Here is a 43,128-nt window from a genome sequence, read left to right as displayed (position 1 = left end):
CGCCCTTCTCCGCCAGCCACTCGTTCTTGTGCTCCTCCGAACCGAACTTGTGGATGGCGGCCATGGCCAGCGAGCCCTGCACGGACACGAAGCTGCGCAGCCCGGAGTCCACCGCCTCGAGCTCCCTGCAGGCCAGGCCGTAGGCGACCGCGCTGGAGCCGCCGCAGCTGTAGCCGTCCAGGTGCATGCCGAGCACTCCCAGGTCACCGAAGGCCTTGGCCAGCCCGCGCGGGTCCGGGAGGGTTCCGGCCTCGAACCAGTCGGCGACGTTGGGCAGGAGCTCACGGGTGGAGAACTCGCGGACGGCGTCGCGGATGTCGCGCTCGGTGTCGGAGAGCTCGGCGTCCACGGCCAGGAAGTCGAGGGGGTCGGGGGCGGCGGCCCTGCGCTTGGAGTCGCTCATGGTGGGTGTCCCTTCGTGGTGCTTGCGTGTGTGGGGTCGGTGCCGGGGCGCGGGCCCCGGCTCAGCCGACGTCGGTCTGCTGGACGGCGCCGCTGGCCAGGAGCGCCGCGATCCGGTCCGGGGTCAGGCCGAGCTCGGCCAGGACCCGCTCCGAGTGCTGTCCGAGCAGCGGAGGGGCGGTCATCGGCACGGGGGTGTGCTCCATGCGAAAGCCCGCCCGCACCTGCTCCAACGGTCCGGCCGTGGGGTGTTCCACCGTGCGCAGGACGTCGTCGCCGTTGGCGTCGGCGGTGCGCAGCGCGTCCAGTACCCCGCGGACCCTGCCAGCCGGGACCCCGGCCTCGACCAGGACCCCCATCCAGTGCTCGGCCGGCCGTTCCCGCAGCGTCGCCGAGAGCTCCGCGACCAGTTCGTCCCGGTGCGCCACCCGTTCCGGGTTGGTGGCGTACCGGGGGTCCCGGCCCAGGTCGGGGCGGTCGATCGCGGCGCACAGCCGCTGGTACAGGGCGTCGTTCCCGGCGGCGATCACCACCTCCGCGTCCTTGGTGGGGAACACCTGGTAGGGCACGATGGTCGTGTGGGCGTTGCCCACACGCGCCGGTTCGGCTCCGGTGACCAGCGCCTGCTGTGCCAGGTTGACCAGGCTCGACAGGGTGGAGTTGACCAGCGAGACGCTGATGTTCTCGCCGCGTCCGGTCACCCGGGCCCGCATGAGCGCGCCGAGGATGCCCACTGCCGCGTTCAGGCCGGTCAGGACGTCGGTGAGCGCCACACCCACCTTGCTCGCCGGACCGTCGGCGGGGCCGGTCGTGGCCATCAGCCCGCTCTCGGCCTGCACGACGATGTCGAACCCGGGGCGGGTGGCGGGATCGTGCTCCGGGCCGAACCCGCTCACCGAGCAGTACACGACCGCCGGATTGCGCGCGCTGACCTGCGCGTACCCCAGTCCGAGCCGGTCGATCACCCCGGGCCGGAAGTTCTGGATCACCACGTCCGAGGTGGCGCACAGCTCCTGGACGGCGGCCAGACCCTCGGGGTCCTTCAGGTCCACGGCCAGGCTCCGCTTGTTCCGGTTCACGGACAGGAAGTAGGCGGCCTCGCCGGGGGAGTGGTCCGCCCGGTGCTCCTCGGTGGGCCCGGCGTAGGGCGGACCCCAGGAACGGGTGTCGTCGCCCCGACCGGGCTGCTCCACCTTCACCACCTCGGCGCCCATGTCCGCGAGCAGCATGGTGGCGTAGGGGCCCGCGAGCACGCGGGACAGGTCGGCGATCCGCACACCGGCGAGGGGGAGCGGGGCGTCCTCCCCTGTTCCGTCCGCAGGATCGGGCTGGGGACTGGTCTCACTCATGGGGGGTCACTCCTTGCCGTCGAGGCTGGCGGGATCCTCGGGGCCGCAGGGCAGCTGGTCGCCGTCCCGCAGCTGGTAGTAGGTCTCCAGGCAGCGGCGGAGCGCGGTGGTGAGCGCGGCGCCGGACTGGCCCGCGTAGCGCGTCTGGACCCGCTGGACGATCTCCGCGATGTCGTCGGTCACCGAGGCGCCCTCGACCAGGGCACGGAAGAAGTCCTTGGCGAGGTCGGTCAGGAGCGTGGTGTCCGCGGCCACGATCCGGCCGTCCGCGGAGTCCACCGCGAGCACGACCCCGAGCCGCTGGTACTGGGAATGGCTCGCCACCGAGTCGGGAAGACGGGCGTAGCCGGAGATGAGCACAACCCTCGGGTTGCGGAAAAGCTGCTGAACACGGTCGTCGCCGTACAAAGGAAGAGCACCTCTTGTCTGCGGGCACGCGAAAACTCCAACTCACTGGAGTCTCGCGTCTGAAGGGCAGCCGGGGGAAACCGGACACCCGCGACGTGAGGGCAGTTCCCGATCAGTATGGCCCAGCCGGGACGGTCGGTGTCAAGGGCGGGGGTGGTCCGGGGCACACGGGCGCGGATGCGCGCCCACGGGAGCTTGTGTTACATTTCGGCACAGGTCACGAGTACCAGCGACAAGCCCCGGCTAGCTGGTCGGCAACCCTCCTTCCGCGGTGGGGTGCCCCGGGTGAGGACCAGGTCCCGACACGACCGTGTCAGACAAGCGCGGACCCCTGAGGCGCGGCCGTCATCGGCGTACCCCGTGGGTCCCACGACCCACAGAAGAGGTGCCCCATGACCACTGTCATCCCGTTCGACTCCACGCGCTCCAGCCGCTCCGCCGCCAGGGACGCGGCCCGCGACGCCAGGGCCCGCACCGAGTGCGCGATCGTCACCGCCGAGGGTGGGACCCCGCTGGTCACCGGCGAGTACGTGGACTACGCGAACTTCGACTACGCCGCCAGTGCCCCGTGTCTGACCAGCGTCGCCGACGCGCTCGCCGCCGCCCTGCCCTACTACGCCAGCGTCCACCGGGGCGCCGGGCACCACTCACAGGTCAGCACTGACGCCTACGAACGCGCCCGCCGCAGCGTCTCCCGGTTCCTGGGCGTGCGCACGGAGGCCGACGCGTCCGGCTCCGCTGACGCGGTCGTGTTCGTGCGCGGCACCACCGACGCCGTGAACCTGCTGGCCCGCGCCGTCCCCGAGGGCTGCACCGTGGTGGTCTTCGAGTCCGAGCACCACGCCAGCCTCCTCCCGTGGGAGCACCCGGCCTCGCGCGCCGGGAAGGTGGTCCGGCTGCCGCTGCCCGCGTCGCCCGAGGCGGCCGTCACCGCCGCCCGCACCGCGCTCGCCGAGGCGCCCGAGGGTCCCCGGCTGCTGTGCGTCACCGCCGCCTCCAACGTCACCGGTGAGATCTGGCCGGTCGAGGAGCTGGTGGAGGCCGCCCACGCCGAGGGCGCCCGCGTGGTGGTGGACGCCGCCCAGTACGTGCCGCACCTGCCGTTCAGCCTCGCCGCGACCGGCGCGGACTACGTGGCGCTGTCCGGTCACAAGCTCTACGCCCCCTTCGGCTCGGGGGTGCTGGCGGGCCGCGCCGACTGGCTCTCCGCCGCAGCCCCCTACCTCGCGGGCGGGGGAGCCACCCGCAGGGTGACCGAACACGACGTCCAGTGGAACGACCTCCCCGCCAGACACGAGGCGGGCAGCCCGAACGTCCTGGGAGCCGTGGCACTGGCGGCGGCCTGCGACACCTTCACCACCGAGACTCTCTCCCTCCAGCACATCCGCGAGGCCGCGCTCCTGGAGCGCCTGCGCGCCGGGCTGGGCGAGATCGAGGGTGTGCACGAACTGTCCCTGTGGGACCCCGAGCACGCGCGGGTCGGGATCGTGTCCTTCGTGGTCGACGGCCTGCCCGCCGACCTCCTGGCCGCCGCGCTCTCCGCCGAGTACGGGATCGGGGTGCGGGACGGCCTGTTCTGCGCCCACCCCCTCACCACCCGCCTGCTGCCCGAGGGGCACGAGCAGGCCGTGCGGGCGAGCCTGGGCGTGGGGACCACCGAGGAGCACGTGGACCGGCTCGTCGGAGCCGTCGCCGACCTCGTGGCCCGGGGCCCGCTCTGGGAGTACGCCGACTGCGACGGCCGCCTCGCCCCGGTCCCGGACCCCCGCAACGTGCTCTGAACCCGTTGCGGTGCGCGGGCGGTTCGGCCGGGGTCCGGGCCGCCTGCTGTCGTTCGGTCGGCCCTCACCGGTGCCGCGCGCCTTCCCGGGCCCTGGCACACCACCTCTCCCCACACCGCGTTCTGGCCGAATCGGGCCACATCCGGTAGCGCCCGGCTCTCTCGGGCACAGCCAGTGGGGGCCTCGGTGGAGACGTGGTTGCTGGTGTGGGCCCTGGTGATCTTCGGGCTGTGCTCGGGGGGAGTCTGCGTCCTGTGGGTCCGCTGGGTGCGGGAGCTGGGAGGCACCGACTCCGGGGCGTTCGGGAAGGGCGTGGGACCTCGGACTCAAGGAACCTTGTTACGCATGACCCCACATTCGACGCACTAAGTCACATTTCACGCTTAGGTGTGCTGGGGATCACGTTCCCAGACGGTACTATCGGGCCCTGACGGTGGGGCGCGCCGTCGCCGGACCCGACCGGTCCGCACCGACGACGCGGCCCGCCTCCCGCGAGCGAACCGGCTGGGGGAGCGTGAACGTGACGGACGTCCGAGGACCCAAGACAGGTCCCCTCACGGCCGTGTTCCGAGCGACCGAACCCCCGCGCGTGCCCGAGCAACCATCACCGGTGGTCAGCCTCAGCGCGCGCGGCTGCCCGCCGCCCGACCCCGCCGAGACCGAACTGGTCCGTCTGCACCAGGCCTTTCTCGGCCGCGTGGTCGACTACCTCTGCGCGGACGCCGGGATACGCCAGTTCGTGGACTGGGGCTGTCCGGTGCCCGGCACCGCAGAGCGGATCCGCCGGGCCAACGCCGACGCCACCGTGGTGCACCTGGCCCCGACCGGAGCAGCGGGGGTGCTGGCCGCTCCCGCGCTCAACGCGACGGTTCTGGCCGGGGACGGTGCCGGTGACTCCGGGACGGACACCGTGCTCCGACGCCTCCACACCAGCGGGCTCGTCGACTTCGACGAGCCCGTCGCCGTACTGATGACCCGACCCGGCACCGAACAGGAACCGCCAGCCGGGCTCGACACACTGCACACGATGATGCGCGGCGGCGGATACGTCGCCCTCACCTCCACGGCTCCCCGCCCCACGGCGGAGCGGGCCTTCGCCCCTTTCCTCCCCGTCGAACCGGGGGTCGCCGACCTGACCTGGTGGCCCTATCCGGACGAGGACGTGCCCGCCCCGGGGTGTGGAACCCTGGGCGGACTGGGCCGCGTGCCCAGGCGAGGAAGGGGAGCGACGCGATGGCGCTGAACTGGAACGGCGAGATCCTTGCCCAGATGAGGTTCTACTGGGACTTCTCGCTGTGGCCCAGGCTCGAAGGACTGACGGACGCGGAGTTCTACTGGGAGCCGGTCCCGGACTGCTGGACGGTGCGCCAGCTGCCCGACGGCCGCCACGCCCCGGACGGCGCCTATCCCGAGCCCGAGCCACCGCCGGTCACCACCATCGCCTGGCGCCTGGGGCACATCGTGGTGGACGTGCTGGAGGCCCGGATCAACTGGCACTTCGGCGACCGCACCACCAACCGCGACAACATCGACTGGCCCTCCACCGCGGCCGAGGCCAAACAGCGCCTGCGCAGGGCCTACACCACCTGGTCCGAGCACATCCAGGAGCTCGACGACGACGCTCTGGCCGAGCCGGTGGGAGGCGCCGAGGCACCCCAGTGGTCGGACTTCCCGCTGGTCGTGCTCATCCTGCACCTCAACCGCGAGTTCATCCACCACGGCGCCGAGGTCGCCCTCCTGCGCGACCTCCACAGGGCGCGCTTCGGGGAGAGTCCCGGCCCCTGGTCCGCACCGGTCTCCTAGAGCACGTGCAGGGGGTCCACCCGGACCTGCACCAGGTGTTCGTCCCGGCGCGCGCTGCGTGCCGAGGCGGCCGCCTTCAACGCACGGGAGAGGTCGCCCACCGCCGAGCGCGGCACGCGCAACAGCGCCCGCTCGGTCACGTGGTCACCGTTCTCCCCGGTCTCGGAACCCACCGGAACCGGTCCCAGCAGCTCGGCGGACTCGGGCAGCCGGATCTGGTCCAGCAGCTCGCGCACGTGCTCGGGGGCGCCGGTGATCGAGGCCATCGACACCGCGGGGGGAAACCCCAGCCCGCGCCGCTCGGCCAGCTCGCGCTCGGCGAACCCGCCCGGGTCCCAGCGCACCAGTGACTGCACCACCGGCAGGGACGCGTCCGCCGACACCACCACGGTGCCGCCCGGCCGCACCAGCGCGGCCGCGTTGAGCCAGCGGCGCAGCGCCTCCTCCGAGGCGCGCAGGTCGGCCCGGTTGAGCAGCGCCCAGCCGTCCAGGAGAACCGCCGCCGCGTACCCGCCGTCCGGGACCACGGGCTCGGCCCCCGGGGTGGACACCACCAGCGAGGGTTTGTTCGGCACCTCCGCCAGGACCTCGTCCCGGCCCGAGGTGCGCACGGTCAGTGACGGGAAGGCCCGGCCCAGCTCCTCGGCGGTTCGGCGGGCGCCCACCACCACCGCGCGCATACGGGTCACTCCGCACTCGGCGCAGGCCCACTGCCCGGCCACCCGGCCGCACCACCCGCAGGAGGGCACGGCGTGCGCCTCGCGGATGGCCAGCGGCCCGTGACACTCCCCGCAACGGGCCGGTTCGCGACAACCGGCGCACGCCAGGGCGTTGAGATAGCCGCGGCGCGGCACCTGGAAGAGCACCGGACCCTCGCGCGCGCCGTCCCTGGCGGCCTTCAGGGCCAGGCTCGGCAGCCGTGCGCTTCGCGCGGCCTCGTCCCGGGCCAGCTCGCGGTCGTCCCCGGCGGGTTTGACGAGGGGCGCACGGCTGCGCAGGGTCGCCCGGTCGGCGACCAACGGCAGCGCCCACCCGGACTCGATCAGCAGCTGGGTGTCGGTGGTGCGGGTGTGGCCGCCGAAGAGCGCGCCCGCCCCCGACATGTGCGCGCGCATCGCCAGGACCGTCCGGGCGTGCGGATAGGGCGCGTGCGGGTCCACGTGCACGTCGTCCCCGTCGTCCCACAGCACCACCAGACCCAGGTCGTGGACGGGAGCCAGGAGGGCCAGACGCGACCCCACCACCACCCTGGTTCGCCCGTGCAGCACCGAGAGCCAGCGTCGATAGCGCGGGGTCGGCCCCAGGTCGGCGGGCAGCGCGGCGTGCCGTCCCTCGCCCAGGTGACGGGTCAGAGCGGCGTCCACGGCCTGGACGTCACGGCTGTTGGGGACCACGACCACCGTGCCGCGACCGGCCTCCAGGGCGGCCCCGGCGGCCACGGCGACGGCGTCGGCCCACTCGGGGCCGGGCAGGGCGTTCCACACCGCGCGGGCCGGACGCCCCTCGCGCAGGGCCGTGACGAACCCCGGACCCTCCGGATAGTCCCGCCAGGGACCCGGGTCCGTCGCCACGGCCTCCCGCTCCGCCTGGTTCTCCTCGTCCGGTGGGGTCTCCCGCTCCACCCTGACCCTGCGCGGTGGAAGGGCCAGCTTGGCCACCTCGTTGAGGGTGCCCGCGTACCGGTCCGCCACGGCCCGGGCCAGCTCCAGGATCTCCGGGGACAGCACCGGCTCGGAGGAGACCACGGAGTCCAGGTAGAGCAACTGCCCGGCGAAGTCCGACCGCTCCACCCGCTCCGCCAGCAGCCCCGACAGCAGGCGTCCGTGGAACCACACCTTCACGCGGCAGCCGGGCACCGCCTCCGCGTCCTGGTCGCCGGAGACCTGGTAGTCGAAGTACCGGTCCAGGTGGGGGAGCGGGGTGTCCACGATGACGCGCGCCACCGGAAGGCTCGCGGCGGGCCTCCGGGGCTCGGGGCGGGACGCCTCCTTGGCCCTGGCCTTGGCCAGCGCCTTGGGGTCCAGCAGTTCCGACACGTCGAAGAGGCCGTCGTCGGGCTGGTCGGGCTGCTCAGTCATCACCCTTGGTTTACCAGAACCCGCCGACAACACCGCCTTTCCCGCTCGGGAGCCCCCACGGGTACTGGTAGAACAGTGATCCGTAGGCGCAGCGGAGGGGGACCCGAACATGAAGCTTGTCTTTGCCGGAACACCGGAGGTGGCGGTGCCCTCACTCAGGGCGCTCATCGACTCCGAACACGAGGTCGCCGCGGTGGTCACCCGGCCCGACGCGCGTGCTGGTCGCGGACGCCGGGTCTCGGCCAGCCCCGTCGCGGAACTCGCCGAGAGCGAGGGCATCGAGGTCCTCAAGCCCGCCAAGGCCGGGGACCCCGAGTTCCTGGCGCGCCTGTCGGAGATCGCCCCCGACTGCTGCCCGGTGGTGGCCTACGGCGCCCTGTTGCCGCAGTCCGCGCTGGACGTACCCAAGCACGGCTGGGTGAACCTGCACTTCTCCCTGCTGCCCGCGTGGCGCGGCGCGGCCCCGGTCCAGCACGCCGTCCTGCACGGAGACGACGTCACCGGAGCCTCCACCTTCCGTATCGTCAAGGAACTGGACGCCGGGCCGGTCTACGGCACCCTCGCCGAGACGGTCCGCCCCACCGACACCAGCGGGGAGCTCCTCGGGCGCCTCGCCGTGTCCGGAGCGGGGCTCCTGGTGCGCACCGTGGACGGTATCGCCTCCGGGGAACTGAGCCCGGTCCCGCAGCCGGACGCGGACGTGTCCTACGCGGGCAAGCTCACCACTCTGGACGCGGAACTCGACTTCACCGCGCCCGCCCAGCGCGTGGACCGGGTCGCCCGCGCGTGCACGCCCGCGCCCGGCGCCTGGACCACCTTCCGGGGCACGCGTCTGAAGCTGGGCGCGGTGCGGCCGGTCACCGACGCCGACCGGCCCGAACTCGACCCCGGCCAGCTGCACGCGGACAAGAAGCGCGTCATCGTCGGCACCAGCACCCACCCCGTCGAGCTCGGGTGGGTCCAGCCGCAGGGCAAGAAGGAGATGGCCGCCGTGGACTGGGCCCGTGGCGTGCGTCCCACCGATGACGACCGACTCGGCCGCTGAGCTGCCGTACTCTCAGACCTGGCGTGCGTGAACGCGCGTCGGCACCCGTCCCCGGCTTGTTGAGGCAGAGCACACGTTGAGCGAGCAGTCCCGGTCCCGGAACCAGCGTCCCCGTAAGGGTGGAAAGCCCAGGCAGGGCGGTGGCCACCGGAGCGGGCCGCCGCAGCCCCGCGATCCCGCCCGCCGTGTCGCCTACGACGTGCTGCGCGCGGTGGAGCAGCGCGACGCCTACGCGAACCTCCTCCTGCCCGCCCAGCTCAGTGAGCGCGGCATCCACGGCCGGGACGCGGCGCTGGCCACCGAGCTCACCTACGGGACGCTACGCCGTCAGGGCACCTACGACGCGATCCTGGAGACCTGCGTCGACCGCTCGCTGGCCTCGGTGGACGCCGAGGTGCTTCCGCTGCTGCGGCTCGGCTCCCACCAGCTGCTGTCCACGAACATCCCGCCGCACGCCGCCGTCAGCGAGACCGTGGACCTGGCCCGCCGCGTGGTGGGCCAGCACCGGGGCAAGTTCGTCAACGCGATCCTGCGCAAGGTGAGCGCCCGCGACCTGGACGCGTGGATCGAGATCGTCGCCCCCGACCGCGAGCGCGACCCCAGCGGCTACCTGTCCGTGGTCCAGAGCCACCCGCGGTGGGTGGTCAAGGAGCTGGCCCGCGCCCTCGGAGAACGGGCCAGGGACGGTCTGGTCCGGACCGAGGAGCTGTTGGTCGCGCACAACGAGCGCCCCAGGGTCACCCTCGTGGCCAAGCCCGGCCGCGCGAAGGTCGCCGACCTGGAGGAGTCCGGGGCGCTCCCGGGCCGCTACTCACCCTTCGCCGCGTACCTGCCCGAGGGCGACCCGGGGCTCGTCCGCGAGGTCCGCCAGAACCGGGCGGCTGTCCAGGACGAGGCCAGCCAGCTCGTCGCCCTCGCGCTCTCCCGAGTGGACGCCAAGGGCGATGACCGCCTGTGGCTGGACATGTGCGCCGGCCCCGGGGGCAAGGCCGGGCTTCTGGCCAGCCTGGCGGGCCAGGGCGAGGCCCGCCTGGTGGCCTCCGAGCTCCAGCCCGCCCGCGCCGGTCTGGTCGCCAACGCCGTGCGCCGCGCCCCCCGCGACGCGGGCCGCGCCATCGTCGCGGACGGCACCCGACCCGCGTGGAAGCCGGGTTCCTTCGACCGCGTCCTTGCCGACGTGCCGTGCACCGGCCTGGGCGCCCTGCGCCGCCGCCCGGAGTCCCGCTGGCGCCGGGGGCCGGAGAACGTCACCCAGTTGGCCCCGCTCCAGCACGACCTGCTCACCCGGGCGGTCGAGTCCGCGCTCCCCGGCGGCGTGGTCGCCTACGTGACCTGCTCGCCGCACCTGGACGAGACCGACGGGATCGTTCGGAAGGTGCTGGACGAGCGCGACGACCTCGAACTCCTGCGCGCCCCGGACTACCTCGACGAGGTCCCCGACCTCGCCGCGGGCCCCGAGGGGAAGTACGCCCAGTTCTGGCCGCACGTCCACGGCACGGACGCCATGTTCCTCGCCCTCTTCCGGCGCAAGCCGGAGTAGGCGGACGGGACACCACCCCTGGGCCACCGTGCCCAGGGGTGTCTTTCGGACATTGGGGAATCTACGCCGTAAAGGCGATGCTCAGTCGGTGCCGGTCGCGACCACCACGCAGATCATGCAGGAGTTGCCCGCCTCCCTGAGCAGGTAACGGTAGGACTCGGCCCGCACCTCCTCGCCGCGCGCGTCCTGATAGGACCAGCGCACGTGCGCCCAGACGAGTCGGTCGGTGAGCTCCTCGATCCCAAGGATCTCGGGGACGGCCTCGACCATCCCGCGCTCCCGGTAGCCCTCCGCAGAGCCCGCGAAGGCGCCTCTGACGTCCTCGGGCGACGCCACGGGGATGCTCTCGACGTCCCCCGCGACGTAGGCCGGATAGCCGTACCGCGCGGCCACCCCGTCCAGGTCGCCGCGCACCAGCTCCCGGCTGTAGGCCTCCAGGAAGTCCCTCAGCCCGTCCTCGTCCAACATGGTTCCCCCTCGGTCGGTCGTGCCCCCGAGGCACACCTGCCCCGAACCCGCCCCGATACACTGCTGACGTGGCAATTCAGATCTCTCCCAGCATCCTCAGCGCCGACTTCGCGCACCTCGCCGACGAGGCCGCACGCGTCCCCAGCGCGGACTGGCTGCACGTCGACGTCATGGACGGACACTTCGTCCCGAACCTCACCCTGGGCCTGCCCATCGTGGAGTCCCTCCTCAAGGCGACCACCACGCCTCTGGACTGCCATCTGATGATCGAGGACCCCGACCGATGGGCCCCTGCCTACGCCGAGGCGGGCGCGGGCAGCGTCACCATCCACGCCGGGGCCGCCAACGCCCCCGTGCGCACCCTGCGCGAGATCCGCAGGCACGGCGCCCGCGCCGGACTGGCCCTCAACCCCGCCGAACCGGTCGACCCCTACGAGGACCTGATCGGCGAGATGGACATGCTCCTGCTCATGACCGTCGAACCCGGCTTCGGCGGACAGCGGTTCCTGGACCTCGTGCTGCCCAAGATCCGCCGGGCCCGCGAACTCCTCGACAACCGGGACGCCTCGGTGTGGCTCCAGGTCGACGGCGGAGTGAGCGACGAGACCATCGAACGCGCCGCCGAGGCCGGAGCCGACGTGTTCGTGGCCGGTTCCGCCGTCTACGGAGCCCAGGACCCGGACGGCGCCATCGAGTCCCTGCGCGCCCAGGCCCGCAAGGCCAGCCCGCTCGCCTGACCGCGTCCGGTAACGATCGCGGCGCGCCGGGCCCCGGGGCCTGGCCACCGCGGGCGGCCCGCCCTATGCTGCCCGCTGTAGTCGTCGATTTCGCTTGGTCGCGGCTCCGTCTTCCCCCCGGGGGAGCGGCGCGGCGTGAGCGCGTTGCCAGGCGCGGACCCGTGGAGTACGCGTGAGGACCACCGAGCACCTGGCCATGGACGCCCTCTGGGAGGCGGAGAGCGAGATCATCCGCTGGCTGCAGGGGCTGACCGAAGGCCTCGCCCCCCTCCTGGGGGCCGTCACCTTCCTGGGCTCGCAGGGCGTCATCATCGTCCTGCTGGTGACCGTCTTCTGGTGCTTCCACGCGGGCCTGGGCGCCCGGCTCTTCGTGGCCGTCATCGCCTCGGCGGTGGTCAACAACCTGCTCAAGTCGGTGCTGTACGGGTCCCGGCCCTACTGGTTCGACGCCCGCGTCACCGGACACGCGCAGCACGGCAGTTTCGGGATGCCCTCGGGGCACAGCCAGGCGGCGGTGGTGACCTACGGCTATCTCGCGGCCAGGTCCGGCCGCCGGGGCCTGGTGTGGGCGGCCGTCGCGGTGATCGCCCTGGTGGCCCTGTCCCGCGTCCTCCTGGGCGCGCACTACTTCAGTGACGTCGTGGTGGGACTGGCTGTGGGCGGGGGCCTTCTGTGGCTGGTGCTGCGCTACGAGGACCGTGTGCTGGCCTGGTGGCTCTCCCTGGACACGGTGCGCTGGGTGTCGTACCTGCTGGTCGCCGCTCTGGTGCCGTGCGTGGTCGCGATCGTCTGGCAGACGATCGTACGCGGGGACTGGGTCGTTCCGACCACCGAGTGGATCGGCGCCACCCCCGCCGACCCGGCCGGGCACACCCTGGTCGGGCTCCACACCACCTGCGGCGCCCTGCTCGGCGGGGTCCTCGGCTTCACCCTGCTGTACCGGCGCGGCTGGTACAGCGCTGAGGGCACCGTCACGGCCCGCGCCGCCCGGTTTGTCCTCGGGATCTCCGTGGTCGTCCTCATCCTGGTGGTGGATCGGGTCCTCTTCCGGGACCTGGAGGGCCTGCCCTCGGCTCTGGTGTCGTTCCTGGTCTACGGTGCGGTGGCCCTCTGGGCGTCCTTCGGGGCACCGGAGATGTTCGTGCGCGGCGGCCTGGCCCGCCGCCCCGAACCGCCCTCGCGGGAGGGGACTTCGGCCTCCGGTACGCAATGAACCCCGTCACACCGGCTATGCGCCGGGTGGGGGAGGGGTTACCATCGAGTCGTTAGACAACAGTCAAACGCGTGCTCCGGGGTCGGTGAAAGTCCGAACCGGCGGTGACAGTCCGCGACCCGGTCGATTCCATCGACCGGTTGAACCGGTGGAATTCCGGTACCGACGGTTAAAGTCCGGATGGGAGGCAGTGCGCGTTGGGGCGGGTCCGAGCCGTGCCGAACCTTGGCGACGGTTTCGTGTTCCGTCCCTGTCGTGGACCCGTGATTCCACACCCTTTTCCCCGGAGCCGTGCCAGGCGAAGGGACGTAGGGCGTGTTCACCGGAATCGTCGAGGAACTCGGCAAGGTCGTCTCCATCCAACCCACCGGGGCCAACGGTGAGGCGGCTCTGCTCACCGTGGACGGACCCCTGGTCAGCTCCGACGCCGGGCTCGGTGACTCCATCGCCGTCAACGGCGTGTGCCTGACGGTCGTCGCTCGCGGTGAGGGCACCTTCACCGCCGACGTGATGAAGGAGTCCCTGGACCGCTCGTCCCTCGGCGCCCTCACCCCCGGCGCCCCCGTGAACCTCGAACGCGCCGCCCGCACCGACGGTCGCCTGGGCGGTCACATCGTGCAGGGCCACGTCGACGGCACCGCCACGCTCCTCTCCCGTGATCCGGGTGACAAGTGGGACGTCCTACGGTTCGGCCTGTCCCCGCAACTCTCCCCGTACGTGGTCGAGAAGGGTTCCATCACGGTGGACGGCACCAGCCTCACCGTGTCCGCCGTGAGCGCACCCGGAGCCGAGGACGAGTTCTTCGAGGTCAGCCTCATCCCGGCCACCCTGGAGGCCACCACCCTGGGCGCCCTGGCGGTCGGTGCCGCCGTGAACGTCGAGGTGGACGTCATCGCCAAGTACGTGGAGCGCATCACCGCGGTCTCCCGGGCCCGCGCGCAGGACGGCACCCGCGCCTAGCGCACCGCCACCACCCACCGAGACCCACCACCCACCACGCACCTTCAGGAGCGGGAATGACCGTCACCGACACCCCCCCGGCCGCCGACACCGGACAGGCCGTCGTCCTCGACCGCATCGAGGACGCCATCGCCGAGTTCGCCCAGGGCAGGGCCATCGTGGTGGTGGACGACGAGGACCGCGAGAACGAGGGCGACATCATCTTCGCCGCCGAGCTCGCCACCCCCGAGCTGCTGGCCTTCATGATCCGCTACACCTCCGGAGTGGTGTGCGTGCCCATGGAGGGAGAGGACCTGGACCGCCTCGACCTGCCGCTGATGACCGCGCGCAACGAGGAGAGCCTGCGCACCGCCTACACGGTGACGGTGGACGCCCGCGAGGGCGTCAGCACCGGTATCTCCGCCGCCGACCGCGCCCGCACCATCCGCCTGCTGGCCTCCGAGGAGAGCGGCCCCGTGGACTTCGTGCGCCCCGGCCACATCCTGCCGTTGCGCGCCCGCCCGGGCGGCGTCCTGGCCCGGAGGGGCCACACCGAGGCCTCCGTGGACTTCGCCCGCCTGGCCGGTCTGCGCCCCGCCGGTGTGCTCGCCGAGGTGGTCAACGACGACGGCACCATGGCCCGCCTGCCCCGGCTGCGCGAGTTCGCCGACGAGCACGGCCTGAAGCTGGTGTCGGTCGAGCAGCTCGCCGCCCACCGCGCCGCCCTGGGCGAGACGCTCACCGAGGAGGAGGCCCACCCCGCGCTGGTCACGCGCATGGTGGAGACGCGCATGCCCAACCAGTACGGGGAGTGGCGCGCGATCGGCTTCAAGGGCACCGCGGACGGCGCCGAGCACGTCGCCCTGGTCCTCGGCGACCTGACCGACGGCGACGACGTCCTGGCCCGCCTGCACTCGGAGTGCCTGACCGGCGACGCCTTCGGCTCCCACCGCTGCGACTGCGGCGCCCAGCTCGACGCGGCCATGGCGGCCGTGGCCGAGGAGGGGCGAGGGGTGATCGTGTACATGGGCGGTCACGAGGGCCGGGGGATCGGCCTGCTGCACAAGCTGCGCGCCTACAGCCTCCAGGACCAGGGCGTGGACACCGTCGACGCCAACCTGCGCCTGGGCCTGCCCGCCGACGCGCGCGAGTTCGGCGCCGGCGCGCGCATCCTCGCCGACCTCGGGGTCGCCTCGGTGCGGCTGCTGTCCAACAACCCGGCCAAGGCCGAGGGCCTGGAACACCACGGGGTGCGGGTGAACGAACGGGTGGCCATGCCGACCTTCGTCACCGACGACAACCTCTCCTACCTGCTGACCAAGCGCGACCGCATGGGCCACGACCTGGCCGCCGTCGCACGCTAGAAGCACCCTCCACCCCCCGGTTCACCATCCACTCCCATCCCAGGAAAGGCCGGTCATGAGCGGCACAGGACGTCCGGACGAACACCAGGTCGACGCCTCGGGGCTGTCGGTGGGCCTCGTCGTCACCCGGTGGAACGAGGCGATCGTCGAGCCGATGCTCGCCAACGCGCTCGCCGTGGTGAAGGCCTCAGGGGCCGCCGATCCCGTCGTGGTGAGGGTCGCCGGGGCCGTGGAGATCCCGGTGGTCGCCCAGGAGCTGGCGCGCAGGCACGACGCGGTGATCGCCCTGGGCGCGGTCATCCGCGGCGGTACCCCGCACTTCGACTACGTGTGCCAGTCGGTCACCCACGGTCTGACCGAGGTGGCCCTGCGCGAGTCCACCCCCGTGGGCAACGGTGTGCTCACGTGTGACACCCTGGAACAGGCGCGTGACCGCGCCGGACTCCCGGGAAGCGTCGAGGACAAGGGCGCCGAGGCCGCTTCGGCCGCCCTGGACACGGCGGTCGCGCTGCGCGGTCTGCGTCGCTGATCCCACCCTCCTGGTCGCGCGCGCCCGCGCCTGGCCGGACGGTGACCGGGGTGAGGCACGCCCGAGGGCGTGGAGATGGAGCAGTTGGTGCGGACGAGGGAACTACCTGTGGACGAGGCGTCGAGCAAGGCGGCCCTGCCGAGGACCTGGCGGCCCCGTGCGGTGCGTCTGGTCGCGTACGGCCTGGGCGTGCTGATCGTGGGGACCATGGTCGTGCTGGCCGTGATCCTGCCCGCCGAGTGGCGGATGATGGACCGTTTCCTGGTCGTGGGGCTCGGGCTGGCGGTGGCGGCCGGGCTGCACATGCTGGGCCGTCCCCGGCTGATCGCCATGGAGCGCGGGGTGGTCGTCATCAACGGTGTCCGCACGCACCACCTGGCCTGGCCGGAGGTCCTGGACATCCGGATGCCGGTCGGCGAGCCGTGGCCCTGCCTGGACCTGTCGGACGGCACGTCGCTGCCGGTGATGGGCATCCAGAGCACCGACGGAGAGTACGCCCAGCGCGGTCTCGCCGAGTTCCGCTCCATGCTGGACCGGGGCGAGGGCCGCGAGCCCGACCTCCCCGAAGGTCCTCTTTCGTAGACGCGACCGAATCGAGCCCCTGTTTCCTGGAGGAACGGGGGCTCTTTCGTGTTGCGTTGGGCACATAGGTTGATACCAAGGCCCATGAGCGGACCGGGGCGGCCCGCCGGGGGAGTCGTGGAAGAGGTGCAGCGTGCGAGATGTCCGAGCGAGCGTGTCCGAGCTGTACGCCTCGGGGGAGACCTTCGCCGTGGCCACGGTGATCGACACCTTCAAGAGCGCGCCTCGTGACGCGGGCGCGGCCATGCTGGTGAGCGCCTCCGGTGAGGTCGCCGGCAGTGTGTCGGGCGGCTGCGTGGAGGGTGCCGTCTACGAGGAGGCCCTGGAGGCGATCCGCACGGGTGTGCCCGTGCGCCGCACGTACGGCGTCAACGACGACGACGCCTTCAGTGTCGGCCTCACCTGCGGGGGAACCCTGCACGTGTTCGTCGAACCGGTGAACCGGGCGACCTACCCCCAGCTGGGCGCGGTGATCGGTGNNNGGTGGCGGTGGCCCCCGTCGTGGCCGATCCCTCCGACGCCTCCCGGGTGGGCCGCCGCCGCGTCGTGTGGCCGGGGAACGCCGAGGGCGACCTGGGCGAGGGCGGTGAGCGCCTGGCCGCCGCCCTGGACGACGACGTGCGCGGCATGCTGGCCCAGGGCAGCACCGGTCTGCTGCACTACGGCGTGGACGGCCAGCGGCGCGGTGACGAGCTGGAGGTGTTCGTCCAGTCGTTCGCCCCGGCGCCCCGCATGCTGGTGTTCGGCGCCATCGACTTCGCCGCGGCCGTCGCGGATCTGGGCTCCTACCTGGGTTACCGGGTGACGGTGTGCGACGCCCGTCCGGTGTTCGCCACCGCCAAGCGGTTCCCGACCGCCGAGGAGGTGGTGGTGAAGTGGCCGCACGTGTACCTGGACGAGATCGCCGACGAGATCGACCAGCGCACCGCGATCTGCGTGCTCACCCACGACCCCAAGTTCGACGTCCCCGTGCTCAAGCGGGCGCTGTCCACCGAGGCCGGATACATCGGCGCGATGGGTTCCCGGCGTACGCACGAGGACCGCGTGGAGAGGCTCCGCGAGGCCGGTGTGGAGGAGGAGGCGCTGGCGCGTCTGCACTCGCCCATCGGACTCGACCTGGGTGCGCGCACTCCTGAGGAGACGGCGGTGTCCATCGCCGCCGAACTGGTGCGCACCCGGTGGGGCGGCAGCGGCCGGGGTCTGAGCGAGACCAGCGGACGGATCCACCGGGACACGCCACCGACACCCCTGGTTCCGGCCGGATTCGGCCAGTCCAAGGGGTGAACCGAAACCGACCCGGGGGTGAAGGGCCAGCTCAGGGCGGTGATACCGGACCCGGCTGCGGAGCCGTGCCCACGACCTGGTCCAGGCGGCCCACTCGGGGCCCCCGGCCGTGGCATCATCGCGTCATGGGTACGGGGGAGCGAGGAGACATGCGTTCGGGTGCTGTGGCCGGTCTGCTGCTCGCGGCGGGTTCGGGGAGCAGGCTCGGCCGCCCCAAGGCCCTGGTCGAACTCGCGGGCGAACGCCTCGTGGACCGTGGCACACGCACCCTCACCGAGGGCGGATGCACCCCGGTCCTGGTGGTTCTGGGCGCCGTCGACACCACCGTGTCCGGCGCGGTGACCGTGCACAACCCCGACTGGCCCACGGGGATGGGATCCTCGGTCCGCGCCGGGATCGACGCGATGCCCGACACCGTCGACGCCCTGCTGGTGGCCCTGGCCGACCAGCCCCTGGTCACTCCCGAGGCGGTCCGGCGTCTGGTCGAGGCCTACGGCCAGGGCGCCCGGGCCGCTGTGGCCACCTATCACGGCAATCCCCGCAACCCCGTCCTGCTGGGCCGCGAGCACTGGTCCACGGTCTACTCGATGGCCGAGCAGGACGTGGGCGCCCGCCCCTTCCTGCGGGCCTACTCCCACCTGGTCACCGCGGTGGTCTGCGACGACGTCGCCAGCCCCGAGGACATCGACACCGAGGAGGACCTGGCCCGACTCACGGAGGCGCTCGGGGGAGTGTGAGGGCCCGCTACGGCATCGTCCGCGGACGGTGCGCGGGTGTTCCACGACGGGGTCCACTGGGGTCACACCGGACACGCTCACGGCCGACCCAGCTCAGAAACGGTTCGCTGTGGACGAGGTCCACGGCGAACCTGACGGGGGCACCGCACGATCCCGCCTCGGGGCAGTTCGCCGTGGTGGCCCGGACCGCGGACTGATCAGCCCAGCGACTCGGCGAGGATGCCGAACGTGTGCTCCACGCTCTCACCAGGGGCCAGGACGATCAGGTCGGTGCCGCTGTTGAGGGCGTCGGGCGGGCAGGTCATGGGTTCGGCCGCCAGGTGGGCCCGGTGGAGGTCGCCGCCGAGGGAGTCGGAGCTGAACAGCTGGAGCCACCCGTAGCCCCGGCCCGCCCACAGGCACACCCGGTGGTCGGGTCCGCTCAGCCGCACCCAGGCGCGCCCGTCACTGTCGCGGTCGAGGTCGGTGAAGGCGGTGTCCAGCTGCGTCGTGCCCGGGTTCCGGCCGGGCGGGCGCAGGTCGTACTCGGTTCCGGACACCGGTACCGGGTCGCCCACGGGCACCAGCGTGGCGTCAGCGGGCTGACGGCTCCCGGCGGTGGCCTCCAGCCGCACCTCGCCCCGCTCCACCAGGTCCCGGAAGGGCGCGCCCAGGGTGAGGTAGGGGTGGAAGCCCAGGCCGTACGGGGCGTCCGAGTCCCCGGTGTTGCGCGCCGTGACGGTGACCGTGAGCCCGTGCGCCGCCGAGGCGTCGGCGGTCAGGCGGTAGGCGGCGGTCAGTTCCAGCGGGAACGGGTATCCGGGAGTGCCGGGGAAGTCCAGACGCAGGGTCACGTCCTCCTCGGAACGCTCCTGGGTGGACCACGCCACCTCGCTGACCAGGCCGTGGATCGCGGAACCGGTCTCCGGGTCGTTGACGTCCAGCCGGTACTCGGTGCCCTGGAAGGTGTAGCGGGCCGAGGCCACCCGGTTGGGCCAGGGCGCCAGCAGCTGCCCCTGGGAGGCGATGGGACCCGACTGGCGGGTGTAGGGCCAGACCAGGTCGTGTCCCCGCCAGGAGAGCGCCTGCAACCCGGCCCCGGTACGGTCGACGCGCGCCCGGTACTCCCCGGCGCGCAGCTCGAACACCTCAGCCACCCGTTCACCCTTCTCCCCGTGGTCCGGCACACCGCCGAACCGGGAGATCATAGCGTGTCCGACGCCTCACCCGGGGTGTCGGCCCGCCGGGGACCTCAGCCCAGCAGGCCGTCCAGGGGGATGAGCACACCGGACCCCAGGGCCAGCAGCCCCGTGGAGAACAGCACCACGAGCATGACCAACGATCCCGCCACGGCCAGGCGGAAGGCGCCCAGCCTGCGACGGGCCTTGAGGGTGGACTTCGCCGCCGTGCGGCCCAGCACGAACAGGGCGATCGACAACAGGACCGGGAACCACCAGGCCGCGCCGATCCCGCCGGGCAGCAGGCCGGTCAGCGCCGCGGCCCCCTCGGTCAGGGGGTTGTCGCTGAAGTCCAGCAGACCCGTGTAGGCGTCGGTCACGAACGCGCTCTCGGGGAAGAAACCCTCCCCGGGGCGCACGGCCCGGCCGAGACCGTCCACCAGGCCCAGCAGGGCGGCCGGGTAGGCGAACCGGCGGCACCGGCCAGCCTTCATCGCGCGCTGGATCTGGCCCATCGTCCGGTCGACCCGCCGGGCCGCCCGGTCCTGCCGACGTTTCTCCTTGGCGGTCGCGGGCTCCTGCGGGCGGGTGGGGTCACCGGGCAGTGCCGGGTGGTCCGGCCGGGTGGCAGCGACCGCTCGACGCTGGCGGGCGGTGGCCACCTTCTCCTGTGCCCCCTCCCAGCGTGCCCGTGCCGATCCGCCCAGGGAGGCCCAGCGGTCCTGGCGGCGGGCCCGTCCGTCGGCGCGCTCGCGCTCGGCGATCGAACCGCCGACCCGTGCGGCCTCCGGCAGCAGGAGGAGGGAGGCCAGGACGGCGCTCCGGCTGGCCAGCTGGTCGCCGCCGTCACGCAGCGCCGCCTTGCGCTGCTCTGACCACCACGGCGCGTTCGGTGCGGAGCTGCGCTGCTGCGGGTGCCAGGACTGGCGACGCAGCAGGGACCGGTGCTGCGCGGCGGTGTCGGGCGACAGCACCAGCTCCACCGCGCGCGCCCACGTGGAGTCGATCTCGTGGGAGGCGGGCGGCCGTGGCGCGTCCGGGTTCCGGGTCGAGTCGGGGCGCGCGTCCACCACCCGCTCCAGGGTCTCGTTGACCCGCGCCATCAGCAGCGGGACCTCGTGCTGGACCCGCTCCAGCAGGGCGCAGCGGCCCGATCCGCCCGAGCGGCACTCGGGGTGCGGACACCAGTGCTGGGCGCCCAGTCCCACCACGCCCGACTCCACGGTCTCGCGGACCACGGAGTGGCGGCTGGCGTCGCCCGCGGCCAGGGCCAGCAGCCCGTCCGCGCTGATCTCGTGCCCCCGGAAGCGCGGCGGCATGCCGGGCACGTAGCGGGCGGCCAGGGCGCTGATAGCCACGTGCGCGAGGTCGGGGCGGGCCTCCAGACCGGTGAGGTAGGCGCGGTCGAAGGTGTAGTCGTTGACCTCGCGGTCCAGCCAGGTGCGCAGCTCGGACCAGTGGCTGCGCAGCCACATCGCGCCGGTGTCGGAGCGGTCGAGCAGGTCGAAGGCGAGGCTGGGCGGGTCCTCGTGGGAGGTCCCGGCGAAGTTGATGGGGCGCCGGCGGCTCGCGGTGCGGATCGGCGGGCGCTCCCCGGCCAGCCACGCCGCGACCTCGTCGTACCCCCACCGGGTGGAGGGGGCCAGGGTGAGCAGGCCCCGGGCGAGCAGGCGCCAGCGCTCGTCGGTGATGGCGGAGATGTCCACCTCGGTGTTGCGGGCGGTCAGCCAGTTCCCGCCGCGGTCGGGGCGGCGCCCGGTGGTGAGCTCGTGCACCATGACGCCCAGCGACCACCAGGCGGCCGGTGCCTCACGGCGGCCCTCCACCACCTCGGGGGAGGCGTAGGCCTCGGTGACGGCCTGGCCGCCGTAGACGCGGCTCATGGTGGCGCGGACTGCCCCGCCGAAGTCGGTGAGTGCCACCACCGGCGGGTCCAGTGAGCGGACCAGCAGGTTCTCGGGCTTGACGTCGGTGTGGTTGTGCTGGAGCTCGCTCTGCCAGTGGTGCAGGCAGTCGGCGACGGCGCGGACCACGGCCCGGGCGCCCTCGTCGTCCATGGGGGACTGGTTGATGACCTCGCGCAGGGTGCCCAGGGAGAAGTACTCCTGGGCCTCCCAGGCCAGGTCCTCGCCCCAGGAGCTGGCGGCGGTCCCGTAGCCCTGGATGGCGGGCGTGTGCGGAGAGGCGGTGCCCCGCGCGCGCAGACGGTCCAGGAGTTCGCGGTTGATGTCGTGACCGGGCCGGTACACCTTCAGGGCCAGCTGGCGCCCGGGGGAGTCGGTGGGTTCGGCGAGGTAGACGACGGCCTCGCCGCCCGCGCCGATGTGGTCCAGGACCTGGTAGCGGCGGCGGAGTTCGGCGGGCACGGCGTAGTCGAGGTCGCCCGCGGGGCCCACGACCACGCGGGAGACCAGACGGGCCATCCAGTCGAGGAGGGGCCCGAGGAGTGCCCGCCACCACGGGGTCCGGCCTCCGGAGGGCTGGGACGCGACGACGGCGGGTCGGTTCGTGCCCGGGCGCCCGGTGGCGGCGGCTGGCGCCTGGACCCGGGTGCCGTCGGCGGGCGCGGAGCCCAGGGCGGCGTCGCCGGGCAGGACGGTGGTGCGGTCCGTTCCGTTCGGCGCGCCCGGGGGGACCACGCGGGTGGGCCCGTCGTCCGGGGCGGGGGGCGGCCCCGGGTACGCGCCTCCCGGCTCGGGTGGCGGCGCGGCGCCTGGGCGGAACACGCGTGTGACCCAGCGCGTGGCTCCCACCGCCGGGTTGGCTCGCGTGGTGGGTGTCGTCGGGTCGATCCGCTGGGTGGGTGCGTTCTCGTCACCGGGGTCGGGCGTGACCATCGAGGCCGGAGCCATCCTTCGGATAGGCGGTCGTCTGCGGGTGTCCGGGGGGATCTCCGTGGCGGGGCGGACCCCTCCAGGTTAGGTCGTTCCCGGATCCGGTCGGAGAGGTGGAGCCGCCTCGTTCCGGACCCGTGAACGGTCTTCCCCCGTCACCGGATGGGACTCCTCAAAGGCCGTTCGGGTTCCGGTTTTCGTGACCCTTCGTCACCGGACCCTCCTGCGATGACGGGCGGGGGTCAGTGCTCGCCGCGCGGGGTGATTCCGAGAGCGGCGCAGGCCTCCTGGTACATGCGGACCACCTCGACGCGGATCTGCGCGCGTTCGGTGAGCGGGGCGGCCCAGGGGATACGCACGTCCTCCTCGGTTCCGTCCACGGTGACCGCGTAGTCGCCGCCCTCACCGTCCAGGCCGGTCATCCGGGCGGCGGTCGCGTCGGGTCGGTCGCCCAGGGCGCGGCAGATGAGCAGGGTGTCCTCGGGGTGGTCGCCGTTCATGTGGGCGGTGACGGCGGTGACGACCTCGGGGGCGAAGGGTTGGGACGGCACGGTGGTCTCTCCTGCGGTCTGTGGGGCGCTGCCGGACATACGGAACGGGGGAGGGTCCGTGTGGACCCTCCCCCGTCGACGATATCCGAGGCCCCGCCGGGTTACTGACGGAGTGTCGTCAAAACTCGGGGCGGTGGCGCCGGACCGTGTCGTCGTGCCCGCCGGAGCCGGAGTGGCTCAGGCCTGGCGGGTGAACTCGGCGTCGATCTCGATGGAGATCTTGTCGCCGACGACCACGCCGCCGCTCTCCATCGGCATCTCGATGTCGACGCCGAACTTCTTGCGGCTGATGGTGGTGGAGGCGGCGAAACCGGCGCGGTCCAGGCCGTAGGGGTCGACGGTGGAGCCGTTGAACTCCAGGGCCAGCTCGACCGGGTGGGTGTTCTTCTTGATGGTCAGGTCGCCCTTGAGGACGAAGTCCTCGCCCCTGGCCTCCAGCCCGGTGGAGCGGAAGCTGAACGCGGGGTGGTTGTCGGCCTCGAAGAAGTCGTTGGACCGGATGTGGTTGTCACGGTCGGCGTTGTCGGTGTTGATCGAGCTGGCGTCGATGGTGGCCTCGACGGAGGACTGGGTGGGGTCCTCGGGAACGGTCAGCGTGGCGTCGAACTTCTCGAAGCGGCCACGGACCTTGCTCACCATCATGTGGCGGACGGAGAAGCCGACGATGCTGTGGGCGGTGTCGATCTTCCAGGTGCCGGGCTTGAGTTCCTGATCGGCCATGGTGTCTCTCCCTGTGTTCGGGCGGCCCGGGTGCCGGGTCGACCCACTGGCTGGTTCTTTGTCTGACAACAAAGTACCTTAGAAGTATCTTCCTTGGAAGTAGATTAGGTGTTCGTCCTCGAGGGTGCAAGGGCTTCGCCGCTCCGCCACCGCCACCCGATCCACCGGGCTAGAATCACGCCCATGGAGAAGGCATGGCTCGAACCCGACGAACAGGACGTCTGGCGCGGGTTCCTGCGGATGAACGCGTGGATCTACGACGAACTCGAACACGACCTGCGCGACCGGGACGGCCTCTCCCTCATCGAGTACGGCATCCTCGCCCACCTCTCCGAAGCCCCCGAACAGCGCATGCGGATGCGCGACCTCGCCGAGACCGTGATCGTCTCCAAGAGCCGCCTGTCCCACCAGATCGCCCGCCTCGAACGCGACGGACACGTGCGGCGGGAGAACTGCGAGGACGACCGGCGTGGACTGTGGGCGGTCCTCACCGACGACGGCACCGCGGCCCTTCACCGGGCAGCACCGGGCCACGCCACCCGGGTGCGCTCGCTGATGTTCGACCGGCTCACCCCCGAACAGGTCGACCAGCTCCGGGAGATCGTCGACACGCTCGGCGGCGCCCGACCCTGATCCGCGCGGACTTCCCGGAACCGCCCGCGCCCGCGACGCCCTCCTGTGAGGCTGGTGTCCGCGGGGCGGAGCACACGAGCGCCGACCCCGCGAGACGGCGGCCGAGCCCGCCCGGAACAGGGGAGAGGTCACATGGTTCTGTCCGAGAAGCGACTCCGGAACGCACGCACACCCCGGGTAGAGTCGGAGCCCGTGAGCAGACCATCGATCATCGGCGCCCAGAACTTCCGTGACGACGACGGCAGCGCCGACCCGGACGTCGAGGCAAGCCTGCGTGAGCACGCCGCGGGCCGGACCGGCGACCGACAGGTCCTCGCCGCCCTCAGCGGATCCCGGGTCCTCATCCCCGTGGTGGCCGTGGCCACCGAGACCGAGCAGGGCGTGGGCGGGCTCACCAAGGACAAGAACAGCGAGGTGGCCATCCCCATCATGACCGGCAAGGACGGTCGTCGCGGGGTCCTGGCCTTCACCTCCGTGGACGCCGTACGGCGCTGGCGCCCGGACGCCCGCCCGGTGCCCTTCACCACCCAGGACGCCTGCCAGGCCACCCTGGAGGAGAACGCGGACGCGCTGGTCATCGACGTGTCCGGGCCGGTCCCGCACACCATCCAGGGCCGCTTCCTCACCGTGCTCGCCGAGCAGGGATCGGTCCCCGAGCCCAAGGACGACCCGCAGGTCCTGGGCATCGTCTACGGGGTGACCCACACCGAGTTCGGGATCGAGCGCGTGCGCATCCACCCCTCCGAGCGCGCCGACCTCGGCATCCGCCTCGAACTGGAGGAGCGCGACGACGAGTCGCTGCGCAGGGTCGCCGAGCGGCTCACCGCCGAACTCCGGCACGTGCTGCCCGGCGGTGTCGAACTCAGCGCGGTCGTGCGGGCCCGGCGCGACGACGAGTGACCCCGGGGTTGTCCACAGGTCGCCCCACACCCTGTCGCCGGACGACGCCAACAGGTAGTTTCCGAACATGCCCACCCCCCTGGTGCTCACGTCGTCCCCGCTCCCGTGGGCGGTCCTCGCGGCCGCCGTGCTCTTCGCCCTGGGCCTCACGGTCGGCCGTACCGGCGGCCGGCTGGTCCACCTCTTCGGTACGGCCCTTCCGCCGGGGCCACCCGGCCCCGGGCGGCCCGCTCCCCACCAGGACGCTGCCACAGGTGGAATCGAGGAGCGGGCAGGCGCGCCCGACACACCGACGGCGCCCGTCACCACGACCGTCCCCGACCTGGAGGAGGAACACGACGGGCCCCCGCCGCCCCGCTGCCCGCACTGCCTGAACCCGATCCGCTTCGCCCGGGGGCTCCCCGTCGTCGCCTCCCGTGCCTTCCGGCGGGACGGTACCTGCCCCCACTGCGCGCTCCGGGTCCGACCCCACCCGGCCGTCGTCGCCACCACGGCGCTCCTCTTCGCCGCGGTCGGCGCCCTCAGCCCCGCCCACCTGGCCGACTGGTCGCCGTTCGGGCTCCTGGCCGTGCTCTGGCTCGTCGCTCTCGGCGTCCCGCTGTCCGTCGTCGACCTGCGCGTCATGCGTCTGCCCGACGCCCTCGTCGCCCCCGCCTACCCCGTCGCCGCGCTCCTCCTGGCCGCGGCGGTGCTCCTCCCGCCCTTCGGACCCCACCTGGAGCGCGGCGCCGGTGCCCTGGTCGGCATGGCGCTCATCACGGTCCTCTACTGGCTGATGTGGCGGATCAGACCGGGCGGGCTCGGCTTCGGGGACGTCAAGCTCTCCGGGCTCACCGGCCTCTACGCGGGCTGGGTCGCCGGACCGGTGGGCGCGCTGGTCGCCGCCTTCTGGGCCTTCGCGGCCTTCTCCCTGCTGGGAGTGGTCCTGCTGCTCCTGCGCCGGATCACCCGGGCCGAACCGCTCCCGCTCGGCCCCTTCATGCTCGCCGCCACCCTCGCGACCGTCCTGGCCGGTCACCCCCTGCTTCCGCAACCCTGAACCCGGTGACCACGCCTCCCTCCGATCCGTGGGAGGATCGTGCACATGTTGCGTTGGCTGACCGCGGGGGAGTCCCACGGACCTGCACTCGTCGCGATCCTGGAGGGCCTTCCGGCCGGTGTGTCCGTCACCTCTGACGACATCGCCGCCGCGCTGCTCCGACGTCGCGCCGGGTACGGTCGGGGCGCCCGGATGAAGTTCGAGAAGGACCAGGTCTCCGTTATCGGAGGTATCCGGCACGGCATCACCCAGGGTGGGCCGGTCGCGATCGAGGTCGGAAACACCGAGTGGCCCAAGTGGGAGAAGGTGATGTCGCCCGACCCGGTTCCCGCCGAGGAACTGGACGGCACGGCGCGCAACGCGCCCCTCACCCGCCCCCGCCCCGGGCACGCCGACCTCGTCGGCATGCAGAAATACGGGCACGAGGAGTCCCGCCCGATCCTGGAGCGCGCCAGCGCCCGCGAAACCGCGGCCCGGGTCGCGGTCGGCGAGGTCGCCCGGCAGTTCTGCCGACAGGCGCTCGGTATCGAGATCCTCAGCCACGTGGTCTCCATGGGCCCCGTCGCGGTTCCCGAGGGTGCGCCCGAACCGCGCCCCGAGGACCTCGCGGCGATCGACGAGGACCCGCTGCGCTGCTTCGACACCGCGACCAGCGCCCGCATGGTCGAGGAGGTCGACGACACCAAGAAGTCCGGGGACACCCTGGGCGGCGTCGTCGAGGTCCTCGCCTACAACCTGCCGCCCGGCCTGGGCAGCCACGTGCACTGGGACCGCCGTCTGGACTCCCGCCTGGCCGGGGCCCTCATGGGCATCCAGGCCATCAAGGGCGTGGAGGTCGGTGACGGCTTCCGCACCGCCGCCCGCCGCGGCTCCGAGGCCCACGACGAGATCGAGCCCGGCCCCGACGGTGTCCGCCGCCGCACCAACCGCGCCGGAGGGGTCGAGGGCGGCATGTCCACCGGCGACCCCCTGCGGGTGCGCGCCGCGATGAAGCCCATCGCCACGGTGCCCAAGGCGCTGGACACCATCGACACCGAGACCGGCGAGCCCACCAAGGCCCACCACCAGCGCAGCGACGTCACCGCCGTGCCCGCGGCCGGTGTGGTCGCCGAGGCCATGGTCGCCCTCGTCATCGCCGAGGCCGCCATCGAGAAGTTCGGCGGCGACTCGGTCCCCGAGACCGCCCGCAACCTCCAGGGCTACCTGGACGCGCTGACGATCCGCTAGAACCACCCCGCTGGCCCGCCCTCCTCGGAGAGCGGGCCAGTTCACTTTCACCACCAGGAGCACCCCCATGCACCACCCCCGCCTCGCCACCGTCTGGTGGGACCTGACCGAGTCCGACCAGACCATCGAGTCCCTGCGCGCGTACCTGAAGGAGACGTCCGTCGACGCCTTCGCCGAGGTGCCCGGTCTGCGGCTCAAGGCCTGGATCGCCGACCCCGAGACCAACCGTTGGGGAGCGGTCCTGCTGTGGGAGTCCGCCGCGGCCTCCGAGGGGCCGGTCCCCAGCCGCGCCCTGCAACTCATCGGCTACCCGCCCACCGAGCAGCACGTCTTCGACGTCGAGGCCACCGTGGAGGGACGCTGCGAGGACACCGAACTCAGCCACCGGGGCCTCGCCTTCGCCGCGCAGGCACCCTGACGCCTCGGAGAGGCCCTGCCCACGCGGGCAGGGCCGTGCTGTTCACCGCCTGAGCGCCCTGTGCGGTTGCTTCTCCGGCACGGGGCCCGGAGCTTCCATGACCGTCCCCCGCGCGGACAGTGTCTGTCCCCGCGCACACGGCGATGATCACACTCGGAGCCGTGGTCCGTCCCGTTCGAGCGAGCCACACACCCGCGCGGGGCGGCGCCCCTGCCAGGCGACGGCTGACGGCTGAGGTAGGGGAGCCCCGCGCACGTGGGATGGGTCCTCGCGACTACCGGTAGCGTTGGTCGAACAGAGCCTGCTCCCCGCACGCGCGGGGATGGGCCGCCGTCAGGCGCGGCTCTGAGCAGGCGGTCAGAACGTTCCCCGCGGGCGCGCGGGGGTGACCCCCAGAGGTAGGCAGAGCGTGGCAAGAGCGATCGCGGTGCTCATCGGTTCGCCCGGTTCGGGCAAGTCCACCGTCGGCGAGGCCCTGGCCCGCCGCCTGGACACGGACCTGTTGTGCACCGACACCGAGGTCGAGAAGCGTGCGGGCAAGCCCATCAGCGACATCTTCCTCCAGGAGGGCGAGGAGCACTTCCGCGCCCTGGAGCGCGAGGTCGTCGCCGAGGGCCTGCGCTCGTGGGAGGGCGTCATCGCGGTCGGCGGCGGCGCGGTGCTGAACGAGGACACCCGCAAGGACCTCGTGGACCACCACGTCGTCTACCTCCAGGTGGACTTCGGTGAGGCCGCCAAGCGCGTCGGCATGGACGTCGCCCGCCCGCTGCTGTCCGGGAACCCCCGCACCCAGCTGCGCAGGCTCCTCAACGAACGGCTGCCGGTCTACGAGGGCCTCGCCTCGGTGACCGTGCCCACCACCGAGTACCACCCCGAGGAGATCGTGGACTCGATCGTCGCGTCCCTCCCCACCGGAAAGGCCGCCCAGTGACCGTGACCCGGATCGGCGTGGGGGAGCCCACCGGACGCTACGACGTGGTGGTCGGCAGTGGCATCCTCGCGGAACTGCCCTCCCTGGTCGGCGGCGCCGCGCAGGTGGCCGTCATCCACCCCGAGGGCCTGGACCAGATCGCCCGCCCCGTCGTCGGGGTCCTGGAGGAGGCCGGATACCGCGTCCGGCCCATGCCCGTGCCGAACGGCGAGGCGGCCAAGACCGCCGCGGTCGCCACCGAGCTGTGGTCCCGGTTGGGGTCGTTCAACTTCACCCGCACCGACGCGGTGGTGGGCGTGGGCGGCGGCGCCGTCACCGACCTCGCCGGGTTCGTCGCCGCCACCTGGCTGCGCGGGGTGCGCTCGGTGCTGGTTCCCACCACGCTGCTGGGCATGGTGGATGCCGCCGTGGGCGGCAAGACCGGCATCAACACCCCCGAGGGCAAGAACCTCGTGGGCGCCTTCCACCCCCCCGCCGGGGTGCTGTGCGACCTCGCCACCCTGCCCAGCCTCCCCCGGGCGGACTACGTCGGCGGGCTGGCCGAGATCGTCAAGGCGGGGTTCATCGACGACCCCGTCATCTGCGACCTGGTCGAGGACGACCCCGAGGGCGCCGCCCTTCCGGAGGGCAGGCACACGCGCGAACTCATCGAACGCGCCATCCGGGTCAAGGCCGACGTCGTCTCGGGCGACCTCAAGGAGAGCGGCCGTCGGGAGATCCTCAACTACGGCCACACCCTCGGGCACGCCATCGAGCGCGCCGAGAACTACACCTTCCGGCACGGCTACGCGGTCTCCATCGGCATGGTCTTCGTTGCCGAACTCGCCCGGCTGGACGGGCGCATCGACGACGCGCTGGTGCGCAGACACCGCTCCGTGCTCACCTCCGTGGGCCTGCCCGTGGCCTACGCCGCCGAGGCCTGGCCGGAGCTGCGCGCCACCATGGCCGTGGACAAGAAGGCCCGCGGCTCCACACTGCGATTCGTGGTCCTGGACGGTCTGGCCCGGCCCGCGATCCTGAGCGGACCCGCTCCCGAGCTGCTGGACGAGGCCTACCAGGCGGTCGTGGACGGTTCCTGAGTCCTCGGAAGCCACTAGACTGACCCAAGGCGAGGAGTGCCCGGGTGCCGGTCGGCACAGCCGCCGGCGGCCACGGGAACCACGCCTCGCCCCACTGACCACCGACCGGACCAGCGAGTCCGGTCTCCGACGTGTCACACCCCTGGGAGAGACGACCGAAGTGGCCACGACGAACGACATCAAGAACGGCACGACCCTGCGGCTCGACGGCGGCGTCCTCTGGAACGTCCTGGAGTTCCAGCACGTCAAGCCGGGCAAGGGCGGCGCGTTCGTCCGCACCAAGCTCAAGAACGTCCTCACGGGCAAGATCGTCGACAAGACCTTCAACGCCGGTTCCAAGGTCGAGTTCGCCAGCGTCGACCGCCGTGACATGGAGTACCTGTACCACGACGGTGACTCCTTCATCTTCATGGACACCCAGACCTTCGACCAGATCCCGGTCGGCGACGCCGTGGTCGGCGAGGCCAAGGGCTTCCTGCTGGAGAACACCAAGGTCACGGTGGCCACCAACGAGGGCAACCCGCTCTACATCGAGATGCCCGCCGCCGTCGAGCTGGAGATCACCCAGACCGACCCGGGCGTCCAGGGCGACCGCTCCACCGGCGGCACCAAGCCCGCCACCGTCCAGACCGGCGCCACCATCCAGGTGCCCCTGTTCGTCACCACCGGCGAGCGCGTCAAGGTCGACACCCGCACGGGCGACTACCTCGGGCGTGTCAACTGATGAGTGGCGCACGGCGCAAGGCCCGTCGGCGCGCGGTGGAGGTCCTCTACGAGGCCGAGGTGCGCTCCACCTCGGTGGAGGACGTCATCAAGCGTCGCAGAGCCCAGCCCGAACCGCCGATCAACGAGTTCACGGAGCTGCTGGCCCGCTCCGTTGACGAGCGGCGCGACCGGATCGACTCCCTCCTCGACGAGTACGCCATCGGGTGGACCCTGGAGCGCATGCCGGTCGTCGACCGCAACATCCTCCGGATGGGAGCCTACGAGCTCCTGTGGGCCGAGGACATCCCCGACGGTGTGGCGATCGCCGAGGCCGTCGGTGTCGCCAAGGAGCTGTCCACCGACGAGTCGCCCAACTTCATCAGCGGACTCCTGTCCAGGCTGATGGAGAACAAGGCGACGCTCGCGCTCTGAGACCTCGCGCCGAGGCCGGACACTAGCTGATTGAGGGAACGCAGGTGACTGACAGGAGCGGCACGCCCGCGACCGCCGCGAGCGGTTTCGGCACGGGTGGTCCGACCGGCCCCGGGCGGGCGGCCAACGCGGCCCGCACCGCCGTGGTGTGGGACGCCCTCTCGCGGCTGCTGGACCGTCTCTTCGACGGTGAACCCCTGGAGATCGTCGACGCGGGCGGTGGCACCGGTGGCGCCGCCGTTCCGCTCGCCGAGCTCGGTCACCGCGTGACCGTCGTCGAACCCAGCCCCGACTCCCTGGCCGCCCTGGAGCGCCGCGCCGCCGAGAGCGGTGTCATGGTGCGCGGCGTCCAGGGGGAGACCCAGGACCTGGCCTCGCTCTTCCCGGCCGCCAGCGCCGACCTCGTGCTGGTGCACAACGTGCTGGAGTACGTCGACGACCCCGTCGCCGCGCTGGCCGACGTCGCCGGCGTCACCCGCTCCGGCGGCGCGGTCAGCCTGCTGGTCACCAACGCCGTGGCCGGGGCCCTGCACCGGGTCCTGGCCGGGCACATCACCGAGGCCCGGCACCTGCTGGAGGACCCCGACGGCCGCTGGGGCGGGGCCGACCCCATGCCCCGCCGGTTCACCCGCCAGCAGCTCCTCGACCTGATCGGCCAGTCCGGCCTCACAGGGGAGAGCGTGCGGGGGGTCCGCGTGTTCGCCGACATCCTGCCCGGGCACGCCTGGGAGGGCGACGCCCAGGCCGGACAGCAGCTGGTGGAACTGGAGCGGGCCGTCGCCGACCACCCGGAACTGATCGGCGTCGCCACCCAGCTGCACGCCGTCGCCCTGAAGCCCTAGGGTCGGGGCGGGTCGCTGCGGACAGGGCATAACCTGGGCATATGAGCCGACGTCAACTGGAGCGCGGTGCCGCTCTGCGGGGTGTGGTCACCTCCGAGGGGATCACGCCCCTGCGGTCCGACTTCCCCTTGGACGGCTCCGGTCCGGACGACGACTGCAACATCCTGCACCTGGACATGGACGCGTTCTTCGCGAGCGTGGAACAGCTGCGCCACCCCGAGGCGCGCGGCCGTCCGGTGATCGTGGGCGGCACCGGTCCGCGCAGTGTGGTCTCCTCCGCCGACTACATCGCCCGCCGCCACGGCGTGCACTCGGCGATGCCCATGGCCCAAGCGATGCGGCTGTGTCCGGACGCCCTGGTCTACCCGCCGGACGGGGCCGCCTACCGTCAGGCCTCCGAGGCCGTCATGGACATCCTGGGCTCGGTGACGCCCCTGGTGCAGCCGCTGTCGTTGGACGAGGCCTTTCTGGACGTCTCCGGCGCCCGCCGCCGTCTCGGCGGTCCGGTGCGCATCGCCGCGATGATCCGCGAACGCGTCCGCCGCGAGCAGCGGCTCACCTGTTCGGTCGGGGTGGCCGCCACCCGTTTCGTGGCCAAGCTCGGTTCCACCCACTGCAAGCCCGACGGTCTGCTGCTGGTGCCCACGCGGGAGGTGCACGGCTTCCTGGACCCCCTGCCGATCGGCGCCCTGCCCGGGGTGGGGGACAAGACCGAACGCACGCTCGTCCGGCTGGGGCTGCGCACGGTGGGCGCCCTGTCCCGGGCCGACCCCGACCTGCTGCGCATGGAGCTGGGGGAGAAGGCCGGCGTCCGCCTGGCCGCGCTGTCCCGGGGTGAGGACCCCAGCACGGTCGTCCCCGACACCCCGGACAAGAGTGTCGGCGCGGAGGAGACCTTCGCCGAGGACGTGGATGACCCGGGCCTGATCGACCGCGAGCTGCTGCGGCTGTCCGAGAAGGTGGCCCACCGTATGCGGGTCTCGGGGCAGGTGGGGCGCACGGTGAGCGTGAAGCTGCGCCGGGCCGACTTCTCCACCATCACCAGGGCGCGGACCCTCTCCGAGAGCACGGACGTGGCCCGGGAGATCAGCGCGGTGGCGCGCGCGCTCTACGCGGCGTCGGGGCTGAAGGGCACCCCGCTGCGCCTGGTGGGGGTTCGGGTGGAGGGCGTCGCCCCGGTCGGACAGGCGCACCACCAGCTCGCACTGGGGGAGGAGGACTCGGGTTGGCGGGACGTTGAACGGGTTATGGACCGGGTGAAGGCCCGTTTCGGTCCAGGCGCGATACAGTCGGCCGTATTGGCCAAGCGTGACGAAAACGACGTATGATGCGGCAACTTCCGGGGACCTCTGAACGTTCTCAGAGTAGAACCGGAGTAAGGGTAAGAAGAGAGGCATGGAAGCCGGTGTTTCCGATACAGGGCGAGGGTATCGTGGCCGTAGTGGGTCAGGTACACACGCAGCTTTTCTTTCCACCAGGCGCTAGTGCACCGTATTCTGGGCATACCACTGACCAAGAGACTGTTCATCAGTACCCGTCACCCCAACCGGGGACTGCCGTAGGGAGGCACCGTGCCGCTCTCTGAACACGAGCAGCGCATGCTCGACCAGATCGAGCAGGCGCTGTATGCCGAGGACCCGAAGTTCGCGAACACTGTTCGGCAGACGAACCCCGGAGTCCATTACAAGCGCTGGATCATCAAGGCCGTCATCGGCTTCGTACTCGGTATGGCATTGCTGCTCCTGGGGCTGCTGCTGAGTAGTCCGGACTCGTCGATCGCGGTTCCGGTCACCATCAGCGTCCTCGGGTTCATCTTTATGCTCGCCTCCTTCCTGCTGGGCGCCAACGCCTGGCGCAAGGCCGCCGGGGGCGGCGCGGAGGCGATGCTGGCCGAGGCCGAGACGGAGACCAAACACAAGCGCAGGGGCGCCAAGCGTCCTGGGATGATGAACCGCTTCGAGGAGCGGTGGCGCCGTCGCCAGGAGGGCGAGGAGTAGCAGCCCGCTCGGGACGGACACCGGTCCTCCCAGGTGACGGATGCCCAGAACGCTCGCCCGTTCGCACCGGTGGGGCCCGCACACGCCAGTCGTGTGCGGGCCCCACTGTCGTGTGTGCCCCACGTCGCCCCGTCCGGGCGGCCCCATCCGGAGGCTCCCCATCGGGGCGGTCCCCGGCAGGGCCGACCCGGTCGGTCAGGCGGTGGCGGGAACGGCGTCGGCGGCGACCCGGGGGCGGTGCCACGGGGCCAGGGAGCGCGGCAGCAGCAGGGCGCGGCACCGGTCGCCACGGGTGGCCGCGGCCCTCGCTCCCGACCGGGCCGTGGCGAGGTCGGCGGAGAGCTCGGCACCGTTCGGGTGCTGGTCGTCGCCCGGGGCGGGGGCGTAGCGGGCCGCCTCCTCCGCCAGAGCCAGGCGCCACACGGCGGCGTGCGCCTCCGAGGGCAGCAGCGCCCCGTTCGGGCGGACGGCGCCCAGCCGGGAGGCGGTCGCCCGTGGGCTCTCGGTGAGCGTCCACTCCACCCCCAGGTCCAGGCAGGTGTCCCGCAGCTCCAGCCACGCGGCGTGCGCGGCTGCGGTCCCGCCCGCGGCCACTGCGGCCCGACGCGACCAGCGGATCACGGATCGCACCAGGGCGGGGCCGGCCAACAGCAGCAGTCCGCCGAGCAGACCCACCGCCACCGGCCACCAGGGAGCCGCGCCGGAACCAGCGCTCCCCCCCGGGGTACCGGCGGCGGAGTCCGTGGGATCCTCGTCCGCCTCGGGGGGCGGGCTCGCGTCGGAGGGGCTCGCGGAGGGCTCGTCCTCGGGGCTCGGGCTGGGCTCGGGGGTGTTCGAGGCGCTGGGTTCGGGTTCGGGGCGGAGCTCGGGGGCTGCGTCGCCACCCGCGTACTCGGGGACCGAGGCCGTGCCCTGCCCCTGCGAGGAGGCGGGGGTGGGCTCGAAGCGCAGCCAACCCGCACCCTCGAAGTACAGCTCGGGCCAGGCGTGCGCGTCACCGACCGAGACCGACCAGCTGCCGTCGCCGCCCCGCTGGCCCGCTGTGTAACCCACCGCGACCCGGGCGGGGATGCCCGCCTGGCGGGCCATGACGGCCATCGCCCCCGCGAACTGCTCGCAGTAGCCGACCCTGTCCTCCAGGAGAAAGTAGGACAGCGGGTCGGCGCCGTTCGGGACCGCGGGCGGACTGAGGTCGTAGGTGAAGTCGCCGCCGGTGAAGAACTCCTGGAGGGCGACGGCCCGCTCGTAGGTGGAGTCCGCGTTCTCGGTCAGCGAGTCGGTGAGCTCCTGGACGCGCCCGTCAATGCTGTTGGGGAGGTCGAGGTGGTCGTCGGTCAGGGAGACCGGGGGACCGGCGTCGGCCAGGGCCTCCGCCTCGGGGCGGTACTCGGAGGACTCCACGGTGAAGTCGAACCCGGTCGAGGGGGTGTCGGTGGTGAAGACCATCAGGGTGGCGGGGTCCACGTACCAGTCGCCGGACACGTCCACCGAGCGCGCCGGGTAGGGCAGGGGCAGGAACTCCATGCGGGGTGCGTCGGAGGTCAGCGACACCTGGGTGGTGACAGCCGTTCCGGAGTCACGGCTCCAGCCCGTGGGCAGCGGGAGGGTGCCCCTGAGCGCGGAGTCGCGTCCGGTGCGGACCGGCGACATCGTCCAGTTCTCGCCGCCGAACTCGTCCAGGACGTAGGTGCGCAGGTACTCGGGCTCCTCGGCGTCACTTCGGTAGGTCAACACCGTGCGGTCGGAGGAGGCCGCCAGGTCACGGCGGAGCGAGACCAGCGGGTGGGTGGTGGTCACGCTGCCGCTGGAGCCGAACTCGGCGCCGTCCGCCATCGTGCGGAAGGCGTCGGTGCGCAGCGACGGCACCATCAACGGGAGGGACAGGGCCAGGAGGATCGCGACGGAGGCGGCGACGACCACGGTGCCCAGCTGGGCGGCGCCCGCCACGAACCGGCTGCCGGGGGGGTGCCCGTCCGGGACCCGGACCCCCCACTCACGCCCGCGGACCCACATGTCCGTGGCCAGCAGGGTCACGTACCCCGCCGCGCAGACGGCGGCCTGCACCCAGGTCAGACCGGCACCGTCCACGGCCAACGGCACCACGATCAGTGCCAGGAGCAGCCCGCCCACCATGCCCGGGCAGCGGGCGGTCACCGCGAGGAAGTCCGCCGTCATCGTGAACACCAGGAAGGTCAGCGCGATGATCAGCTGGAGCCCGGTGGTGGTCGGAACCGGGGGAGTGCTGGTGTTGATGCCGTTGACGCCCTGCTCGAACAGCACCCAGGCCTGCTCGAAGGTGGCCGCGGTCGGCACGACACCGAGGAACCCGGTGCCCGGGGTGAGGATCGGGGTGAACAGCAGCGCCGCCACCAGCAGTTGGAGGAACGGCACCGGGATCGAGGTGCGTCCGGTGAGGCGGTACAGGGCGGACACCAGGGTCACCGCGACCATGAGGACGACGGCGGGCCCCCACCAGCCGTCGCCGCGGATGAGCCCGCCGAGCAGCGGCAGCGCCGCCAGCATGGAGACCAGGGCGGCCAGGGGCATCAGTGTTCGCGACAGTCTCAACGGGACCCCTCCCAGGGGACACGGGTGCCTGCCGGGGCCAGCGGCGTCTCGCCTGTGAGGCGGCCTCCGGGGGCTACGGGGGACATGGGGGAGACCCCGGAACCGGGGGTGATCGCCCGCCCCCACAGCGGGGGGAGTTCGGCGGGGTCGGCGACCGGAACCACCCGCCAGCCGTTGGCGGCCAGCAGCTCGGCGGTTCTCCGGGTGTGCTCGGCGTCGGTCCACGCGGCCCGCGTGCACAGCACCGCCACGTGGAGCCCGGAGCCGCGCACCCGGGACAGCGCAGCGGCGTCCTCGGGCGACAACGCGCCCAGGACGGCCACCACCAGACTGGACGAGGAACCCCGCGCGCCCTCCAGGGTGCTGATCCCTCCGTACAGGCTGTCCGCCTCGGAGGCTTCCACGGTGGCGAGCCCGTCCAGCACACCCGAGGTGTTCCCGGTGTGCAGCTGGCCCCGCTCGGTGTGCAGACGCAGTTCGTGCCCGTTGTCCAGGAGGTTCACCGCCACGGAGGCGGCCACGCTGACCGCTGTCTCCAGCGAGTCCCGGACACCCTCGCCGTCGTGCGCCCCGAACCTGGTGTCCAGGAGCAGGGTGCTGTGCTCCCGCCAGTGCTGCTCGTCCCGGCGCACCATGAGTTCGCCGTGCTTGGCGGTGGAACGCCAGTGCACCCGGCGCATCTCGTCGCCGTAGCGGTACTCCCGCGGAATGGGGTCCTGCTCCCCGGCACCGGTCACCGAACGGCGGGGCGAGTGCTCCCCCTGGGAACCGTCGGAGACACCGAGCGTGGAGAGCGGGACCACGGGCGGGGTGACCAGCAGCGGAGTGGGCGCACCGACCTGACGGGTCACCCGGACGCAGCCCAGGGGGTCCACCACGCTGACCCGCAGCGGGCCGATCGGATAGCGGCCGCGGACCGCCGGACGCACCAGGTAGGTGACGTCCCGCACCGCCCTCGCGGACAGGAAGCCCACCGTGTAGCGGGGCTCGTACCCGAGCCGGACCGGCAGGGCGTCCTCGATCCGCAGCCAGACCACCGGCCAGGCGGTGGAGGCGTTGCCGATCCGCACCAGGACCCGGGTGTCGGTTCCGGCGGGGATCCGGTTCGGTTGCAGCGCCCGGCTCTGCACCACCCGACCGGTCGCGCCCAGGATCGTCAGCGCCGAGATCGGGGGCACCAGGAGCAGGAAGAGACCCACACCCGCGAGCTCCCGCTGACCGATGACGAAACCGCACACGAGCGCGACGACGCCGAAGAACAACATCAGACCACCGCGTGCGGTGAGGGTACGTTGCGGGCGCATGGTCCGTCTCTCGGGGATCAGGGGGCAGAGGGTCAGCGGGGGCCGGGCACGGGTAGCCGGGAGACCAGCTTGGCGACGATCTGCTCGGCGCTGAGCCGCTCCATCTGGGCCTCGGGGCCGGGCAGCAGCCTGTGGGCGAGGACCGGGACGGCCAGTGCCTGGACGTCGTCGGGGACGACGTAGTGGCGCCCCTCCAGGGCGGCGTGCGCCCGCGCGGCGCGGACCAGGTGCAGGGTGGCGCGGGGAGAGGCGCCCAACCTGAGTTCGGGGGCGGTCCGGGTCGAGTTGACCAGGTCCACGACGTAGCGGCGCATGCCCGGGGCCATGTGCACGTTGTGCACGCGGTCCACCAGGGATCGGATCTCCGCCGCGTTGGTCACCGGCTCCATACGGTCCAGCGGCGAGCGGGTGCTGTGGCTGTCGATCATGTCCAGCTCGGCCTGGGGTGAGGGGTAACCCACCGAGACCCGGGCCATGAAGCGGTCCCGCTGTGCCTCGGGCAGCGCGTAGGTGCCCTCCATGTCGGCCGGGTTCTGCGTGGCGACGACCATGAACGGCCGCTCCAGGGCGCGCGTCTGGCCGTCCACGCTGACCTGCCGCTCCTCCATGCACTCCAGGAGCGCCGACTGCGTCTTCGGCGAGGCGCGGTTGATCTCGTCGCCGAGCACGATGTTGGCGAAGACCGGGCCGGGGTTGAACTCGAACTCGTTGCGGTCCTGGTGGTAGACGCTCACACCGGTGATGTCGCTGGGGAGCAGGTCCGGGGTGAACTGGACGCGCTGCACCGAGCAGTCGACGGCGCGGCCCAGGGCCTTGGCCATCATCGTCTTGCCCACGCCGGGAACGTCCTCGACGAGGAGGTGGCCCTCAGCGAGCAGGACGGTCAGCGCGATGCGCAGCACGTCGGGCTTGCCCTCGATGACCGTCTCGATCGCGCCACGGACGCGTTCGGCGACGGCGACAACGGCACCGACGTCTCCTCGGACGTCGCCCCCGTGACCGTCCTGCTGTGTGCCGAGTGACACGAGAACCCTCTCGATCGGTGTGTCTGCGTGTATCGCTCCGAGGCTAGGGCCAATCAGATCCCTTGCAAACCAAAATGCCGGAATCGGCCGCCGAACGGTTGCCCGGGGGGTGGAGGTGGTGCGCGACGCACGCGGGCGTCGTGGTGCCCCACGCGCCGACCGTTCCCATCCCGCCATTCTGACCTGCGCATTTGTCGATTCTTCAGCGTCTGAATACGGATTGAAGCTGTTGACGGTGGGGAAGAGTGGAGTAAGGTGGAGCAGCGTGGAGAGGGTGAATTCTCCGCATAGGGGTGAGGGGGTGAGTGTGTGTTCCTCGGCACCCACACACCTCGCCTCGATCAGAAGGGACGGCTGTTCCTTCCCGCGAAGTACCGCGACGAACTGTCGGGGGGTCTGGTGATCACGAAGGGCCAGGAGCGCTGTCTCTACGTCTTTCCGGCGGACGAGTTCCGCCGCGTCACCGACGCCCTGCGCTCCGCACCGGTCACCGCCAAGGCGGTCCGCGACTACAGCCGCGTCCTCTTCGCCAGCGCGTCCGACGAGTCCTGCGACAAACAGGGCAGGATCACGATCCCGTCGAAGCTGCGCGCCTACGCGGGCCTGGACCGCGAGTGCGTCGTCATCGGGGCCAACACACGCCTGGAGATCTGGGACGCCGCCGCGTGGTCGGAGTACGAGACCGAGCAGGAGCAGGCGTTCTCGCAACTCTCAGAGGAGGTGCTGCCCGGGGTGCTGTGACGGCGGGGCGGTCGCTGGAACGCCTCGAACCACCAGCACACAGTCCATGCAACGCCGGGACCGGTGGCGGTCTCCGGAGACGGTCACACGAGCTGGCGCGACTTCCCCGGTGCCAGGTCGTGAGCGTTCGCCCACCGAAAGGTGGACAATAGCGGCCGTGTCCGGAGGCCCCGCCGGTTACTTCGGAGGGGCCACGCGAAGGACACCGTGGAGCGCGCCCAGTGCGCTGCACGGACCCAGGGGGAGATCGCGACAGCGTGGAGGAACAGCAGCGCATGGGGGACAACCGGCAGGACGGGCGGCCCGAAGGGGACCGCTCGACGGACCACGGGGCCGACGACATCGCGGCCCGCATCCAGGCGGCCAGGGCGGGGATCGACCCCCTGCACGTGCCGGTGATGCTCGACCGGATCGTGGAACTGCTCGCACCGGCGCTCAGCAGGCCCGGGGCGGTGTTCGTCGACGGCACCCTCGGGTTGGGCGGACACTCCGAGGCGCTGCTCAAGGCCTGCCCCACCATGAGGCTGGTCGGCGTGGACCGGGACACCACCGCCCTGGAACGCAGCGCCAAGCGCCTCGCACCCTACGCGGACCGGACCCACTTCGTCCACGCCGTCTACTCAGAGATCCCGCGCGCACTCGACGAGGCCGGGGCGGAGCACGCCGACGCGGTCCTGCTCGACCTCGGTGTCTCCTCGCCGCAGCTGGACGAGACCGAACGCGGCTTCGCCTACGCCCACGACGCGCCCCTCGACATGCGCATGGACGGTACCCAGGCGCTCACCGCCGCCGAGGTCGTCAACGACTACTCCGTCGCCGAGCTCACCCGGGTCCTGCGCACCTACGGTGAGGAGCGCTTCGCCTCCCGTGTGGCCAGGGCGATCGAACGCCGCCGCGCCCAGGGACGCATCGACTCCACCAGGGAACTGGCCGAACTGGTGCGCGACGCCATCCCCGCCGCCACCCGCCGCACCGGCGGCCACCCCGCCAAGCGCACCTTCCAGGGCCTGCGCATCGAGGTCAACGCCGAGCTCTCCATCCTCAAGGAGACCCTGCCCGCCGCGATCTCCCGCCTGGACGTCGGCGGCCGCATCGCGGTGCTGTCCTACCACTCGCTGGAGGACCGGATGACCAAGAGGGCACTCGCAGCCCTGGCCACCGACACCACACCCGCCGACCTTCCGGTCCCCCTCCCGGACCGCCAACCGGAACTCCGGCTCCTCACCAGGGGCTCGGAACTCCCCACGGACGAAGAGAACGAACGCAACCCGCGCGCACAGTCGGCACGCCTCCGGGTGGCCGAACGTGTGCGCTGGCCGTCGCGGCAGTAGGGAGACCAGATGGGCACGAAGACGGACACGAAGACGGACACGCGCCGCACCACCAAGGGGCGGGCGACGACCACCAGGCGCACAGGGGCCACCAGGCGTCCACCGGCGCCCAAACGTCCGGCGCGCCCAGCGGCGACCACACGCACAGGCGGTACCGGACCCGCGCCGAAGATCCCGTTCGTCCTGCTCATTTTGTGCCTTCTCGGCGGTGCGCTGGTGTCACTCCTGGTGCTGCGCAGCGTCGTCGCCCAGGAGGCGTACACGATCACCAGTCTCCAGTCGGAGAACCGGGAGATGTCCTACGTGGAGCAGCAGCTGGAGAAGTCGGTGGCCCACATGGAGACCTCCGAGCGCATCGCCAGGGAGGCCGAGGAGATGGGGATGGAGCAGGGGGACGCTCCGCTCTTCCTCGACCTGGACAGTGGTGAGATCACCGGCAGCGGTACGGACACCGGGAACGTTGGGAGCGGAGAGTGAGCAACCCCCGGGACCGCCGCCCCCGTGACCCCCGTGGACCCGGAGCGGCGGGACGCTCCGGGTCCCGGCCCAGCAAGCGTCCCCAGCGGGAGCCCAGGCGCCCCGCCAGCGGTGCCCGCGCGAGTTCCGGAGCGAACCGTGGCGGGTCCGCGCGCGAGGTGCGCAGGGGCGGTGAACGGCCGCGGCGACGGAGCCCGGCCCCGCCGCCTCCGCCGCCGCTCCTGCGGCGCACCTTCCGGCAGGGCGACCCGAACAAGCGCATCAGGATGGGCGGGGCCATCATCGTGGTGATCCTCCTCCTGTTCGCGGGGAGGCTCACCCAGATCCAGGGGGTGGAGGCCGAGAGGTACGCCGAGGCCGCCGCGAACCTGCGGCTCCAGACCATCGACATCCCCACCCTGCGCGGACAGATCACCGATGCCGGGGGCAACCCGTTCGCACTGTCAGCCGAGGTGCGCACCGTCTTCGTTGACCCCGAGGAGGTCAAGGAGGAGGAGCGCGACCAGCTCGTGGACGAGCTGGTCACCCGCTTCGACCTGGAGCAGGAGGAGGTCGAGGCCAAGGTCGACGCCGCGCCCAGCCGCTATCAGGTGGTGGCCACGTTGGTGTCGCCGGAGGACTGGCAGGACATGCGTGACCTCGGCCTGTCCGGTGTGGGGGCCGAGGTGGACTACGAACGCGTCTACCCGGAGGAGACCGGCGCCGCGGACCTGGTCGGCTTCGTCGGTTCGGAGGGGCACGGCCTGGAGGGGCTGGAGGGCTACCTGGACTCCACGCTCGCCGGTGAGGCCGGCAAGCGGCAGGTCGAGGTGGGTAACGACGGTACCCAGATCCCCATGGCGGGCGGTCTGGTGCGCGAGCCCGAGCCCGGTCAGGACGTGCGCCTGACCCTGGACCGGGACCTCCAGTGGTTCGTCCAACAGGCCCTGGCCGAACGCGTGGAGGAGTTGGACGCCGAGGGCGGGAGCGCCATCGTCACCAACACCGACCAGGAGATCCTCGCGATGGCGGACTACCCGTCCTACTCGCAGCACGACATCTCCGCCACCGGGCCCGAGGAGTGGTCCAACGGAGCCGTGGCGGAGACCTTCGAGCCGGGCAGTACCAACAAGGTGATCACGGTCGCCGCCGCGCTCGAGGAGGAGCTGACCACACCGGAGACGGTGTACACGGTGCCGTACACCCTCCAGTACTACGACCAGACCTTCCGCAACTCCACCAACAACGGCACCCAGCGGCTGACCGTCAACGGCATCATGGCGCAGTCCAGCAACGTGGGCACCATCAAGATCGCCGACCAGGTCAAGGCGGGGGTGCTGCACACCTACATGAAGGACTTCGGCCTGGGACAGCCCACCGGTCTCGCCCTGCCGGGGGAGGAGTCCGGGGTGCTCACCGACCCCGACGACTGGTGGGGGACCCAGCTGCCGTCGGTGTCCATCGGGCACGGCCTGTCGGTGAACGCGACCCAGATGGCCTCGGTCTACGGCACGATCGCCAACGGCGGGGTTCGCGTCGAGCCCCGGCTCATCGCGGGAACCGTCGACACGGACGGGGAGTTCACCCCCGCCGAGGAGCCGGAGAAGACCAGGGTCGTCAGTAAGGAGACCGCCGACCAGCTCGCCCTGATGCTCGAAGCCGTCACCAGCGACGAGGGCACCGCGCCCCAGGCCCGCATCGACGGCTACCGAGTAGCGGGCAAGACCGGTACCGCCAACCGGATCAACCCGGAGACAGGCGGCTACGACGGCGGTGGCTACACGGCGACCTTCGCGGGCTTCGCCCCGGCGGACAACCCCGAGCTCATCGTCCAGGTGGTCCTGCACAACCCGCAGGAGACCTACTACGGCGGTGAGGCCGCAGGACCGGTGTTCAACGACATCATGTCCTTCGCCCTCAAGACCATGAAGGTCCCCCCGACGGACACCGAGCCCCCGGCCATCCGCCTCTTCGAAGAA

Annotated in this window: 40 protein-coding genes, 1 pseudogene and 2 riboswitches; of the genes and pseudogenes, 29 read left to right on the top strand and 12 right to left on the bottom strand. The window is 72.2% G+C overall.

The window, feature by feature from the left end:
* From D452_RS0121300 to D452_RS0121290, 3 genes are all read right to left on the bottom strand, one after another.
* Nucleotides 1-403, bottom strand: a 403-nt coding sequence (locus tag D452_RS0121300; RefSeq protein ID WP_026129534.1) for an acyl-CoA dehydrogenase family protein, incomplete at its 3' end; no start/stop codon positions are given.
* A gap of 61 nt (nt 404-464) precedes the next feature.
* Nucleotides 465-1,751 (bottom strand): CaiB/BaiF CoA transferase family protein, encoded by a 1,287-nt coding sequence (locus tag D452_RS0121295; RefSeq protein ID WP_017546168.1) that lies wholly within the window; start codon nt 1,749-1,751, stop codon nt 465-467.
* 6 nt (nt 1,752-1,757) lie between these two features.
* Nucleotides 1,758-2,159: a DUF3870 domain-containing protein gene (locus tag D452_RS0121290; protein WP_026129533.1), complete on the bottom strand. Its 402-nt coding sequence runs from the start codon at nt 2,157-2,159 to the stop codon at nt 1,758-1,760.
* A gap of 215 nt (nt 2,160-2,374) precedes the next feature.
* A riboswitch (SAM riboswitch) is annotated at nt 2,375-2,489 on the top strand.
* 62 nt (nt 2,490-2,551) lie between these two features.
* Here D452_RS0121290 and D452_RS0121285 point away from each other — a divergent pair.
* From D452_RS0121285 to D452_RS0121275, 3 genes are all read left to right on the top strand, one after another.
* Nucleotides 2,552-3,940, top strand: a complete 1,389-nt coding sequence (locus D452_RS0121285; protein WP_017546166.1) for an aminotransferase class V-fold PLP-dependent enzyme — start codon at nt 2,552-2,554, stop codon at nt 3,938-3,940.
* Between the two features lie 520 nt (nt 3,941-4,460).
* Nucleotides 4,461-5,183 carry an SAM-dependent methyltransferase gene (locus tag D452_RS0121280; protein ID WP_193374265.1) on the top strand — a complete coding sequence of 241 codons (723 nt, stop codon included), beginning with the start codon at nt 4,461-4,463 and terminating at the stop codon, nt 5,181-5,183.
* Nucleotides 5,174-5,743, top strand: a complete 570-nt coding sequence (locus D452_RS0121275; RefSeq protein WP_017546164.1) for a DinB family protein — start codon at nt 5,174-5,176, stop codon at nt 5,741-5,743. Before D452_RS0121280 ends, D452_RS0121275 begins: the two co-directional genes overlap by 10 nt.
* Here D452_RS0121275 and D452_RS0121270 read toward each other — a convergent pair.
* Complete coding sequence (locus D452_RS0121270; protein ID WP_017546163.1) at nt 5,740-7,821, bottom strand: primosomal protein N'; 2,082 nt, start codon at nt 7,819-7,821, stop codon at nt 5,740-5,742. The two genes, D452_RS0121275 and D452_RS0121270, sit on opposite strands and share 4 nt — an antisense overlap.
* Nucleotides 7,822-7,930: 109 nt before the next feature.
* On the opposite strand from D452_RS0121270, the gene fmt reads away from it, so the two are divergent.
* Together fmt and D452_RS0121260 are read left to right on the top strand one after the other, a co-directional pair.
* Nucleotides 7,931-8,866: a methionyl-tRNA formyltransferase gene (gene fmt, locus D452_RS0121265; protein ID WP_026129531.1), complete on the top strand. Its 936-nt coding sequence runs from the start codon at nt 7,931-7,933 to the stop codon at nt 8,864-8,866.
* A gap of 76 nt (nt 8,867-8,942) precedes the next feature.
* Nucleotides 8,943-10,406 (top strand): RsmB/NOP family class I SAM-dependent RNA methyltransferase, encoded by a 1,464-nt coding sequence (locus tag D452_RS0121260; RefSeq protein ID WP_026129530.1) that lies wholly within the window; start codon nt 8,943-8,945, stop codon nt 10,404-10,406.
* Between the two features lie 81 nt (nt 10,407-10,487).
* Here D452_RS0121260 and D452_RS0121255 read toward each other — a convergent pair whose 3' ends face one another.
* Nucleotides 10,488-10,874, bottom strand: coding sequence for a hypothetical protein (locus D452_RS0121255; protein ID WP_017546160.1), 387 nt, complete (start codon nt 10,872-10,874; stop codon nt 10,488-10,490).
* A 68-nt stretch (nt 10,875-10,942) separates the two neighbouring features.
* Between D452_RS0121255 and rpe the strand changes: the two genes are divergently transcribed.
* From rpe to D452_RS0121215, 8 genes and pseudogenes are all read left to right on the top strand, one after another.
* Entirely contained in the window at nt 10,943-11,611 is a 669-nt protein-coding gene (gene rpe / locus D452_RS0121250) for a ribulose-phosphate 3-epimerase (RefSeq protein WP_017546159.1), read from the top strand.
* A 196-nt stretch (nt 11,612-11,807) separates the two neighbouring features.
* Nucleotides 11,808-12,824: a phosphatase PAP2 family protein gene (locus D452_RS0121245; RefSeq protein ID WP_040694524.1), complete on the top strand. Its 1,017-nt coding sequence runs from the start codon at nt 11,808-11,810 to the stop codon at nt 12,822-12,824.
* Nucleotides 12,825-12,891: 67 nt separating this feature from the next.
* Nucleotides 12,892-13,022, top strand: a riboswitch (FMN riboswitch).
* A 117-nt stretch (nt 13,023-13,139) separates the two neighbouring features.
* A complete protein-coding gene (locus tag D452_RS0121240) occupies nt 13,140-13,784 on the top strand; it encodes a riboflavin synthase (RefSeq protein WP_017546157.1) in 645 nt (214 codons plus the stop codon).
* A 56-nt stretch (nt 13,785-13,840) separates the two neighbouring features.
* A complete protein-coding gene (locus D452_RS0121235; protein ID WP_017546156.1) occupies nt 13,841-15,127 on the top strand; it encodes a bifunctional 3,4-dihydroxy-2-butanone-4-phosphate synthase/GTP cyclohydrolase II in 1,287 nt (428 codons plus the stop codon).
* A 55-nt stretch (nt 15,128-15,182) separates the two neighbouring features.
* A complete protein-coding gene (gene ribH, locus D452_RS0121230) occupies nt 15,183-15,656 on the top strand; it encodes a 6,7-dimethyl-8-ribityllumazine synthase (RefSeq protein ID WP_017546155.1) in 474 nt (157 codons plus the stop codon).
* 108 nt (nt 15,657-15,764) lie between these two features.
* Nucleotides 15,765-16,238 (top strand): PH domain-containing protein, encoded by a 474-nt coding sequence (locus tag D452_RS0121225; protein WP_017546154.1) that lies wholly within the window; start codon nt 15,765-15,767, stop codon nt 16,236-16,238.
* 133 nt (nt 16,239-16,371) lie between these two features.
* Nucleotides 16,372-17,522 (top strand): annotated as a pseudogene (locus tag D452_RS28750) (XdhC family protein).
* Between the two features lie 164 nt (nt 17,523-17,686).
* Nucleotides 17,687-18,259: a nucleotidyltransferase family protein gene (locus D452_RS0121215; protein ID WP_017546152.1), complete on the top strand. Its 573-nt coding sequence runs from the start codon at nt 17,687-17,689 to the stop codon at nt 18,257-18,259.
* Between the two features lie 197 nt (nt 18,260-18,456).
* Here the strand turns inward: D452_RS0121215 and D452_RS0121210 are convergent, their stop codons facing one another.
* From D452_RS0121210 to D452_RS0121195, 4 genes are all read right to left on the bottom strand, one after another.
* Nucleotides 18,457-19,446 carry an aldose 1-epimerase family protein gene (locus tag D452_RS0121210; RefSeq protein ID WP_017546151.1) on the bottom strand — a complete coding sequence of 330 codons (990 nt, stop codon included), beginning with the start codon at nt 19,444-19,446 and terminating at the stop codon, nt 18,457-18,459.
* 44 nt (nt 19,447-19,490) lie between these two features.
* Entirely contained in the window at nt 19,491-22,253 is a 2,763-nt protein-coding gene (locus D452_RS0121205) for a serine/threonine-protein kinase (RefSeq protein ID WP_026129528.1), read from the bottom strand.
* A 239-nt stretch (nt 22,254-22,492) separates the two neighbouring features.
* Nucleotides 22,493-22,840, bottom strand: a complete 348-nt coding sequence (locus D452_RS0121200; protein WP_017546150.1) for a DUF2470 domain-containing protein — start codon at nt 22,838-22,840, stop codon at nt 22,493-22,495.
* 138 nt (nt 22,841-22,978) lie between these two features.
* On the bottom strand, nt 22,979-23,521 hold the full coding sequence (locus D452_RS0121195; RefSeq protein WP_017546149.1) for a YceI family protein: 543 nt from the start codon (nt 23,519-23,521) through the stop codon (nt 22,979-22,981).
* A 183-nt stretch (nt 23,522-23,704) separates the two neighbouring features.
* Between D452_RS0121195 and D452_RS0121190 the strand changes: the two genes are divergently transcribed.
* The 12 genes from D452_RS0121190 to D452_RS0121135 all read left to right on the top strand — a co-directional run bounded on the left by D452_RS0121190 (nt 23,705) and on the right by D452_RS0121135 (nt 33,724).
* Nucleotides 23,705-24,154 carry a MarR family winged helix-turn-helix transcriptional regulator gene (locus tag D452_RS0121190; protein ID WP_017546148.1) on the top strand — a complete coding sequence of 150 codons (450 nt, stop codon included), beginning with the start codon at nt 23,705-23,707 and terminating at the stop codon, nt 24,152-24,154.
* A gap of 192 nt (nt 24,155-24,346) precedes the next feature.
* Nucleotides 24,347-25,054, top strand: a complete 708-nt coding sequence (locus tag D452_RS0121185) for an SseB family protein (RefSeq protein ID WP_026129526.1) — start codon at nt 24,347-24,349, stop codon at nt 25,052-25,054.
* A gap of 67 nt (nt 25,055-25,121) precedes the next feature.
* Complete coding sequence (locus D452_RS0121180) at nt 25,122-26,093, top strand: prepilin peptidase (RefSeq protein WP_017546146.1); 972 nt, start codon at nt 25,122-25,124, stop codon at nt 26,091-26,093.
* A 45-nt stretch (nt 26,094-26,138) separates the two neighbouring features.
* A complete protein-coding gene (aroC, locus tag D452_RS0121175) occupies nt 26,139-27,320 on the top strand; it encodes a chorismate synthase (RefSeq protein WP_017546145.1) in 1,182 nt (393 codons plus the stop codon).
* A 67-nt stretch (nt 27,321-27,387) separates the two neighbouring features.
* Nucleotides 27,388-27,738 (top strand): hypothetical protein, encoded by a 351-nt coding sequence (locus tag D452_RS0121170; RefSeq protein WP_017546144.1) that lies wholly within the window; start codon nt 27,388-27,390, stop codon nt 27,736-27,738.
* Nucleotides 27,739-28,165: 427 nt separating this feature from the next.
* Entirely contained in the window at nt 28,166-28,669 is a 504-nt protein-coding gene (locus tag D452_RS0121165; RefSeq protein ID WP_017546143.1) for a shikimate kinase, read from the top strand.
* Nucleotides 28,666-29,748 (top strand): 3-dehydroquinate synthase, encoded by a 1,083-nt coding sequence (gene aroB / locus D452_RS0121160; protein WP_017546142.1) that lies wholly within the window; start codon nt 28,666-28,668, stop codon nt 29,746-29,748. The genes D452_RS0121165 and aroB overlap by 4 nt, the downstream gene beginning before the upstream one ends.
* A 160-nt stretch (nt 29,749-29,908) precedes the next feature.
* The gene (gene efp, locus D452_RS0121155) at nt 29,909-30,472 is read left to right on the top strand and encodes an elongation factor P (protein ID WP_017546141.1); all 564 of its coding nucleotides are present in this window, start codon (nt 29,909-29,911) and stop codon (nt 30,470-30,472) included.
* Complete coding sequence (gene nusB, locus D452_RS0121150; RefSeq protein WP_026129525.1) at nt 30,472-30,885, top strand: transcription antitermination factor NusB; 414 nt, start codon at nt 30,472-30,474, stop codon at nt 30,883-30,885. Before efp ends, nusB begins: the two co-directional genes overlap by 1 nt.
* 44 nt (nt 30,886-30,929) lie before the next feature.
* On the top strand, nt 30,930-31,727 hold the full coding sequence (locus D452_RS0121145; RefSeq protein ID WP_017546139.1) for a methyltransferase domain-containing protein: 798 nt from the start codon (nt 30,930-30,932) through the stop codon (nt 31,725-31,727).
* Nucleotides 31,728-31,768: 41 nt separating this feature from the next.
* On the top strand, nt 31,769-33,055 hold the full coding sequence (gene dinB, locus D452_RS0121140) for a DNA polymerase IV (protein WP_051061343.1): 1,287 nt from the start codon (nt 31,769-31,771) through the stop codon (nt 33,053-33,055).
* Nucleotides 33,056-33,298: 243 nt separating this feature from the next.
* Nucleotides 33,299-33,724: a DUF3040 domain-containing protein gene (locus D452_RS0121135; RefSeq protein WP_017546137.1), complete on the top strand. Its 426-nt coding sequence runs from the start codon at nt 33,299-33,301 to the stop codon at nt 33,722-33,724.
* A 195-nt stretch (nt 33,725-33,919) separates the two neighbouring features.
* Here the strand turns inward: D452_RS0121135 and D452_RS0121130 are convergent, their stop codons facing one another.
* From D452_RS0121130 to D452_RS0121120, 3 genes are read right to left on the bottom strand one after another with little or no spacing between them, the layout of a single operon-like run.
* Nucleotides 33,920-36,271 carry a transglutaminaseTgpA domain-containing protein gene (locus tag D452_RS0121130; protein WP_017546136.1) on the bottom strand — a complete coding sequence of 784 codons (2,352 nt, stop codon included), beginning with the start codon at nt 36,269-36,271 and terminating at the stop codon, nt 33,920-33,922.
* Nucleotides 36,272-36,288: 17 nt separating this feature from the next.
* Nucleotides 36,289-37,596 (bottom strand): DUF58 domain-containing protein, encoded by a 1,308-nt coding sequence (locus D452_RS0121125; protein WP_026129523.1) that lies wholly within the window; start codon nt 37,594-37,596, stop codon nt 36,289-36,291.
* 32 nt (nt 37,597-37,628) lie between these two features.
* Nucleotides 37,629-38,621, bottom strand: a complete 993-nt coding sequence (locus D452_RS0121120) for an AAA family ATPase (RefSeq protein ID WP_017546134.1) — start codon at nt 38,619-38,621, stop codon at nt 37,629-37,631.
* A gap of 309 nt (nt 38,622-38,930) precedes the next feature.
* Here D452_RS0121120 and mraZ point away from each other — a divergent pair, with 309 nt between their 5' ends.
* From mraZ to D452_RS0121100, 4 genes are all read left to right on the top strand, one after another.
* A complete protein-coding gene (gene mraZ, locus D452_RS0121115) occupies nt 38,931-39,362 on the top strand; it encodes a division/cell wall cluster transcriptional repressor MraZ (protein ID WP_017546133.1) in 432 nt (143 codons plus the stop codon).
* Between the two features lie 275 nt (nt 39,363-39,637).
* Nucleotides 39,638-40,693: a 16S rRNA (cytosine(1402)-N(4))-methyltransferase RsmH gene (rsmH, locus tag D452_RS0121110; RefSeq protein WP_017546132.1), complete on the top strand. Its 1,056-nt coding sequence runs from the start codon at nt 39,638-39,640 to the stop codon at nt 40,691-40,693.
* Nucleotides 40,694-40,702: 9 nt separating this feature from the next.
* Nucleotides 40,703-41,170 (top strand): hypothetical protein, encoded by a 468-nt coding sequence (locus D452_RS30485; protein WP_026129522.1) that lies wholly within the window; start codon nt 40,703-40,705, stop codon nt 41,168-41,170.
* The coding region (locus tag D452_RS0121100; RefSeq protein ID WP_040694521.1) for a peptidoglycan D,D-transpeptidase FtsI family protein at nt 41,167-43,128 on the top strand (1,962 nt) is incomplete at its 3' end. The genes D452_RS30485 and D452_RS0121100, both read left to right, overlap by 4 nt.

This window comes from Nocardiopsis prasina DSM 43845, from assembly GCF_000341265.1.
Classification (GTDB): Bacteria; Actinomycetota; Actinomycetes; order Streptosporangiales; family Streptosporangiaceae; genus Nocardiopsis; species Nocardiopsis prasina.
The sequence above is the reverse complement of the archived record's forward strand: the minus strand, read 5'-3'. Positions and strand labels throughout refer to the sequence as shown.

Excerpts from the sequence above, each read along its gene's own strand:
- dinB (WP_051061343.1), top strand. The coding sequence starts at position 31,769 with ATGAGCCGACGTCAACTGGAGCGCGGTGCCGCTCTGCGGGGTGTGGTC.
- D452_RS0121205 (WP_026129528.1), bottom strand. The coding sequence starts at position 22,253 with ATGGTCACGCCCGACCCCGGTGACGAGAACGCACCCACCCAGCGGATC.
- D452_RS0121190 (WP_017546148.1), top strand. The coding sequence starts at position 23,705 with ATGGAGAAGGCATGGCTCGAACCCGACGAACAGGACGTCTGGCGCGGG.
- D452_RS0121200 (WP_017546150.1), bottom strand. The coding sequence starts at position 22,840 with ATGTCCGGCAGCGCCCCACAGACCGCAGGAGAGACCACCGTGCCGTCC.
- D452_RS0121275 (WP_017546164.1), top strand. The coding sequence starts at position 5,174 with ATGGCGCTGAACTGGAACGGCGAGATCCTTGCCCAGATGAGGTTCTAC.
- D452_RS0121245 (WP_040694524.1), top strand. The coding sequence starts at position 11,808 with ATGGACGCCCTCTGGGAGGCGGAGAGCGAGATCATCCGCTGGCTGCAG.
- fmt (WP_026129531.1), top strand. The coding sequence starts at position 7,931 with ATGAAGCTTGTCTTTGCCGGAACACCGGAGGTGGCGGTGCCCTCACTC.
- nusB (WP_026129525.1), top strand. The coding sequence starts at position 30,472 with ATGAGTGGCGCACGGCGCAAGGCCCGTCGGCGCGCGGTGGAGGTCCTC.
- ribH (WP_017546155.1), top strand. The coding sequence starts at position 15,183 with ATGAGCGGCACAGGACGTCCGGACGAACACCAGGTCGACGCCTCGGGG.
- D452_RS0121170 (WP_017546144.1), top strand. The coding sequence starts at position 27,388 with ATGCACCACCCCCGCCTCGCCACCGTCTGGTGGGACCTGACCGAGTCC.
- D452_RS0121255 (WP_017546160.1), bottom strand. The coding sequence starts at position 10,874 with ATGTTGGACGAGGACGGGCTGAGGGACTTCCTGGAGGCCTACAGCCGG.
- D452_RS0121125 (WP_026129523.1), bottom strand. The coding sequence starts at position 37,596 with ATGCGCCCGCAACGTACCCTCACCGCACGCGGTGGTCTGATGTTGTTC.
- D452_RS30485 (WP_026129522.1), top strand. The coding sequence starts at position 40,703 with ATGGGCACGAAGACGGACACGAAGACGGACACGCGCCGCACCACCAAG.
- D452_RS0121195 (WP_017546149.1), bottom strand. The coding sequence starts at position 23,521 with ATGGCCGATCAGGAACTCAAGCCCGGCACCTGGAAGATCGACACCGCC.
- D452_RS0121295 (WP_017546168.1), bottom strand. The coding sequence starts at position 1,751 with ATGAGTGAGACCAGTCCCCAGCCCGATCCTGCGGACGGAACAGGGGAG.
- D452_RS0121180 (WP_017546146.1), top strand. The coding sequence starts at position 25,122 with ATGCCCACCCCCCTGGTGCTCACGTCGTCCCCGCTCCCGTGGGCGGTC.
- D452_RS0121210 (WP_017546151.1), bottom strand. The coding sequence starts at position 19,446 with ATGATCTCCCGGTTCGGCGGTGTGCCGGACCACGGGGAGAAGGGTGAA.
- rsmH (WP_017546132.1), top strand. The coding sequence starts at position 39,638 with ATGGGGGACAACCGGCAGGACGGGCGGCCCGAAGGGGACCGCTCGACG.
- D452_RS0121235 (WP_017546156.1), top strand. The coding sequence starts at position 13,841 with ATGACCGTCACCGACACCCCCCCGGCCGCCGACACCGGACAGGCCGTC.
- D452_RS0121130 (WP_017546136.1), bottom strand. The coding sequence starts at position 36,271 with ATGCCCCTGGCCGCCCTGGTCTCCATGCTGGCGGCGCTGCCGCTGCTC.
- D452_RS0121270 (WP_017546163.1), bottom strand. The coding sequence starts at position 7,821 with ATGACTGAGCAGCCCGACCAGCCCGACGACGGCCTCTTCGACGTGTCG.
- aroC (WP_017546145.1), top strand. The coding sequence starts at position 26,139 with ATGTTGCGTTGGCTGACCGCGGGGGAGTCCCACGGACCTGCACTCGTC.
- D452_RS0121285 (WP_017546166.1), top strand. The coding sequence starts at position 2,552 with ATGACCACTGTCATCCCGTTCGACTCCACGCGCTCCAGCCGCTCCGCC.